The sequence below is a fragment of the Haloparvum alkalitolerans genome, assembly GCF_050122995.1.
GTDB lineage: Archaea > Halobacteriota > Halobacteria > Halobacteriales > Haloferacaceae > Haloparvum > Haloparvum alkalitolerans.
Genome location: NZ_JBNLIA010000015.1, coordinates 56,294 through 109,306, shown reverse-complemented (window position 1 = coordinate 109,306; position 53,013 = coordinate 56,294). Strand labels below are relative to the sequence as shown.

60 protein-coding genes (2 of these 60 only partly in view) are annotated in these 53,013 nt (G+C 69.5%); 29 read left to right on the top strand and 31 right to left on the bottom strand.

Annotated elements, in window-relative coordinates; genetic code table 11:
• Positions 1–359, bottom strand: the 5' end (the start) of a protein-coding gene (locus ACQE3L_RS14155; protein WP_426964537.1) for a deoxyribonuclease IV. 475 nt of this gene lie to the left of the window's left edge; only the first 359 of its 834 coding nucleotides appear in the window; its start codon is at positions 357–359; the stop codon falls past the left edge of the window.
• A 71-nt stretch (positions 360–430) separates the two neighbouring features.
• Complete coding sequence (locus ACQE3L_RS14150; RefSeq protein WP_426964513.1) at positions 431–1,243, bottom strand: lipoate--protein ligase family protein; 813 nt, start codon at positions 1,241–1,243, stop codon at positions 431–433.
• A 152-nt stretch (positions 1,244–1,395) separates the two neighbouring features.
• Here ACQE3L_RS14150 and ACQE3L_RS14145 point away from each other — a divergent pair, with 152 nt between their 5' ends.
• Positions 1,396–2,310, top strand: coding sequence for a serine/threonine-protein kinase RIO2 (locus ACQE3L_RS14145; protein WP_426964512.1), 915 nt, complete (start codon positions 1,396–1,398; stop codon positions 2,308–2,310).
• A gap of 99 nt (positions 2,311–2,409) precedes the next feature.
• Here ACQE3L_RS14145 and ACQE3L_RS14140 read toward each other — a convergent pair whose 3' ends face one another.
• Positions 2,410–3,447 carry a TrmB family transcriptional regulator gene (locus tag ACQE3L_RS14140; RefSeq protein ID WP_426964511.1) on the bottom strand — a complete coding sequence of 346 codons (1,038 nt, stop codon included), beginning with the start codon at positions 3,445–3,447 and terminating at the stop codon, positions 2,410–2,412.
• Positions 3,448–3,622: 175 nt separating this feature from the next.
• Between ACQE3L_RS14140 and ACQE3L_RS14135 the strand changes: the two genes are divergently transcribed.
• A complete protein-coding gene (locus tag ACQE3L_RS14135; RefSeq protein ID WP_426964510.1) occupies positions 3,623–5,656 on the top strand; it encodes a DUF7997 domain-containing protein in 2,034 nt (677 codons plus the stop codon).
• Positions 5,657–5,924: 268 nt separating this feature from the next.
• On the opposite strand, the gene ACQE3L_RS14130 is transcribed toward ACQE3L_RS14135, so the two are convergent.
• On the bottom strand, positions 5,925–7,046 hold the full coding sequence (locus ACQE3L_RS14130) for an ABC transporter ATP-binding protein (protein WP_426964509.1): 1,122 nt from the start codon (positions 7,044–7,046) through the stop codon (positions 5,925–5,927).
• A gap of 347 nt (positions 7,047–7,393) precedes the next feature.
• On the bottom strand, positions 7,394–9,265 hold the full coding sequence (locus ACQE3L_RS14125; RefSeq protein ID WP_426964508.1) for a glycoside hydrolase family 13 protein: 1,872 nt from the start codon (positions 9,263–9,265) through the stop codon (positions 7,394–7,396).
• Positions 9,266–9,473: 208 nt separating this feature from the next.
• Between ACQE3L_RS14125 and ACQE3L_RS14120 the strand changes: the two genes are divergently transcribed.
• From ACQE3L_RS14120 to ACQE3L_RS14110, 3 genes are read left to right on the top strand one after another with little or no spacing between them, the layout of a single operon-like run.
• Complete coding sequence (locus tag ACQE3L_RS14120; RefSeq protein ID WP_426964507.1) at positions 9,474–10,754, top strand: extracellular solute-binding protein; 1,281 nt, start codon at positions 9,474–9,476, stop codon at positions 10,752–10,754.
• Positions 10,755–10,757: 3 nt separating this feature from the next.
• A complete protein-coding gene (locus ACQE3L_RS14115; protein WP_426964506.1) occupies positions 10,758–11,720 on the top strand; it encodes a carbohydrate ABC transporter permease in 963 nt (320 codons plus the stop codon).
• The gene (locus tag ACQE3L_RS14110; protein WP_426964505.1) at positions 11,720–12,835 is read left to right on the top strand and encodes a sugar ABC transporter permease; all 1,116 of its coding nucleotides are present in this window, start codon (positions 11,720–11,722) and stop codon (positions 12,833–12,835) included. The genes ACQE3L_RS14115 and ACQE3L_RS14110 overlap by 1 nt, the downstream gene beginning before the upstream one ends.
• 40 nt (positions 12,836–12,875) lie before the next feature.
• Here the strand turns inward: ACQE3L_RS14110 and ubaA are convergent, their stop codons facing one another.
• Both ubaA and ACQE3L_RS14100 read right to left on the bottom strand, forming a co-directional pair.
• The gene (ubaA, locus tag ACQE3L_RS14105; RefSeq protein WP_426964504.1) at positions 12,876–13,688 is read right to left on the bottom strand and encodes an SAMP-activating enzyme E1; all 813 of its coding nucleotides are present in this window, start codon (positions 13,686–13,688) and stop codon (positions 12,876–12,878) included.
• Positions 13,689–13,850: 162 nt separating this feature from the next.
• Entirely contained in the window at positions 13,851–14,441 is a 591-nt protein-coding gene (locus ACQE3L_RS14100) for a 50S ribosomal protein L15e (RefSeq protein ID WP_426964503.1), read from the bottom strand.
• Between the two features lie 286 nt (positions 14,442–14,727).
• On the opposite strand from ACQE3L_RS14100, the gene ACQE3L_RS14095 reads away from it, so the two are divergent.
• Positions 14,728–14,955 carry a ribbon-helix-helix domain-containing protein gene (locus ACQE3L_RS14095; protein WP_426964502.1) on the top strand — a complete coding sequence of 76 codons (228 nt, stop codon included), beginning with the start codon at positions 14,728–14,730 and terminating at the stop codon, positions 14,953–14,955.
• The gene (locus tag ACQE3L_RS14090) at positions 14,952–15,674 is read left to right on the top strand and encodes a queuosine precursor transporter (RefSeq protein ID WP_426964501.1); all 723 of its coding nucleotides are present in this window, start codon (positions 14,952–14,954) and stop codon (positions 15,672–15,674) included. Before ACQE3L_RS14095 ends, ACQE3L_RS14090 begins: the two co-directional genes overlap by 4 nt.
• Before the next feature lie 111 nt (positions 15,675–15,785).
• Here ACQE3L_RS14090 and ACQE3L_RS14085 read toward each other — a convergent pair whose 3' ends face one another.
• On the bottom strand, positions 15,786–16,409 hold the full coding sequence (locus ACQE3L_RS14085) for a methyltransferase domain-containing protein (protein ID WP_426964500.1): 624 nt from the start codon (positions 16,407–16,409) through the stop codon (positions 15,786–15,788).
• Positions 16,410–16,565: 156 nt separating this feature from the next.
• Between ACQE3L_RS14085 and ACQE3L_RS14080 the strand changes: the two genes are divergently transcribed.
• The 5 genes from ACQE3L_RS14080 (at position 16,566) to ACQE3L_RS14060 (ending at position 20,761) form a co-directional block, all read left to right on the top strand.
• Entirely contained in the window at positions 16,566–17,270 is a 705-nt protein-coding gene (locus ACQE3L_RS14080) for a DUF6663 family protein (RefSeq protein WP_426964499.1), read from the top strand.
• A gap of 102 nt (positions 17,271–17,372) precedes the next feature.
• On the top strand, positions 17,373–17,960 hold the full coding sequence (locus ACQE3L_RS14075) for a DUF420 domain-containing protein (RefSeq protein ID WP_426964498.1): 588 nt from the start codon (positions 17,373–17,375) through the stop codon (positions 17,958–17,960).
• Between the two features lie 210 nt (positions 17,961–18,170).
• Positions 18,171–19,490 carry a M28 family peptidase gene (locus ACQE3L_RS14070; RefSeq protein ID WP_426964497.1) on the top strand — a complete coding sequence of 440 codons (1,320 nt, stop codon included), beginning with the start codon at positions 18,171–18,173 and terminating at the stop codon, positions 19,488–19,490.
• A 52-nt stretch (positions 19,491–19,542) separates the two neighbouring features.
• Entirely contained in the window at positions 19,543–20,265 is a 723-nt protein-coding gene (locus ACQE3L_RS14065) for an NAD(+)/NADH kinase (protein ID WP_426964496.1), read from the top strand.
• Positions 20,266–20,320: 55 nt separating this feature from the next.
• Positions 20,321–20,761, top strand: a complete 441-nt coding sequence (locus ACQE3L_RS14060; RefSeq protein ID WP_426964495.1) for a DUF7313 family protein — start codon at positions 20,321–20,323, stop codon at positions 20,759–20,761.
• Between the two features lie 294 nt (positions 20,762–21,055).
• Here the strand turns inward: ACQE3L_RS14060 and ACQE3L_RS14055 are convergent, their stop codons facing one another.
• The 7 genes from ACQE3L_RS14055 to ACQE3L_RS14025 all read right to left on the bottom strand — a co-directional run bounded on the left by ACQE3L_RS14055 (position 21,056) and on the right by ACQE3L_RS14025 (position 25,388).
• Positions 21,056–21,325 carry a DUF7314 family protein gene (locus ACQE3L_RS14055; protein ID WP_426964494.1) on the bottom strand — a complete coding sequence of 90 codons (270 nt, stop codon included), beginning with the start codon at positions 21,323–21,325 and terminating at the stop codon, positions 21,056–21,058.
• Positions 21,318–21,764 carry a DUF7315 family membrane protein gene (locus ACQE3L_RS14050; protein WP_426964493.1) on the bottom strand — a complete coding sequence of 149 codons (447 nt, stop codon included), beginning with the start codon at positions 21,762–21,764 and terminating at the stop codon, positions 21,318–21,320. The genes ACQE3L_RS14055 and ACQE3L_RS14050 overlap by 8 nt, the downstream gene beginning before the upstream one ends.
• Positions 21,765–21,875: 111 nt before the next feature.
• Positions 21,876–22,640 carry a cytochrome b family protein gene (locus ACQE3L_RS14045; RefSeq protein ID WP_426964492.1) on the bottom strand — a complete coding sequence of 255 codons (765 nt, stop codon included), beginning with the start codon at positions 22,638–22,640 and terminating at the stop codon, positions 21,876–21,878.
• A gap of 4 nt (positions 22,641–22,644) precedes the next feature.
• Entirely contained in the window at positions 22,645–23,454 is an 810-nt protein-coding gene (locus ACQE3L_RS14040) for a cytochrome b (RefSeq protein WP_426964491.1), read from the bottom strand.
• Between the two features lie 6 nt (positions 23,455–23,460).
• Positions 23,461–23,853, bottom strand: a complete 393-nt coding sequence (locus tag ACQE3L_RS14035; protein WP_426964490.1) for a DUF7318 family protein — start codon at positions 23,851–23,853, stop codon at positions 23,461–23,463.
• The gene (locus tag ACQE3L_RS14030) at positions 23,853–24,482 is read right to left on the bottom strand and encodes a plastocyanin/azurin family copper-binding protein (protein WP_426964489.1); all 630 of its coding nucleotides are present in this window, start codon (positions 24,480–24,482) and stop codon (positions 23,853–23,855) included. The genes ACQE3L_RS14035 and ACQE3L_RS14030 overlap by 1 nt, the downstream gene beginning before the upstream one ends.
• A gap of 126 nt (positions 24,483–24,608) precedes the next feature.
• Positions 24,609–25,388 (bottom strand): DUF7319 domain-containing protein, encoded by a 780-nt coding sequence (locus ACQE3L_RS14025; RefSeq protein ID WP_426964488.1) that lies wholly within the window; start codon positions 25,386–25,388, stop codon positions 24,609–24,611.
• 106 nt (positions 25,389–25,494) lie between these two features.
• On the opposite strand from ACQE3L_RS14025, the gene ACQE3L_RS14020 reads away from it, so the two are divergent.
• Positions 25,495–25,980 (top strand): DUF7321 family protein, encoded by a 486-nt coding sequence (locus ACQE3L_RS14020; RefSeq protein WP_426964487.1) that lies wholly within the window; start codon positions 25,495–25,497, stop codon positions 25,978–25,980.
• 1,016 nt (positions 25,981–26,996) lie between these two features.
• On the opposite strand, the gene ACQE3L_RS14015 is transcribed toward ACQE3L_RS14020, so the two are convergent.
• Together ACQE3L_RS14015 and ACQE3L_RS14010 are read right to left on the bottom strand one after the other, a co-directional pair.
• Positions 26,997–27,611: a translation initiation factor IF-2 subunit beta gene (locus ACQE3L_RS14015; protein ID WP_426964486.1), complete on the bottom strand. Its 615-nt coding sequence runs from the start codon at positions 27,609–27,611 to the stop codon at positions 26,997–26,999.
• A gap of 108 nt (positions 27,612–27,719) precedes the next feature.
• Complete coding sequence (locus ACQE3L_RS14010; protein WP_426964485.1) at positions 27,720–28,508, bottom strand: PAS domain S-box protein; 789 nt, start codon at positions 28,506–28,508, stop codon at positions 27,720–27,722.
• A gap of 184 nt (positions 28,509–28,692) precedes the next feature.
• Between ACQE3L_RS14010 and ACQE3L_RS14005 the strand changes: the two genes are divergently transcribed.
• The 3 genes from ACQE3L_RS14005 to ftsZ all read left to right on the top strand — a co-directional run bounded on the left by ACQE3L_RS14005 (position 28,693) and on the right by ftsZ (position 30,978).
• Positions 28,693–29,367, top strand: a complete 675-nt coding sequence (locus ACQE3L_RS14005; RefSeq protein WP_426964484.1) for a ribbon-helix-helix protein, CopG family — start codon at positions 28,693–28,695, stop codon at positions 29,365–29,367.
• A 217-nt stretch (positions 29,368–29,584) separates the two neighbouring features.
• The gene (locus tag ACQE3L_RS14000; RefSeq protein ID WP_058366451.1) at positions 29,585–29,767 is read left to right on the top strand and encodes a ribbon-helix-helix domain-containing protein; all 183 of its coding nucleotides are present in this window, start codon (positions 29,585–29,587) and stop codon (positions 29,765–29,767) included.
• Between the two features lie 2 nt (positions 29,768–29,769).
• A complete protein-coding gene (gene ftsZ / locus ACQE3L_RS13995) occupies positions 29,770–30,978 on the top strand; it encodes a cell division protein FtsZ (RefSeq protein WP_426964483.1) in 1,209 nt (402 codons plus the stop codon).
• A 93-nt stretch (positions 30,979–31,071) separates the two neighbouring features.
• Here ftsZ and ncsA read toward each other — a convergent pair whose 3' ends face one another.
• Together ncsA and ACQE3L_RS13985 are read right to left on the bottom strand one after the other, a co-directional pair.
• Positions 31,072–32,073, bottom strand: a complete 1,002-nt coding sequence (ncsA, locus tag ACQE3L_RS13990; RefSeq protein WP_426964482.1) for a tRNA 2-thiolation protein NcsA — start codon at positions 32,071–32,073, stop codon at positions 31,072–31,074.
• Positions 32,074–32,151: 78 nt separating this feature from the next.
• Positions 32,152–32,865, bottom strand: a complete 714-nt coding sequence (locus ACQE3L_RS13985; protein ID WP_426964481.1) for an alpha/beta fold hydrolase — start codon at positions 32,863–32,865, stop codon at positions 32,152–32,154.
• Between the two features lie 104 nt (positions 32,866–32,969).
• Between ACQE3L_RS13985 and ACQE3L_RS13980 the strand changes: the two genes are divergently transcribed.
• Positions 32,970–33,473 carry a DUF4442 domain-containing protein gene (locus ACQE3L_RS13980; RefSeq protein ID WP_426964480.1) on the top strand — a complete coding sequence of 168 codons (504 nt, stop codon included), beginning with the start codon at positions 32,970–32,972 and terminating at the stop codon, positions 33,471–33,473.
• Positions 33,474–33,497: 24 nt separating this feature from the next.
• Here the strand turns inward: ACQE3L_RS13980 and ACQE3L_RS13975 are convergent, their stop codons facing one another.
• Positions 33,498–34,238, bottom strand: coding sequence for a DUF2103 domain-containing protein (locus ACQE3L_RS13975; RefSeq protein ID WP_426964479.1), 741 nt, complete (start codon positions 34,236–34,238; stop codon positions 33,498–33,500).
• A gap of 137 nt (positions 34,239–34,375) precedes the next feature.
• Between ACQE3L_RS13975 and ACQE3L_RS13970 the strand changes: the two genes are divergently transcribed.
• The 3 genes from ACQE3L_RS13970 to ACQE3L_RS13960 are packed head-to-tail and all read left to right on the top strand — an operon-like array spanning position 34,376 to position 35,039.
• Entirely contained in the window at positions 34,376–34,642 is a 267-nt protein-coding gene (locus ACQE3L_RS13970) for an eL43 family ribosomal protein (RefSeq protein ID WP_058366445.1), read from the top strand.
• Complete coding sequence (locus ACQE3L_RS13965) at positions 34,642–34,776, top strand: DNA-directed RNA polymerase subunit P (RefSeq protein WP_058366444.1); 135 nt, start codon at positions 34,642–34,644, stop codon at positions 34,774–34,776. Before ACQE3L_RS13970 ends, ACQE3L_RS13965 begins: the two co-directional genes overlap by 1 nt.
• 11 nt (positions 34,777–34,787) lie before the next feature.
• Positions 34,788–35,039, top strand: coding sequence for a KEOPS complex subunit Pcc1 (locus ACQE3L_RS13960; RefSeq protein ID WP_426964478.1), 252 nt, complete (start codon positions 34,788–34,790; stop codon positions 35,037–35,039).
• A gap of 73 nt (positions 35,040–35,112) precedes the next feature.
• On the opposite strand, the gene dph5 is transcribed toward ACQE3L_RS13960, so the two are convergent.
• Both dph5 and ACQE3L_RS13950 read right to left on the bottom strand, forming a co-directional pair.
• Entirely contained in the window at positions 35,113–35,904 is a 792-nt protein-coding gene (dph5, locus tag ACQE3L_RS13955; RefSeq protein WP_426964477.1) for a diphthine synthase, read from the bottom strand.
• Between the two features lie 76 nt (positions 35,905–35,980).
• Entirely contained in the window at positions 35,981–36,673 is a 693-nt protein-coding gene (locus ACQE3L_RS13950) for an HD domain-containing protein (RefSeq protein WP_426964476.1), read from the bottom strand.
• A gap of 203 nt (positions 36,674–36,876) precedes the next feature.
• Here ACQE3L_RS13950 and ACQE3L_RS13945 point away from each other — a divergent pair, with 203 nt between their 5' ends.
• Positions 36,877–37,728, top strand: a complete 852-nt coding sequence (locus tag ACQE3L_RS13945) for an alanyl-tRNA editing protein (protein WP_426964475.1) — start codon at positions 36,877–36,879, stop codon at positions 37,726–37,728.
• Positions 37,725–38,786, top strand: coding sequence for a DUF3179 domain-containing protein (locus tag ACQE3L_RS13940; protein ID WP_426964474.1), 1,062 nt, complete (start codon positions 37,725–37,727; stop codon positions 38,784–38,786). Before ACQE3L_RS13945 ends, ACQE3L_RS13940 begins: the two co-directional genes overlap by 4 nt.
• Positions 38,787–38,822: 36 nt before the next feature.
• Here ACQE3L_RS13940 and ACQE3L_RS13935 read toward each other — a convergent pair whose 3' ends face one another.
• The 7 genes from ACQE3L_RS13935 to coxB all read right to left on the bottom strand — a co-directional run bounded on the left by ACQE3L_RS13935 (position 38,823) and on the right by coxB (position 44,459).
• Positions 38,823–39,578, bottom strand: coding sequence for a GNAT family N-acetyltransferase (locus ACQE3L_RS13935; protein ID WP_426964473.1), 756 nt, complete (start codon positions 39,576–39,578; stop codon positions 38,823–38,825).
• A gap of 58 nt (positions 39,579–39,636) precedes the next feature.
• Complete coding sequence (locus ACQE3L_RS13930; protein ID WP_426964472.1) at positions 39,637–40,047, bottom strand: universal stress protein; 411 nt, start codon at positions 40,045–40,047, stop codon at positions 39,637–39,639.
• Between the two features lie 127 nt (positions 40,048–40,174).
• The gene (locus ACQE3L_RS13925) at positions 40,175–40,447 is read right to left on the bottom strand and encodes a cytochrome C oxidase subunit IV family protein (RefSeq protein WP_426964471.1); all 273 of its coding nucleotides are present in this window, start codon (positions 40,445–40,447) and stop codon (positions 40,175–40,177) included.
• Positions 40,448–40,486: 39 nt separating this feature from the next.
• Complete coding sequence (locus tag ACQE3L_RS13920) at positions 40,487–40,630, bottom strand: hypothetical protein (RefSeq protein WP_426964470.1); 144 nt, start codon at positions 40,628–40,630, stop codon at positions 40,487–40,489.
• Between the two features lie 8 nt (positions 40,631–40,638).
• Positions 40,639–41,130, bottom strand: coding sequence for a hypothetical protein (locus ACQE3L_RS13915; protein WP_426964469.1), 492 nt, complete (start codon positions 41,128–41,130; stop codon positions 40,639–40,641).
• A gap of 117 nt (positions 41,131–41,247) precedes the next feature.
• On the bottom strand, positions 41,248–43,707 hold the full coding sequence (locus ACQE3L_RS13910; protein ID WP_426964468.1) for a cbb3-type cytochrome c oxidase subunit I: 2,460 nt from the start codon (positions 43,705–43,707) through the stop codon (positions 41,248–41,250).
• Complete coding sequence (coxB, locus tag ACQE3L_RS13905) at positions 43,707–44,459, bottom strand: cytochrome c oxidase subunit II (RefSeq protein ID WP_426964467.1); 753 nt, start codon at positions 44,457–44,459, stop codon at positions 43,707–43,709. The genes ACQE3L_RS13910 and coxB overlap by 1 nt, the downstream gene beginning before the upstream one ends.
• A 170-nt stretch (positions 44,460–44,629) precedes the next feature.
• On the opposite strand from coxB, the gene ACQE3L_RS13900 reads away from it, so the two are divergent.
• The gene (locus ACQE3L_RS13900) at positions 44,630–45,085 is read left to right on the top strand and encodes a hypothetical protein (RefSeq protein ID WP_426964466.1); all 456 of its coding nucleotides are present in this window, start codon (positions 44,630–44,632) and stop codon (positions 45,083–45,085) included.
• A 117-nt stretch (positions 45,086–45,202) separates the two neighbouring features.
• Here the strand turns inward: ACQE3L_RS13900 and ACQE3L_RS13895 are convergent, their stop codons facing one another.
• Entirely contained in the window at positions 45,203–45,403 is a 201-nt protein-coding gene (locus tag ACQE3L_RS13895; protein ID WP_426964465.1) for a VNG_1110C family protein, read from the bottom strand.
• 169 nt (positions 45,404–45,572) lie between these two features.
• Between ACQE3L_RS13895 and ACQE3L_RS13890 the strand changes: the two genes are divergently transcribed.
• Together ACQE3L_RS13890 and ACQE3L_RS13885 are read left to right on the top strand one after the other, a co-directional pair.
• On the top strand, positions 45,573–46,682 hold the full coding sequence (locus ACQE3L_RS13890; protein ID WP_426964464.1) for an OBG GTPase family GTP-binding protein: 1,110 nt from the start codon (positions 45,573–45,575) through the stop codon (positions 46,680–46,682).
• The gene (locus ACQE3L_RS13885) at positions 46,683–47,180 is read left to right on the top strand and encodes a TIGR04206 family protein (RefSeq protein ID WP_426964463.1); all 498 of its coding nucleotides are present in this window, start codon (positions 46,683–46,685) and stop codon (positions 47,178–47,180) included.
• A 129-nt stretch (positions 47,181–47,309) separates the two neighbouring features.
• Here ACQE3L_RS13885 and pan1 read toward each other — a convergent pair whose 3' ends face one another.
• Positions 47,310–48,527 carry a proteasome-activating nucleotidase Pan1 gene (pan1, locus tag ACQE3L_RS13880; protein ID WP_426964462.1) on the bottom strand — a complete coding sequence of 406 codons (1,218 nt, stop codon included), beginning with the start codon at positions 48,525–48,527 and terminating at the stop codon, positions 47,310–47,312.
• A gap of 204 nt (positions 48,528–48,731) precedes the next feature.
• Between pan1 and ACQE3L_RS13875 the strand changes: the two genes are divergently transcribed.
• From ACQE3L_RS13875 to rad50, 4 genes are all read left to right on the top strand, one after another.
• Positions 48,732–49,019: a MarR family transcriptional regulator gene (locus tag ACQE3L_RS13875; protein ID WP_426964461.1), complete on the top strand. Its 288-nt coding sequence runs from the start codon at positions 48,732–48,734 to the stop codon at positions 49,017–49,019.
• 114 nt (positions 49,020–49,133) lie between these two features.
• A complete protein-coding gene (locus ACQE3L_RS13870; protein ID WP_426964460.1) occupies positions 49,134–49,511 on the top strand; it encodes a DUF7966 family protein in 378 nt (125 codons plus the stop codon).
• A complete protein-coding gene (gene mre11, locus ACQE3L_RS13865; protein WP_426964459.1) occupies positions 49,508–50,917 on the top strand; it encodes a DNA double-strand break repair protein Mre11 in 1,410 nt (469 codons plus the stop codon). The genes ACQE3L_RS13870 and mre11 overlap by 4 nt, the downstream gene beginning before the upstream one ends.
• Positions 50,914–53,013: the 5' portion of a DNA double-strand break repair ATPase Rad50 gene (gene rad50, locus ACQE3L_RS13860; protein ID WP_426964458.1), read on the top strand. The gene runs 585 nt beyond the window's last position; the window shows 2,100 of its 2,685 coding nt (coding positions 1–2,100); its start codon is at positions 50,914–50,916; its stop codon lies off the right edge, out of view. Before mre11 ends, rad50 begins: the two co-directional genes overlap by 4 nt.

Below are 53,013 nucleotides of genomic sequence, written 5' to 3'. Positions count from 1 at the left end.
TCCAGCCCGCCCTCCACGCCCGCGCCGGTGTGGGCACCGAGGTGGACGTTCACGTACGGGATGTCGAGCTGCGCGGCCGCGTCGACCTCCTTCTGCATGGAGTCGAGCGACTTCTCGCGGAGGTCCTCCTTCGGCGTACAGAGGTTGACGAGGTAGGAGGTGTGGATCACCCACGGCCCCTCGAGGTTCTTCTCGGTGCCCGTGCGGAACTTCTCGGCCTCCTCGTCGCCGATGTTCGGGTCCTGCCACACCTGCGGCGAGTGGGTGAATATCTGTCCGCAGTTGCCGCCGACCTCGATCTGGTTCTCGACGGCGTTGTCCACGCCGCCCGCTATCGACACGTGCGCGCCGACCTTCAGGCTCATGCCCGGGACTCCGCGTGCGGCCGGCAAAGCCGCTTCGGAAGCGGCCGAACGCGGGCGATGCCCCGTCAGCGGCCGTTCGGACGCCGCCGCACCCACTCGTCGCTCCCGTAGCGCTCGTCGACGAGCTCGCGGGCCCGCTCCAGTTCCGCGTCGGTCCACCCGCCCGCGGTCGCGTCGGCCCAGTCCGCGAGCGCGCCCTCGAGCGCCGCAACCACGTCCGCCCGCGAGGCCTCGACGAGCTCGTCGATCCCCACGACCCGGTCGCGGAACGCGTCCGGCGAGACCGGGGGGTCCGCGAACGTCCCGAGGTGGCGCTCGGCGTCGACCGAGAACGTGATCGAGCCGTGCTGGATCACGGCCTCGTCGCGGCGGTACTGCGCGTTCCCGGCGATCTTCCTGCCCTCGGGGCCCGCGACCACGTCGTGAGCCGGGTGAAGCTCCCGGAGGTAACAGGCGGGGTGGTACAGCTCCGAGACCTCCGCCTCGACGTATCGGGCGTCCACGCCCAACCGGTCGAAAGCCTCGAAGACCGGCTCACAGAGCAGGTGGTAGCAGTCGATGAGCTTGCCCGGGACCGCGTCCGCGGGCACCGCGATCGAGTAGGCAACGTCTCCGTAACCGTCGTGGTAGATGCCGCCGCCGCCGGTGCGTCGGCGCGTCACGTCGATCCCCTCGCGGTCGCAGAACGCCCAGTCGACGGTGTCCGGGTCCTGTCCGTACCCCAGCGTCAGACAGCTCGGGTCCCAGCGGTAGGTCCGAACCGTCGCCGGCCCGCCGTCCGCGGCCGTCTCGGCGGCCGCCTCGTCGAGCGCCATCTGCAGCGGACCGGAGTGCCGATCCTCGGTGATGAGTCGCCAGTCGTCGCCGGGCGCGTCCATGCTCCGGCTTGCGTACCGGATCAAAAAGCGGTTGCGCTCGCCGTCCGTAGGCCGGCAGCGGCGCGAGGGTGTTTCTGTATCGCGATATCCGATTTATCCGACGCCGCCCGCCGACTCGCGGCCCTTTTAGGAATCGCCGGAGTAGGGCGGGTATGGTTCGGAACATCGCGGCGCTGATGCCCGAGCTGGAGGCGGCGGACTTCTACCTCCTGTCGGGCGTCGAGCAGGGGATGCGTTTCTCCGAGTGGGTGCGCCGCGGGAAGCTCCCGGAGTACGCGGACCTCACTCACGAGGAGGTCGACTACCGGCTCGACCGGTGTCTCGACCGGGAGCTGATCGAGCGCAAGACGATCCAGTACGAGGGGTACCAGCTCACCTTCGAAGGGTACGACGCGCTCGCGCTGCGGGCGTTCTCCGAGCGGGACACGATCCGCGGCGTCGGCGCCCCGCTCGGCGTCGGCAAGGAGGGCGACGTCTACGAGGTGGAGTCGTTCACGCCGCTCGCGTTGAAGTACCACCGGGAGGGGTACACGAACTTCCGCGAGGTGATGAAGGAGCGCGACTACACCGCGGACCGCCAGCACGTCTCCTGGCTCTACACCGCGCGCAAGGCGGCCGAGCGCGAGTATCAGGCCCTGGAAGATCTGTACCCCGACGTCTCGGTCCCTCGCCCAGTCGACCAGAACCGCCACGCCATCGTGATGGACAAGTTCGAGGGCGTCGAGCTCGCGCGGGCGAAACTCGACAGCGAGCAGGTCGTCGGCGTCCTCGATCTGGTGATCGGCGAGATCGAGGCTTCCTACGAGGGGGGCTGGGTCCACGGCGACATGTCCGAGCACAACGTTGCGATCGCCGAGAGCGGCCTCACCGTCTTCGACTGGCCGCAGGCGGTGCCGACCGACCACGAGAACGCGCGCGAGTACCTCGAGCGGGACCTCCGGAACGTGACGCGCTACTTCACCCGGAAGTATCCCCGCGAAACCCCCGATTCGGTCGACATCTCCCGTCTCGCGGACGACGTGGAGGCGTCCGCGGTCGAGAGCGTCCGCGCGTACGCCGACTCGTAAATCGTTATTCGCGATACAGAATTTCTCCAGTCGCCCGTGGGTCGGTAGCGACGTCGCTCGGCGTCGCGAGGCGCGACTCGAAAGGGAGGTCGGCCCGGTTCAGGCCCGCGAGAGCGTGACGCGGTCGGCCTCGACGTCCTCGACGAACGCCCCGGGGCCGCCGACGGTCAGCTCGCCGTCCTCGGTCTCGACGACGAGGGAGTGCTGAACGGGGAACTCGTTGTTCGCGGGCGCCACCATTCCCTGTCGCGTGTCGACGACGCGGCCCTCGATCGCCGCGGCGCCGTCCTCGGTGAACCGCCCCTCCACGGCGGCGTGGAGCGGCGTGTCCGCGCGGAGGTGAAGCGTCGCCTGGAAGACGGCGTGCCGGAAGTTCTCGTAGGAAGTGGGTAGCGTCGCTGGGGCGGCCGTCGCCACCTCCTCGGCGGCGGGCCAGTAGTTGCCGAAGAAGGACCCGACGAGCACGGGCCCGAGCTGTTCCTGCGCGAAGACGATCGCCTGGCGGTCGGAGTTCGACCGGAGCAGCATCTCCGCGGGCGCGACCGCGCCGATCGACTGGTCGACCGTCACCATCGTCGGCATCGGCTCGCGCCAGACGCGGACGGCGCTGGCGACGCCCCCGAGGTCCGGGAGGTCCTCCTCGCCGGTGACGATGAGCAGCACGAGCACCCCCCGGTCGACCGCCTCTCGGAGCTCCGTCTCGACCTCCTCGAGGTGCTCCAGGGGGATCGACAGCGTCACCTCGGAGTCCGCCGCGGCGATCAGCTCGCGGATCCGCTTGAAGACGGTCACGCGGGACTTCACGACCTCGAACTGCTCGGCGGTCGGCTCCGCCTCCGCGTACCGCTCTTCGAGCCCCGGTTGCATCGACTCCACGTCCGAACGGAGCCGGCGGATCACGTCCTCCGGAGGCACCGCGCGGATGGTCGTGGGGACCACGTGGTCGTTCACCTCCACGAAGCCGCGCTCCTCGAGCGCCTCGCTGACGCTGTAGACGTAGCGCTTCGAAACGCCGGCCGCGTCCGCGATCGTGCTCGCTTTCGCCTCGCCGTGTTCGAGCAGAGTGAGGTAGGTGTCGACCTCCTTGTCGGAGAGCCCGAATCGGTGGAGGAGGTCCGCGAGCGTCCGTTCGTCCATGGATCCGTAGCGGATGGGGGGATACTTATGTCGGTCGGTGGCGGGGACGGATCGGTCGCCGTGGGTGGAAAGGGAACGGTGTCGAACGCAGGTGATCAGGATCGACGCCCCGGGACAATCAATGAACAACAATTACACCAAAGATTATTAGCCCGGTACCCCCTCCAGACGGATAATGCAACTGCGCGACGCGCTCGACGACTTCAAACGACACGCGGGCCATCCCACCCGTTTCCCGGGCGAACGTCGGACCACTTCGGGGCGGTTCTCGGGGGACGAGGGACGGCTCGTGCACGTCGCTCCGCACGGAAGCATCCGCGACTTCGGCTACCCGCTCTCGGGACGAACCGGCATCGAACGCTCCCGGCTCGGGGTCGCGACCGACGACGGTGACGTGGTCTGGTTCGACGAGACAACGGGCGATCAGCAGTACGTCGGTGGGACGACGCTGGTCGAGACGACACACGAGACGCCGTTGGGCACCGTCGACCAGTACGACTGCACCCTCGGGGGCGCGCACCTGACGCACGTCACGGTCGACGACCGAGCGCCGGAGGACCTCCAGTTCGTCGTGTACGCGTCGTTCGCGCCGGACGGACGCGACGACCGCGTTGGACAGCTCCGGTTCGCGAACGCCGTCGAGCTCTATCACGGCGACGAGCACGACTACCTCGCCAGCGCGTCGGGCTTTTCCGACCTGCGCGGGCAGCTCCCGACCACGTTCCCGGAGGTGCTCGACGAGGACCCCGTCGACCTCCCGCGCGAGCGTGACGAGGACCGCTACGAGGAGGCCCGCCTCTCGGGCGAAGTGATCGCGCGCGTCCCGTTCGAGGACGGGGCGGCGACGGTCGCGACCCTGCTCACGGACCGCACCGAGACCTCCCGGGAAGTGGCTCGAACGCGGCTGGACGCCCTGCTCGACCGCGACCGTTCCCCGGACGAGCTGGCCGCGGCCGCGGACGACCGCCTCCCGGAGGCGTCCCCGAACGCGGCCGACCCCGACGCGGTCCGCGCGGACCTGCGCGCGCTCACGCTGCTGTCGGCGCCGAACGGGCTCCGGATGGCGGGCCCCGACTTCGATCCCCATTACCGTCACTCGGGCGGGTACGGCTACACCTGGTTCCGCGACGACGCCGAAGTCGCGCGGTTCCTGATCGCGGCCGACGGCCGGCTCGACGTGGGGCTCGAGAAATGGCACCGCCGCTCCGCGGCGCGCTACGTCGAGACGCAGCGCGCGGACGGCTCGTGGCCCCACCGCGTGTGGCCGCGTGACGGAAGCCTCGCGCCGGGGTGGGCCAACGCTCGGATAGAGGACGGGTCCGATCTCGACTACCAGGCCGACCAGACCGGCAGCGTCATCGCCTACCTCGCGACCGCCTACGGCCGCGGCGTCGCGGCCGACGTGGAGGGTATCGAGGAGACGCTGGCGCTGGCGCTCGACGGGCTCGACGAGACGCTGGCCGACGACGGGCGTCCGGTCGCCTGCCAGAACGCCTGGGAGGACATGGCCGGCCGGTTCGCACACACGACGGCGACGTTCCTCGAGGCGTACGGGTCGCTGGCCGGGACGGAGCACCCCGACAGCGAGCGGGCGGCGGCGCGCGCTCGGGAGGTGTACGCGGCCGTCGACGACCTCTGGGTCCCGGAGCGCGGCTGCTACGCCCTCCGGGAGACCGTCGACGGGGACATCGACGACCGGCTCGACTCCGCGTCGCTCGCGCTCGTGAGCGCCCACCGCGCGTTCGAGCACGTCGACTCGGTCGGCGACGAGCGGCTCGATCGGCTGGTCTCGCACGTCGAGACGGTGGTCGAGGGGCTCCACCGCGACCCGGCGGAGAGCGCGGTCGCCGGGCTCGCCCGCTACGAGGGCGACGGCTGGCGCCGGCGCGAGCAGGCGGAGTCGAAGGTGTGGACCGTCTCCACTGCGTGGGGCGCGAACGCCTGCGCGGAGCTGGCGGCGCTGCTGGCGGACCGCGGCGACGACCGCGCCGCGCCGCTCGCCGACCGGGCGCGCGACCTCCTGGCGCTCGTGGAGCCGGACGGCCCGCTCTGTCCCGGGACGGGCTACCTCCCCGAGCAGTTCTTCGACGACGGCACGCCCGACAGCGCGACGCCGCTCGGGTGGCCCCACGCGCTCCGGCTCTCGACGCGCGCGCTGATGGCCGACCGGGGCATGCTGACCGTCGACGCCGCGACCGCGGACGACTGACGGGCGGCGCGAGCGTTCCTTTCGTGTCCTTACGTCGACGGGCTCTTCGAGCCACGAGCCAGCGGCTCTCCTTCCCCGTTCGGTTCTACACCGTCGGCACTCCCGACCGGCGGACGGCGGAGCGCCACTCCGACGTCCGCGCCGGCCGACCCGAGGTGGACCCCCCATCCGACAAAAGGGTTCGGCTGGGGCCGGCGAGAAGAGGAGAGAGTGGGGAGGAGAGAGTAGAAAGAAAGAGGAGACGCAGGAGAAAAGCGATCTGCCGCGCTTACGCCTCGACCGGCACGGGGTCGTCCCGTTCCGGGACGCCGACGACCTCGCCGTCGCGGTCGAAGACGTGGACAGCCGACTCGTCGAAGTCGACCTCGATCCGCTCGCCGGTCGCGGGCTCGACCGCCGCGGGGACGCGGGCGATGAACGAGGCGGACACGTCGAGATAGAGGTAGTTGTCCGCGCCGACCGGCTCCACGACCTCCACGGTCGTCGCGATGCCGTCGTCGACGACCGACACGTCCTCCGGGCGGACGCCGACCGTGTAGGGCTCGTTCGGTTCCAGGCCCTCCGCGGCCGGGCCCGTGAGCGTCGTCCGGAAGGCGCTCTCCTCGTCCGCCGCGACGAGCGCGACGCCGCCCGCGGTCGACTCGCTGCGCACGTCGACGAAGTTCATGCTCGGGGAGCCCACGAAGCCCCCGACGAACTCGTTGGCGGGCGCGCGATACACCTCCTTGGGCGCACCGACCTGCTGAAGCACGCCGTCCTTGAGGATCGCCATCCGGTCGCCCATCGTCATCGCCTCCTCTTGGTCGTGGGTGACGTAGACGGCGGTGATGTCGAGTTCCTCCTGGAGCCGCTGGATCTCGGTGCGCATCTCCACGCGGAGCTTCGCGTCGAGGTTCGAGAGCGGCTCGTCGAACAGGAACACGTCGGGCTCGCGGACGATGGCGCGGCCGAGCGCGACGCGCTGTTTCTGCCCGCCGGAGAGCTCGTCCGGCTTCTGGTCGAGCAGCTCCGGGATCCCCATCATCTCCGCGGCCCACTCGACCTTCTCCGCGCGCTCGGCCTCGTCGAGGTCCGTGGACATGCGGAGCCCGAACGCCATGTTCTCGAAGACGGTCTTGTGCGGGTACAGCGCGTAGTTCTGGAACACCATCGCCACGTCCCGCTTGCGCGCGCTCAGGTCGGTCACGTCGTCGTCGCCGATGTGAACCCGACCGCCCGTGGCGCGCTCGAGCCCCGCGATCATCCGCAGCGTCGTCGACTTCCCGCAGCCGGAGGGGCCAACGACCGTGAGGAACTCCCCGTCATCGATCGTGAGTGATACGTCGTCGACCGCGACGATATCCCCCGCGTCGAACTCCTTCCGGAGGTTCTCGAGCCGTACGGTTGCCATATACCGTGTGTGGGGTGGTGTCACGGGATAACTCTTTCCCTTCTTTTGGGATTTATGAAGCGATATTTCGTATTACTTTCAGAGATCGTGCCGCGGGAGCGGTTCGGTACGTCGGGGTCGTGACGAACGAGAGGTACGATTCTCGCGGAGATCGGGTCGTGGCTGTCGGAGATCTGCTGTGCTGGACAGCGATACCCAGAAAACCCAGCCCGCTCGATCGGCTGCTCCGTTCAGTCCCACCCCGAACCGCCACCGACCCGCGACCGCTCCGCACCGCGACCGCACCGGCACCGCATCCGGCCGCCCCGGGGCCGCGACCGCGGGAGCGCGGCCCCGGTCGAGCCCCCTCAGCGCCAGACTGCCCCCGCAGTCGGGCCGAGGCTGATCGTCCCGGCGTCGGCGTCGACCGCGCCGGTCGAGACGAGCACGTCGGCCTCCCCGTCGACCGGCACCGTGACGGCCTCGTCGCCGCGGTTGACCGCGACCGTCAGCGCACCGCTCTCGTCGGGGCCGGGGGCGGCCGCGACGGTCTCGGCCGCGGGGAGGTCGGCCTCCTCCGCGACGACCGCGCCGGCGTCCGCCGCCGGGTCCGGCGCGGCCGGGTCGTCGAGGACGCGGCGGAAGACGACGAGGTCCCCGCCGGAGCGCTCGCGGTCGACGCGCAGGTCGCCGCGTCGAAGCGCGCGCTCCCCGGTCCGAAGGCTCGTCAGGTCCCGCACGTACGACAGCAGGTCGCGGTTCTGCTCGGCGGGGTCCCACGTCATCGGTCGGCGACAGTCGGGGTCGTCGCCGCCGGTCATCCCCACCTCGTCGCCGTAGTAGACGCAGGGCGCGCCGGGATACGTGAACAGCAGCAGCAGCGAGAGGCGCGCGAGCGACTCGTCGCCGTCACAGCGGTGGAGCAGTCGCGGGGTGTCGTGGCTCCCCAGCAGGTTGAACTGCACGTCGGTCACCTGCCGCGGATAGCGCGCGAGCAGGCCGTCGATGGCGTCCGCGAACGCGGTCGCGTCGGTCTCGCCCTCGGCGACGAAGTCGTGGACGGCGTCGGTGAAGAGGTAGTTCATCACCGCGTCGAACTGGTCGCCGTGGAGCCACGCGCGCGAGTCGTGCCACACCTCGCCGAGGATGTAGGCGTCCGGCTTGGCGCTCGTGACCGCCTCACGGAAGTCGCGCCAGAAGGCGTGGTCGACCTCGTTGGCCACGTCGAGCCGCCAGCCGTCCACGTCCACCTCCTCGACCCAGTAGGTCGCCACGTCGAGCAGGTACTCCCGGACCTCGGGGTGCTCAGTGTTGAGCTTCGGCATGTACGGCTCGAACGCGAACGCGTCGTAGGTGGGCCGCGGCTCGAACTCGACCGGGAACTCGTGGACGTGGAACCAGTCGGCGTACTCCGAGTCCGCGCCGTGTTCGACCACGTCCTGAAACGGCTCGAAACCGCGGCCGCAGTGGTTGAAGACGGCGTCGAGCATCACGCGCATGTCGCGGTCGTGCGCCTCCTCGACCAGCTCTCGGAGGTCCCCCTCGTCGCCGAACTGAGGGTCGATGGTCTCGTAGTCGGTGGTGTTGTACTTGTGGTTCGACGGGGAGGCGAACAGCGGGGTGAAGTAGAGCGCGGTGACCCCGAGCTCCTCGAGGTAGTCGAGGTTGTCGATGACCCCCCGCAGGTCGCCGCCGTAGAAGCTGTCGCGGTCGGGTCTGCCGCCCCACTCCTCGACGCCCTCGGGGTCGAGTTCGGGGTCGCCGTTGGCGAACCGCTCGGGGAATATCTGATAGAAGACGGCGTCGGAGACCCACGCCGGCGGGTCGTGGACGTCCGCCGGGTTGACGAACGGGTACTCGAAGCAGTCGGCCGCGCCCGCGGGGTCGTCGACGGGGAGGTCCGAGAGCGCGGCCGCCTCGAAGCCGCGCTCGTGGTACAGCAGTTCCTCGCCGTCCGGACCGCGCCCTCCCCGAGTCCCGGCGAGGTGGAACGCGTACGCGAGTCGACGGTGCGGCGGTTCGACCGCGGCCTCCCAGTAGTCGAAGCGCTCGTCGTGACCGACGCGACGCATCGGCGTCAGCGAGGACGTGCCGGGCCAGTCGTACTTATCGCCCCACAGCACCGTCGCCGAGTCCACGTCGCCCCGCTCCGTGCGGAGCCTGAGGTGGACCGTCTCCGCGTCGTACGCGTACGCCTGCTCGCTCTTCGGCCGGTGGTGGACCGCGGCTCGGTGGATCACGATGGTGTCCGTGAGACCGCCCCGTGAGTAAAGCGTTACGCGTCGCTCGAGATTTGTGATGCAGTATTTCGTAGTACGTTTTTAGATCGCGTTTTTCCGAGGTAGGACCCTATAAGCTCCGCGAGAACCGGTTCGCTACTGGCGTGAGAGTGAGAACCAATCCCTAATCTTTACAACAGTGAACTCATTATTCATCACAGATTCACCCATGACTTGGAAACGGCGAAAACTGCTCGGTGCACTGGCTGGAACGGGCGCGGTCGGCATGGCCGGCTGTGTCAGCGTGGACGACGGCGGCGACGGCGGGTCGGGCGGTTCCGGAGGATCCGGTGGAGGGGCAACCGACGAAAGCGGCTCCGGAAGTTCGGACGGTGAGAGCGGTCCCGCGGGCGAGGCCGAGTTCTGGTACGAGCTACAGGAGGGCGAACTTCAGCTGATGGAGGACGCCATCGCGGACTACAACGGCTCGGCGGACTACGCCGTCGAGGGCGTCGACATCGCAGAGATGCAGGACCGGCTCACCAGCTCCATCCCCACCGGCGAAGGGCCGGAGCTGTTCATGTGGGCACACGACTGGGCGGGCGACTTCGCGGACAGCGGGTTCCTCTCGGCACAGACCGACGAACTCGACGTCGACCTCGGAACGTACACCGAGGCCGCGCGGGGTGCGGCTCAGTTCCAGGGAGAGACCTACGGGCTCCCCGTCAGCGCCGAGACGGTCGCGCTCCTATACAACAAGGAGATGGTCGACGAACCGCCCGAGACCATCGAGGAGATGAAGTCGATCATGGAGGAGCACCACGACCCGGCCAACAACCAGTACGGGCTGTCGTACAACATCGACGCCTACTTCATCAGCGGCTACGTCCACGCCTTCGACGGGTTCTACTACCGAACCGACGGCCACGAACTCGGACTCACCAACGAGGAGACCCTCCGCGGGCTCCGCGTGATCACCGAGGACCTGTGGCCCTACGCACCCAACGACACGGAGTACGAACCGCAGGTCGCGGTGTTCAACGAGGGGAACGCTCCCTTCGCGGTCAACGGTCCGTGGGAGTTGGGCAACGTCGACTTCGACGTCGGCGTCGCGGAACTCCCCGCCCCCGAGGGAGGGACGCCGGCGCCCTACTCCGGCATCCAGATGGTCTACTTCGCCGACGGCATCGAAGAGGATCCGGATCGCGCCGCTGCCGGCCGCGACTTCGCGCAGTGGTACACCACCAACGCCGACGTGCTCCAGGAGCTCGCGGAAGAGCAGGGGTTCATCCCCGTACTCGACGAACTCGCCGGGAGCGAAGACCTCCCCGAGGCGGTGCAGGGCTTTTCCGCCTCCGCCGCGGCTGGGACGCCGATGCCGGCGCATCCTCGGATGAACGACGTGTGGAGCCCCACGGAGGACGCCATCCTCAACGTGCTCACCGGCGACGTGGACCCCGAGGAGGCGATGGCGGAGGCCGAGAGCCGGATCCGCGAGAACTGGGAATAATCGATGGCGACGACCGACGTCGCACAGCACGTCCGCGAGTACGAGCTTCCCCGGTGGCTCAGTGACAACCTCGCGCTGTTTCTGGTGCTTCCCGGTCTGTTCTTTTTCCTGTCGTTCGTTGCGATCCCGCTCGTCTACCTGATCGGGCTCTCGTTTACTGACGCTGCGCTCTCGACGATGTTCCAAGACGCGCCGGGCCTGTGGGGAACCGTGTTCGGGGAGGCCGATTTCGTCGGCTTCGCGAACTACGCGGAACTGCTGTCCGACAGCCAATTCTACCGATCGTTCGGCATCACCTGGCTCTTCGTCGCGACGAGCGTGGTCGGGAAAGTGTTGCTGGGCGTCGGGATCGCGATGGTCCTGACACACCACTGGGTCCGCGGAAAGCGGCTCATGCGTGCACTCGTCATTCTCCCGATGGGACTACCGAACATCTTCACGATCACCATCTGGCGCGGCGCCTTCTCCTCGGCGCAGTTTGGTCTCGCGAACCAGCTTCTGGCCTTCTTCGGGATCGACCCGATAGCGTGGTTCAGCGACAGGTGGCTCGCCTTCTTCACGTACAACGTGACGGAGATGTGGCTCGCGTACCCGTTCCTCGTGATCATCACCGTGAGTGCTCTCCAGAACGTACCGACTGAGCTTCACGAAGCGGCGAAGGTCGACGGGGCCGGATTCCTGAGTCGGTTCCAGCACGTGACCATGCCCGCGATCAAGCGACCGGTAATGTTCGCCTCGATCCTCACTGCAGCCGCATCGTTCCAGCAGTTCCTGATCCCGTTCATCTTCAACCGGGGCGGACCGGCGCGGGCGAACGAACTCGTGTTGCTGTACGGCTACCGCGAAGCGTTCGAGTTCCGTGAATTCGGTGAAGGCTCGGCGATCATGCTTACCGCCGTGGCCATCATCGGCCTGTTCATGATCGTGGCCGCAACAAAAGGCGATCTCGCGGAGGGGGCCCACTGATGTCACTCCTGTCCGCAATCGCCGGCCAGATCCGTGACGACCTCGAAGCGATCCCCGAGGCGGTCGCCGACTGGTACCACAAGAGCCAGTACAAGATCGACCTCTATCGGCGTGGAAAGATCGGCTTCTCGCAACTGGTCGCGCCGGTGGTCTCGTCGCTCGGCGCGCTGGTGCTGGTGGCGGGACTCATGTTCCCCGTGTACTGGATCGCGCTGGCGGCGCTGTCCGGAGAGGGGGCGTCCCTGTACTCCTCCAGCGGTTTCAGAGTGATCCCCGACGGGTTCAACCCGGTGCTTCTGGTGACCGAGGGCGACCTCTGGATGGGGATGGATCTCTCCGCGTTCGTCTGGGTCATCGGCGACGTGGTGATACCGAGCCTCCGCGTCTCGATCCCGTTCACCGACCTCAGCGTCGTGACGAGCGAGACGACGCTGTTCCGAGCGGCCGACTACGGTGTCGAGAACCCCTCCGACTTCACGACGTACGCGTGGAACTCCCTGACGGTCGCGATCCCGACGGTTATCATGGCGATGATCGTCATCGTTCCCGCCTCCTACGCACTCTCCCGCAGAGAGTTCCTCATGCGGAGGAAGGTGCTGTACGGATACATCCTGTTCACGCAGGTCGGCGGCGGACTCGGGCTGGCGATGCTCATCGCCGTCTTCGCCATCTTCGCCGGGCTCGACCTGACCAACAGCAAGTTCGCGCTGGCGGTGTACTACGCCGCGATGGCGGTGCCGTTCAACACGTGGCTGCTGAAGACGTTCATGGACTCGATCCCGCCCTCCTACGAGGAGGCGGCGGTAATGGACGGCGCACCGCCGTGGCGCGTCGTCTGGGAGATCATCCTCCCGCTGTCGAAGGCCGGCCTCGCGGCCGTCTTCATCTTCGTCTTCCTCGCAGGATGGATGGAGTTCATCGTCGCACAGACCGTGCTTCGGCCGGAGAACTACACCCTCCCGGTCGGCCTGTTCGCACTGATCGACGAGTACTCGGTGCCGTGGGCGCGCTTCTCGGCGTTCGCGCTGACGTTCGCGGCGCCGGTGATGTTCGTCTACCTGTTCGCGCAGCGGTACATCGAGTCCGGGCTCTCGTTCGGCGGCATGGAAGGCTGAGCCGCCGACCGCGCCCCGTTGTGGTCCGCTTTTTCTCCGCTCAGTCCGCGTCGATCCGACAGCCCGCAGAGTAGTCGATCCCGTCCAGCGTCGTGATACCCCCCTCGCCGCAGGTCGGACAGTCGGGATTCCGCTGGTACGGCACCGTCTCGAAGCTCATCTCCATCGCGTCGTAGAACAGCAGGCGACCCTCGAGCGGCTCGCCGGCGTCGAGCAGGAGCTTCACCGCCTCCGTGGCCTGGATGCAGCCGACGGTCCCCGGGAGCACGCCGAGCACGCCGGTCGCGGCGCAGTCCGGTACCGTCCCCGGCTCCGGCGCCTCCGGAAACAGGCACCGGTAGCAGGGCCCCTCGGGCGTCAGCGTCGTGACCTGCCCCTCGAACTTGTAGATGGCGCCGTGCGCGACGGGGACGCCCTCGATGCGCGCGGCGTCGTTGACGACGTACCGCGTCGAGAAGTTGTCCGCGCAGTCGACGACCACGTCCCGGTCGGCGATCAGTTCGCGGGCGTTGCCCGCGTCGAGGCGGGTCTCGTGGGTCACCACGTCCACGTCCGGGTTGAGCGCCTCCACGTAGCGGCGGGCCGACGCCACCTTCGGCTCGCCCACGTCCGCGTCCGCGTGGACGACCTGTCGCTGGAGGTTCGACCGTTCGACGACGTCGTCGTCGACGAGGTGGATCTCCCCGACGCCGGCGGCCGCGAGGTACTGGATGACGGGCGCGCCGAGCCCGCCCGCGCCGAGCACCAGCGCCGAGGCCTCGAGCAGGCGCTTCTGTCCCTCCGGGCCGACCTCGTCCATGATGATGTGTCTGGAGTAGCGGTCGAGCTGCGTCGCGTCGAGCGAGAGGGTCATACCGACACGTTCGGAACTGGCGGAGTTAAGGCTGCGGGAGGCGCGCACGCGTGGCGCGGGAGCGCGGCCGGGCCGCCACGGACGCACCGCGGGGGACGGTACGGTCGCTCACGGGGTGAGAAATGGAAGACGGTTCCGCGGCGGTGAGCCGCGCGGAGCGGCTTACTTGCCGCGGCGGCGGTCGCCCGAGATGGACGGCCGCGTGTGCTCGGTGCCCTTGCCGCGCTGGTTCTGGCCGCGACCCTTACTGCCGGCCGAGGTGAGTCCGCGGAAGGCGCGACCCCGGTGGTCGTCGTCGCAGATCCAGTTGAGGTCGTCGTCGTTCTCGATCGCGGGGTGAGCGGGGTCCACGAGGATCACTTCGTGCCACTTCTGGGAGCCGTCCTCACCGACCCAGTAGGAGTTGAGCACGCGCAGGTTGCGGTACTTCCGCGAGGCGCGCTCCTCCGAGATGCGCTGGATCGACTTGCGTCGCGAGAGGCGGTTCACGCCCTGTCGCTTCGACCGGCGGCCGGCGGTGAACCGCTCCTTGCGCGAGCCACCCTTGCGGACGGCCACGCGGGCGACGATGACGCCCTGCTTCGCCTTGTAGCCCAGCTCGCGGGCCTTGTCGAGGCGGGTGGGGCGCTCGATGCGCTCGATGGCGCCCTGTTCGCGCCACTCCTGTTTGCGCTGCCACTGCAGTTCGGCGAGCTTCCCCTCCTTGGGGGAGCGCCACGCTTCCTTGATGTGCGAGTAGAAACTTCGTGCCATAGTGTTGTCCACGGACGCTTCCGATTCAGTCCTGGCGGCGCGCGCCGCGTTCCGGACCACATTTCGTCCCGTCCTCCGGCCGCGAGGCGGCCGGGAGCGGCGGGTGCCCGCTGGACGCCCGTACCAGCGAGTTGTCGGGTCTACCCGGCGAACCGTTTTAACCACTTCGCATCCGCGCGAGCGTGCGGGACGACCCCACGCCCCGCGAGCCGAAGTTCCGCGGGGGCTCCGAACCACCCGACACGGCGACCGTACCGCTTAACTATTCTTCAGAGAATACCCGGCCATGAGCAAGATAAGCGTCGAGATCCCCGACGAGCTGCTCGCGGACCTCGACGAGCACGTCGGCGAGGACGGGAAGTTCGTGAACCGGAGCGACGCCGTGCGGGCGTCGATCAGGAAGACGCTGGACCTGCTGGACGAGATCGACGAGCGCCACGGGCGGCTGGAGGACGAGGCGGCGGACGGGAGCGCCGGCGACGCGACGGACGCCGGCCCGGAGGACGCCGAATGAGTCGGGCGGACGGGTCGGGCGGTCCGGGCGTCGCGCCCGGCACGACGCCGGTCGACCGCGCCGCGGTCGCGCAGGTCGGCCTCGTGGCGCTGTTCGTCACGGCGCTGGCGACCGCACAGCTGACCGCGGCCAAGATCCTCGCGTTCCCCCTGCCGTTCGGACTGCCCGCGGTCGGCGCCGAGATCATGCTCCCGGGCGCGGCGCTGGCGTACGCGCTCACCTTCTTCGCGTCGGACTGCTACGCGGAGCTGTACGGCCGCCGCGCCGCGCAGGTGATGGTGAACGTCGCGTTCGCGATGAACTTCGTCGTGCTCGCGCTGGTGTGGTCGACGCTCGCGGCCCCGGCCGCGAACCCCGAGTTCGCGGACACCTTCGCGGCCGCGCTCGCGCCCGCGACGAACATCGTCGCCGGGAGCCTGCTGGCGTACGTCGTCAGCCAGAACTGGGACGTGGTCGTCTTCCACGCGATCCGCGAGCGCACCGACGGCGACTACCTCTGGCTGCGCAACGTCGCCTCCACCGCGAGCAGCCAGGCCATCGACACGGTCATCTTCGTCGGCGTCGCGTTCGTCGCCGCCCCCGCCCTGTTCGGCATCGGCGACGCGCCCCCGACCGCGGTCGTGGTCGGCCTCGTCGTCGGGCAGTACCTGCTGAAGCTCCTGATCGCGCTCGTCGACACGCCGTTCGTCTACCTCGTCGTGGGCGCGGTGCGGGAGTAGTCGAGACGCCGCGAGCCGGCGCAACCGGGAGACGGAAAAGCGCCCCCGCAGGGACAGAAAAGCGCCCCCGCAGGGACAGAAAAGCGCCCCGGCGAAAGCGGGCGTCTCGCGCTACTCCTCGGAGACGGTCGCGACGGTCGTGATCGCCTTCGGGCTGCCGGGTTTGGCCTGCTGGATGTGGTGTTCGAACTCCTCGTAGCCGGCGGCCTCGAACATGCGGTCGGCCTCCTCGGCGTCGTAGAACAGCATGATCGCGTCGGCGACCTTCCGCATCAGCTTGGAGTTCGGGTAGTCCGGACCGACGACGAGGACCGTCGCACCGGGCTTGGCGACGCGGCGGATCTCCCGGAGCCCCTCGACCGGTTCGGGCCAGTACTCGATGGAGCCGGACGACCAGACGGCGTCGAAGGAGTCGTCCGCGAACGGGAGCCGTTCGGCGTCGCCGCGGTAGAAGTGCACGCGGTCGCGCCTGCCGAACTTCTCGAACGCCTTCTCCATCTGGTGGACGCTCTGGTCGAGCCCGTGCACGTCGTCGGTGTACCGCAGCAGGCCCTCGGTGCCGAAGCCGGTGCCACAGCCCACGTCGAGCACGCGGTCGCCCTCCTGCACGTCGAGCCACTCCAGCGCCTCGTCGCGCATCGCCTCGTTCCAGACGAAGGGGTTGATCCGGTCGTACACCTTCGAGAGGTACTTGTAGAACAGGCGGGCCCGGGCCTTGTCCTCGAGGAGTCCCATCGCGCGTTCGTTGGGGCGGCCGGCCCATAACGGTGCGGATCCGGGGCGGCCGCCGGTCCGTCCGCGCGGACGAGCCGCTCAGTCGGGCGAGGCGGCTCCCGGTCCGACCGGTCCGACTCCGACCCCCTTATCCGCCCTGACGGTCTACGCGTCCCCATGCAACCGACCACGGAGGGCCGGTTCCGGGTGCTCGACGAGCGCGAGGCCGAGGGGACGTTCGTGCTCGTGGAGCTGCCCGACGAGCCGGGGCCGGTCGACCCCACCGAACCGGACGCGGAGGCGGCCTACGACCGCGTCCACGTCGACGCCGAGGGGTACGCGGGCGACCTCGGGGCGACCGTCGGGGCGCTTCGCCCGGGTTACGTCGTCGCGGCGACGCTGGCGTGGGACGACGGCGACGCGCGCTTCGAGGCGGTCGAAGTGGAACGCGAGACGCGGATCGAGGTCGCCGACGGCGTGACGGGGATGTTCGACGCCGCGACCGAGGCGTGGCAGGCCGCGCGCGCGAACGGCGAGGCGATGACCTCGCTGACGACACGGGGACAGGACGGCGACCCCAACGGCGCGCTCTACTGCTTCGCGGACCCGCCGGGCCGCGACCTGCTCGCGGACCTCCGGGACGGAACGGTCCCCCTCGAACCGCTGATCGCCCGTGTGAACGCGCGGCTCGACGACGGCCGGCCGCGTGCGGTGTTCCTGATGCGCCCCGACGCGTACGACTACGTCGCGGTGTACGTCGTCTTCGCGCGCGAGGGCGTGCTCGCGAGCACGATCCGCGACACCTACGACATCCGGTCGGGGCTGGTCGACCAGCTCGGCGCCGCCGGCGAGGACGCCGGCGTCTACGGCGACGACCCCTGACGGGAGGGAGCGTCCCCGAGATCGCCGTCGGCCGGACGCCCGCCGGCAACTCGTCCCGCGTCGAACCCGAAGACGGATTATGCGTCCGGCCCAATCCCGACCATGGCTTCCTCCGGCACGACGACGTGGGCGAAGCGGCACCCCGGAATCCTCACCGCGCTGCTGACCGTCGTGGGGTACGGCGTCGTCCTCGGCGTCTTTCTCGTCCCCTCGTTCGCGGCGCTTTTTCCCGACCTCTCGCGTGAGACGGTGAACCTGCTGACCCACGCCATCGCCGTCGTCAACACGATGACCGTGGCCACGCTCGTGCTCGGGTGGTACTGGATCCGGCAGGGGGAGGTGCGAAAGCACGCGGCCGCGATGTCGACCTCGTTCGCGCTCATCCTGCTGTTCCTCGGCATCTACGTGCCGCGCGTCGCGGGCGGCGGGACGAAGCGATTCGCCGGCCCGGAACTGGTCTCGTACGCCTACTTCCTCATGCTCGCGGTCCACATCCTGCTGTCCATCCTCGCGGTGCCCGTGGTGCTGTACGCCATCATCCTCGGGATCATTCACAGCGAGCGCGAACTCCGGACGGAGACGCCCCACGCCCGCGTCGGCCGGATCGCGGCCGGCTCGTGGGTGCTCTCGCTCGTGCTCGGCGTGATCACGTACCTGCTTCTCAACCACGTCTACGCGTACACCTACTGAGTCGTCGTCCGCGGTCCGAGGCCCGATAGCCCGCCGCAACCGACGCCTCCCCCGACCCTTTTCACGGAGAGCAAGGCAGACGCCCCGTGCGCCAGCGTCGCCCCCGGCGCGGAGCGCGGACTCCGGCACGGCCGCGCCGCGGGGTCGGGGATCCCGTGTCGGCTGTCCGCCACCGAAACCCTTAGCGGCGCGCCCCCGAGACCGGGAGCCATGACCGACTGGATCGGCGAGACGTTCACGAGCACCGTCGGCTGGGACCACCTGGAGACGCTCGTCGGCATCGGCGACCGCATGGCCGGTTCCGCGGGCGAGCGGGCGGCGCTGGAGGCGACCCGAGACGCCTTCGCGGACGCGGGCGCCCGGAACGCGCGCATCGAGGAGTTCGACCTGCAGGGCTGGGAGCGCGGCGACTCCGCGATCGCGGTGAACGGAACGCCCGTCGCCGACCGCGCCCACGAGTGTATCGCGCTGCCGCGCAGTCCCTCCGGCGAGGCGACCGGCGAGTTCGTCGACCTCGGCTACGGCCTCCCGTCGGACTTCGAGGAGACCGACGTGGCCGGCAAGGTCGTAACCGTCTCGACCACCGTCCCCGACGACTTCGACCGGTTCATCCACCGCCGCGAGAAGTACTACTACGCGGTCGAGGGTGGCGCCGCGGCGTTCGTCTTCACGAACCACGTCGACGGACAGCTCCCGCCCACCGGGAGCGTCGGCTCCGAAGCGGCGCCGATCGGCGAGATCCCCGCGGTCGGCGTGAGCAAGGAGACCGGGGCTCGCCTCGTCCGCGAACACGAGGGCGAGACGGCGACCGTAAGCGTCGACTGCGCGGTGCCGGAGGCGACCAGCGGCAACGCCGTCGCCGAACTCGGCCCCGACACGGAGGAGTACCTCGTCGTCTCCTCGCACGCCGACGCCCACGACATCGCCGAGGGCGCGATGGACAACGGCGCCGGCACGGCGACGATCGTCGAGGTCGCCCGCGCGCTCGCCGCCCGCGAGGACGAACTCGACACGCGCGTGAAGCTGACCGCCTTCGGCGCCGAGGAGGTTGGACTGGTCGGGTCCGGAATCGCGGCCGAGGCGGCCGACCCAGCGGCCGTCCGCGCGGTCGTCAACGTCGACAGCAACGTCTTCGGACGCACGCTGAAGCTCGATCACCACGACTTCGACGAGCTCGAGGCGGCGGCCGACCGCGTGAGCGACCGCTTCGACCACCCGGTCTCGACGAGCGGCGAGCTGGTTCCCCACAGCGACCACTGGCCGTTCGTGAAACGCGGGATCCCGGGCTACATGGTCTCGGGCGAGACCGAGGACCGCGGCCGCGGGTGGGGCCACACACACGCCGACACGCTCGACAAGCTCGAGTCGCGCAACCTCCGTGAGCAGGCGATCCTGCTGACCGAGCTGGTCGTCGACCTCGCCGGCGCGGACGTGCGCGTCGAGCCGCGCGACACCGCCGCGATCGCGGCCGCGCTGGAGGAGGAGAACAAGGCCGAGGGGATGAAGGTCACCGGCGACTGGCCGTTCTAGCGTACCCGCTGCGTCCCGCGGTCTTTTTGCCGCCCCCGCCAGAGGGACGATTATGAATCAGCCGGGTACGCAGTTCGTCGAGATAGCCGTCCTCGGCGGCGACGACGCTCTTCGGACCGCGGTCCGCGAGGCGGGCGGATCGGTCGTCCGAACGGCCGACGCGGACGCCGTCGTCGCCGCGGGCGAGCCGGCGCTCCGCGAGGCGACCGAGACGGTGGCTGGAACGCCCATCCTCCCGGTCGATGTCGGCGACTCTCCCCATTCGGTACCTCCGCAGCGCGCGCCGACGGCCCTGGATCGCCTGATCCGCGGCGAGGGGCGCGTCGTGTCCCACCCGCGCCTCACGGCCACGGTCGCCGGGGAGACGGTTGGCGACGCGCTCCTCGACGTGACGCTCGTCACCGGCGACCCGGGGCGGATCTCCGAGTACGGCGTGACGCTCGAGGGCGACCGCCTCGACAGCTTCCGGGCCGACGCGGTCGTCGCAGCCACGCCGCTGGGGAGCGGCGGCTACGCGGCGGCCGCCGGCGGCGCCAAGCTCGCGGCCGACACCGGGCTGATCGTCGTCCCGATCGCGCCGTTCGAAACCCGGTCGGACACGTGGGTGGTTCCGGACCGCGTGACCCTGACCGTCGAACGCGACGAGGGACCCGTCGAGCTCGTGGTCGACGATGAGGTCCGGCGGACCGTCCCCGCACACGAGCCGGTCGAGGTGACGGCCGGCGGGGACGTGCCCCTCGTGCGCGTGCCGTCGGGCGCGCCGTCCGCCGAGTAGCTCGCCGGGGGAACGATTGGAAAAGCTCTAAAGAGTCGTGGTCCGACTATCCGGTATGGACCCACTGCAGTTCCTCGTCCCGCTCGGCTGGATCGAGGTGGTCGGGCCGGTGCTGCCGTTCGCCATTCTCGTCCTGGCACTCGCCAACGTGGCGACGCGCCACCTCGCCCACGCACAGCACGTGGAACAGGCCGAGTCGTCCGACAGCGTCGACCGGTTCCTGCCCCACGTCTTCACGAACGTCGGCCTCGTCCTTCTGAGCAGCCTGTTCACGCTGTATCAGGCCACCGGCGGCGTCCTGCTGACGACGTTCGCCGTCACCGTGCTCATCGCCGACGTGTTCGAGTTCGAGGCGCGGAACCTCGAGGCGCGCAACGACATGACCATCGAGCGCCCCAAAAGCGCCATCGCCGCGTCGTCGCTCGTGCTGCTGTACGCCGCCTACTACGTCCTCACGGCGCTGAACGCGACTTTCTGGTCGTCGCTGTTCGCCTGAACCTCGCGCCCCTTCTTCCGCCCGTTCGACCGTCGTGGTCCCGCGTGACCGACCCGTCGTTCTCGGAGTTACCGTTCCTCGTCACTGTCCGGCACCTCGACAGGGTCAGCCGCTTCGTTCGTCCTGGTCGTCACGACCTGCTCGCGCCGACTGCCGAACGAACCGGCCGATGAGCTCGCGGCGTTGCGGCCGACAGCGGAGCGGCCGGCGGCGGAGCAGCGGAGCGGCCGGCACGGGCAGCGCCACGGCTCCGGACCTCGGCTGGACCACAAAAGGGGACCGCAGGCCGCTGCGTCAGTTCGACGCGTCGGCGCGGCTGCGGCGAAGCTCGCGGAGCGCCGGGATGATCACCCAGAACGTGAGCGGGCCGAGGACCATCAGCCAGAAGAACAGGTCGCTCGCGAAGATTGCGACCGCGTCGTAGATCCCGTTCGGCTCCGGCGGTTCGACGGTGAGCTGCTGGATCCGCTCGAACGAGGGCGTCCGGTACCAGCCGGCGAAGAAGAACCAGCCGAGGGCCCCCACCATCGAGATGGCGAACCCCTTCATGAATTCGTCAGCCATTGTCTGAGTCTTCGGCGGAGTCCTCTTGAGACTTTCCCATTCCCTGAGCGCGGAACCGGGTTCCCAGGACGTACACGGCCGAGCCGAAGGTGATCGAGGCGAGACCCGCGACCGCGAGCACGGCGGTCAGCGTGTCCGCGGGCGGTGTGACCCCGACCGCGGTCAAAAGCCCCGTCAACAGCCGCCGAAGCGTGCTCGTCTGGAGCGTCGCGGCGTCTAAGAGTAGGAAGCCGAAGATGAACGTCACGACCGCGATGAGCGTCGAGAAGACGGTCACGACCTTGTACAGCGACAGCGGGACGACCACCTCGCGGCCGCCCGGTCCCTCGCGGGCCCCCACCGGCTCCGGTTCGGGGCGCTCCTCCTTGGGGAGGGGGTCGCCAGTTTCGTCGTCGCGTCGCTCGTCGGCGCCGGTCGGATCGGATGACGGTGGGGCCATGAGGAACGTGGTGCGGGAACGGCGGGTAGTGGATAGGGGACGGCGGGTCGTGACGGAGTCACGCCGGCCGCGCCGGGCGGTCGTCGCTCGTCACGGTGCGTCGTGCGGGCGCTACTTCGGCGGGCGCAGCCGGTAGTAGCGCTTGTTGAGGTCGTACATGTACCCCTCGCGCATCGTCTTGAGGACGGCGTAGGTCAGGATCGCCGCGACGATGGGCAGGGTGAACGTGAGCGTGAGCAGCAGCTCGAGCTCGAACGGGAAGAAGTTCTGGATGGCCAGCGCCGCCAGCGTGAACGACAGCACGACGCCGGAGATGCCGACCGCGGACCAGAACGGCTGCTCGACCGGCCGCCGCGCGCTCCCCTTGTTGAGGAACGGCACCAGCGCGAGGATCCCAAAGATGACCCCGTGGGCGGCGACCCCGTAGAACTGGTCGGAGAGGACCTTCTCACCGCCGAGCACCGCCAGCTCGGGGTTGATGGGGTTGAGCTTCAACAGCCCGAACGACCAGTAGAGGTACCAGTCCGGCAGGATGACCGCGGGCGTGGAGTTCGGGTTCGCCGGGTTCATGAACTCGGGCGGCAGCGCCGCGGCCACGAGGATGATGATCCCGACGAAGAAGCTCGTGATCGCGAGGTTGCGGATCGTCTCGTGGGGCCACGTCGGGAAGCCGAGCACGTCGCGCTCGACGTAGTCGGACTCCTGCCGGAGGTCCTGGTCCTCGCGGCGGGAGCGCTCGAAGTACTCGTAGGTGAGCCGCGAGAGGCCGCGGCTCCGCTCCTTGCGTTCCGTCCAATCGGGCGTCTCGTCGTCGGGCGGAACGATGCCCGTCCCGCCGTCGGTTCTGATCTCGGTGGTGTCGTCTGATTCGGTCATTGGCTTAGTGGGGTTCCGCGATGCCCTGCACCCAGACGATGCCGACGTGGAGCGCGATGAGCGCCGTCACCACGAACGGCAGCAGGAACACGTGCAGGATGTACATTCTCACGAGCGTCGCCTGTCCGAGCGTGAAGCCGCCGAACACGAGCTGTGCGGCCCACTCGCCGACGAGCGGCGTCGCCAGCGCCATCTCGACGCCGATCTGTCCGGCCCAGAACGAGAGCTGGTACCACGGGAGCAGGTAGCCGGTGTACCCGAACAGCAGGGTGAGGCCGATGAGGACGATACCGAGCACCCAGTTGACCTCGCGGGGCTCCTTGTACGCGCCCGTGAAGTAGACGCGCAACATGTGGAGGAACACCGCGGCGACCATGAACTGGGCCGCCCAGCGGTGGATCCCGCGGAGCATGAGGCCGAACTGCACGTCCTTCATGATGCTCTCGACGGAGATCCACGCGGCGGTCGGGTCCCCCGCCGCCGCGGCGCCCGCGGTCGAGGGGGAGTAGTAGAACCCGAGCAGCGCGCCCGAGACCGCCGCGACGAGGTACGCGATGATCGAGAGGGACCCGAGCGAGTAGAGCGGGTACCAGTACCAGAACTTGTTGTCGAGGTCGTACTGTTCCGTGTGGCTCTTCGGCATCTGCAGGTTGACGCGGTAGTACATCGTCTCCAGCAGTTCGAGGTAGTCGACGATGCGCAGCCGCTTGTCGAGCCAGATGAGCGTGGTGAGGAAGGCCGTCTCGACGGGCGTCAGGTCCTTCCGCTTGAGCCACGCGTCGTGGTCGAAGTCGTCTTTCTTTTCGAGGCTCATTGGTCGTTACCGTTTGTAGTAGGGGTAGATCGCTCGTTTCACCGTGTCCCAGGCCGCCTCGCCGTCAGCGAGACTGGTGCCGTCGGCGTCCTCCTCGCGGACGTAGAGGTCCTCCCACTTGCGGCGGCGCTTCTTGACCACCATCACGTCGGGGAGGAACTCCTTGCGGTACAGAAGCAGGATGAACGCCAGGTCGATGAAGATCAGCGCCAGCAGGCCGCCGACGAACTGGTTGCCGAACAGGGTCGACGCCCACGCGGACATCAGCCCGTAGACGAACAGGAAGACCAACGCGATCTCGATGATCGTCAGCAGGACGATCCCGATCGCGGCGGCGGTGCTCTCGCGGGCGGGCTCGTAGCGGTGGATGTCGCCGTAGGAGGAGGTGTCCCCCGCCATCAGCGCCTCCCGTGCCCGGCGTGGGCGGTTTCACCGTACTTCAGCGCGTAGAACGTGAACACGATCGTCAGCGAGATGCCGACCCCGGAGACGAGGCCGACCCAGTGCGGATGGAGCGGGACGCCGATGTCGTGGATGTCCTCGGGCCAGCCGTTGCTCGGGCCGCCGACCTCCACGGTGGGGACGTCCTCGCCGACCGCGATCCCGCCGTGCATGCCGGTCGAGGAGTGCGGGTCACACTGGTAGTGGGTGATTCCCGCGTCCTCCTCGCTGGTCTCGTACTCGAAGGTGTGCCCCTCCTCGCCGACGATCTCGCTCTCGAAGGACGCGGGGCCGTCGACCGCGTGCACGTTGTGGTCGCCGCCCGCACCGACCCACTCCCAGATGATCGTCGTTCCGGGGTCGACCCAGATCTTGGTCGGGTCGAACGCCAGCCCGTCGCCGGCACCGACCGAGACCGTCACTTCGTCCTGTCCGCGGGCGTCGAGATAGGTGTTGACGTTGCCCTCCACGGCGCTTGGCCAGTCGGGCTGTACCTCCTGGGCTGCCGCCGTCCCGGCCGCAGCGGAGGTAGCCGCGGCCGCGGCCGTCGCCCCGCCGGCCGTACGCATAAAGTCCCGCCGTTTCATACGGTCAGAAGTCAGGACGGCCTGCGCTTAAACCCACCGACTATCGCCGGTCGTCGGGACGACGCGCTCGCGGCTCAGTACGGCGTTCTCGGCGGTCTGGGTGCCGCCGCGGGCCGGCCGGATCGGTCAGCGATCCGCCCCCGAGTCGCCCCCCTCCTCGACACCCTCGGGGAGGTACCCCTCGCGCTCCTCGGCAGCCTGCAGCGCGCGGAGTCGCTCGCGGTACTCCTCGGAGCGAAACCGGTCCGAGAGCCGGGCGTTCGCGACCGTCGAGAACAGGAACAGTCCCGCGAGCGCGAACAGCCCACCGACCAAGGGCGCGAAGAGGGTCTCCACGCCGAGGAAGAGCCACGCCCCGACGAGCGCCACGCCCGCCAGCAGCTGCGTCCCGGCGATGGCCTGCATCATCAGGTTCCCGAGCTCGCCGGAACCGCTCTCGACCTCCTCGGGGTCCGGTAGCTCCCAGTTCTCGGGCGGCGTCGGCGGATCGTAGCTCTCCATCGAACAGAGCACGACCGTGGGCTCGATTTCCTGTAACACGGTGCCGCGGCCGCGCACCTCGCCGGTCGGTCGGACGACCGCGTACCCCTCGTCCGAGTAGAGCACCAGTCGCTCCTCGTCCTCCTCGACGATCCGGTCGAGCACGCCGAACACCTCGCGGCTCGCGATCCGGGACTGGAGCGTCCGCTCCACCCGGTCGAGGAGCTCGGGTCCGGTGATCCACGTGTCGGCGTCGAAGACGGCCTCCCATTCGTCGCCCGTCATCGACGCCATGTCCGCGGGGCCGAACTCCTCGAAGTCGTACGTCTCCTCCACCTCGCGCCGGAGGGCTTCGAGGTCGGCGTCCTCGTCCGCGGCCGGGCCGGCGTTCCCCGCGCCCTCACCGGACGGGTCGGTGTCGGTCATTGGCGGGCGTACGGGACGCGCAGGGTAACCGTTTTCGTCCTCCCGCCGGACCGCATCGGGCGGAACCGGGAGGCTTTACGCGCCCGCCCACCAACCGCCACGGTAGATGGCCGAGATGCCCCTCGCCGCGGCCGTTACCGCCCTCGCCGTCACCGCGAGCCTCCCCTTCTTCCTCTACGGCGCGTGGGTGATGATCGACGCCGAACTGGTCACGTGGGACCTGCTGATCTACCACCTCAAGTTCGTGGTCACGGGGCTGGTGCTCACGACGGTCCCGCTCGTCGGGTGGATGCTCCCGCGGCTGTTCGAGCAGCTCTCCGGGCTCGCCGCGGTCCACGCGTTCCTCGGCCTGCAGGCGTACGCCCTCCTGACGTTCGCACTCACCGGCATCGTCCGCATCTTTCAGGCGAAGCGGGACGCGGACCTCTACGACGACCCCGCGGCCGAGGCGACCGCGGACATCGACGAACTCCACGAGAACATGAGCCACTGGCGAACCCGCCTCCGCGTCGGCGTCTTCGGCTTCACGCTGCTGTGGATCCTCGCGTGGATCTCGGGGCTCTACCGGTTCTACCTGCTGTACGTGGCGTGAGACTATGGCGTTGTGAGTGGGGTTGGTGTTGCTCGTCACTGCGTTTGTGACTGTTCCGTGACTGGTGGCAGCCTCACTACTGGTGACAGCAACACCTCGAAAGCCCCAGCCGGCTCGACCGGCCGCGCCTCGCTGTCGTCCGAAAATCGGAGATTTTCGGGATGACGAAAGAGCTTTGCTCTTTCGAACCACGCTCCTCGAACAGTCGCGGCGACACAGGGTCGCCGCGGGACTGCGGTGCTTACGTCGTCGGGGCCGGACCGAGCCGGCTGCCCCTTTCAGTCCCACCCACCGCCCCGCGACCGCACAGCACCGCAGCCTCACGCCTCCCCAGCCTCGGCCGCGGGCCGGCCGCGAAACCGCAGCGCAGGCGGCCGGCCCGCGCCCTCCCTCGCACGGTCGCGGCGACACGCGTTGCGGTCGCCGCGGCGCGCGCCGACCGCGCCACCGCGGGACGAACGTTTTTCGCGTATTAGGCAGAACTCCCGCCGTGAGTGCAGCCTGATCGCTCGTTCTTCGACACGTCGGCTCGCCGGCTGTCCCGCGCTTGGCGCGCGCGAGCAACGCGCGCGAGGGAAGCCCGCCCGCGGCCGGAGCAACGCGAAGGCCGCGGGCGGCTGAGGCTGGGGAGGTGTGAGGCCACGCGTGCCTCGACAGCCGGTATCGAGAACCACCGATCGACCGGGCGCGACGACCGACCCTACAAATGACGCCCTGGCGGACTGAAAGGGCGAGGCCGGTCGCGGGCGCTCAGACGACCCCTATCGGCGCCGGGCGGTGTGGAGAGGCGCCGATATGTCGCTGAGCGCCCGCGAGCGGTCGAGGGCTTTCTGAGTGTTGGCGGTGAGCACAGCAGAACGCTTGACTGATCCAGAAAAAGCGTAGACCGAGCGGTCGAGGGCTTTCTGGGTGTCGACAATGAGCGCATCAGCACGCCTTATGAGACAGAAAACAGACACTTCTAGATCAGCCCGCTATACCCAGTATCGCTATCGGTCAAAACGGAATATCGGCAGTTAGACCTGGCGAGAGAAGGCGAGCGTACCGGAGACGTTCTCGATGTACGCCTTCACGGTGTCGCCCTCGGAGGCGCCGGGGACGAAGATCGTGTACTGGCCGCGCTCGGCGACGCCGTCGCCCTTGCGGCCGGTGCCGACGATCTCCAGTTCGTAGGTGTTGCCCTCCTCGATGGCCTCCTCCTGGGTGGTCGTCTTCGTCGTGTTCGACGAGCGCTTCGCGACCGGGCGGAACGCCCCGCAGGCCTCACAGCGAAGCATCTGCGTGCGGTCCTCGGTGACGAGTCGCGTGTCGGGGAGGCCGCACTCGGAACAGGTGACGTAGCTGGCGACGTAGGCGTCGATGGCCGCTTCGAAGTCGCTCGGGCGGAACGTGCCGTTGTAGCGCGCGACGCCGTTCTCGTACTGGCCGGCCGTCCCCAGCTCGCGCTGGAGGTTCGAGTGGAGGTGCTCGGGGTCGCGCCCGAGCGCGTCCGCGATGGCCGAGAGGTTGGTGAGTCGGGTGAACGCGCCGTCCTTCTGTGCCTGCGGGTCCGGCACCTGCAGTCGCTCGTCGGACCCGCCGAGGTCCGGGAGCGAGTCGATGGCGCGGTCGAGGCTCGCTTCGTACTCCATGACCGGACGAGGCGAGCGCGACGGAAAGCGCTTCCGGGTCACCCCCGAGCGCCCGGAAGCCGGCCGGCGGGCGACCCGGAGGCGCGGCGACCTCCCGGACCGGCGCGCTCAGAAGGAGACGGTGACGGCGGTCGGTTCGACGTCCAACGCGACGCCGAGGTCGGCCGCGAGCGCCGGCGCGGCGCCCAGGTCCGTGGCGACCGCGGCTCCCTCGACGCGCACCGCGTCCGCGTCGCCGACCACGCGGACGGTGTTCTCCTCGGGCGCGGTCGCGGCGAACAGCGCCGTCAGCAGCGCCTTCAGTCGGGTCGCGTCCGTCTCCACGACGGCGCCCACGTCGATGTCGAGCGACTCCGATCCGGTCTCGACGGTCGCCCACGCGGACGCCGCCACGTCCGGAACCGAGACCTCGTGCACGTCCCGCTCGCTCGCCATCGCGGTCAGCGCGGCGGCGAGGCGGTCGCGCTCCCGGGTCAGCTCCTCGCGCGTCTCGATGGCGTCGCTGATCTCGCGGGCGACTGCGGTCACGACCGGCTCCCCCGCGTGGCCGTGCTCGACGAGCGTCACGGAGACGGGCACCTCGTGGCCCTCCGCGTGTCGGGCGAGCAGTTCGAGGTTCGCCGTGCCGACGGGTGACTCGCCTGTCTCGACGTACTCGGCTGCAAGCTCGCGGGCGGCCGCGGAGAAGCGGTTCGGTATCAGCATCTCGACCGACTCGCCGACGACCGCGGTCGGGGCGTACCCGAGGATGCGTTCGAGCGCGGGGTTGGCCGCGTGGACTGTGCCGTCGAGCCCGACCGTCACTGCCGGGTCGGGACTCGCCCGGAGGAATTCCCCTGCAGGGAGTGCGTCGAGGCCACTCTCCAGAGCCTCGTCGCGTTCGGGATCGATGCTCATTGCGGATAGCTTCGCAATTCTGACGGCAAAGAGCTTACGGCCGGTTTCTCGCCGCGACGGCGGCCCGCGTGGGATCGGTCGGTGGTCGGCGGCGACGGTCCGACGGTCCGGGAAGGCGGCGTGTCACACGCGCGTCGGACGCGCAGGAAGATTGATGTAGTGGGGGCGAGGATGCTGTGTCGAGATGAGTAAGATCACGTTCCGCGCGGACGACGACCTCGTGGAGCGGCTGGAGGCGCTAGACGCCTCCAAAAGCGAGGTGATGCGCGAGGCGCTGCGCAGTCACCTCGACGAGGCGGCGTCGTCGGACGCGTCGGACGCGGCCGAGGCGGCGGACGCCGACCGCGAGGTCGCCGCGGACGGCCTCGAGGGCGCCATCGCGGAGCGCGTCGACGCCATCATCGCCGACCGGCTCGACGCCGCGCTCGACGAACGCCTCGGCGACGCGGCGGCCCGCGGGTACGGCCCCGCGCCTCGCGACCGCGACATCAACGTCAACGTCACCGTCGACGGCGCGACGGCGGCGGACGAGACGACCGAGCGGTCGGCGAGCGGACGGCGGGCGTCCGGTCGTGGGCCGGCCGCGGAGCGGGAGGAGCCGGCGGACGAGGAGCCCTCCGCGTCGGACGCCGCCGACCGGTCCGCCGACTCCGCGACCGCGCCGGGCGAGAACGGGGAGCGGACCTGCGGCGGCTGCGGCGAAACGCTGGAGGCGGGCGACGTGTACTGCGCCAACTGCGGCGAGAAGACCGCCCACCGCATGTTCTGCGAGTGCGGCGACGAGGTGCGGACGGACTGGGGCTTCTGTCCCGGCTGCGGCCGCCGGACCCCCGCTGCGGACGTACTCGACACGAGGTAAACGCGGATAGCGGGGTCGTGGCCGACGTATACGCCGTTTTCGCTAGCGTGTCTTACAATCGCCGTTACCTTTAAGTTCTATGCCTCGGTGCGTCTATGTGCGTAAGACGGTCGTCTTACAGACGGCCGCCGCGGAACGGGAGTCCGTTCCGTCCGGCGGTTCCGTTTCGTAAGACGCGGGCGCTCGTCGCCCGCCGTCTTACCGGGGGAATGTAAGCATGGAGCGTGTGACACTACGCATACCGAAACAGCAGATCGAGGAGGTCGAACAGATGGTCGAGACGGGGGAGTTCCCGAATCGGAGCGAGGCGATTCGCTCCGCCGTCCGTGAGATGCTCAACGAGCAGGACGGGGACCACGAGAGCCAGCGCCGCGGCAAGCGCGGCTGGGCCAAGGTGTAACGATGCAGGACATCGTTCAGGACGCACTCGACAACGCCGAGGCCGAGCAGCGCGAGATGGACGCCGACATGGACGACGACGACTTCGGGGACCCCCGAATCGTCATCGTCGGCGCCGGCGGCGCGGGCAACAACACGATCAACCGCCTGTACAACATCGGTGTCGACGGGGCCGACACGGTCGCGATCAACACCGACAAGCAGCACCTCAAGATGATCGAGGCCGACACGAAGATCCTCGTCGGCAAGTCGCTCACCTCCGGCCTCGGGGCCGGCGGCGACCCGAAGATGGGCGAGCGCGCCACCGAGATGGCCCAGGGGACCATCAAGGAAGTGCTCGGCGACGCCGACCTCGTGTTCGTCACGGCCGGCATGGGCGGCGGGACCGGCACCGGCGCCGCGCCCGTCGTCTCGAAGATCGCCAAGGAGCAGGGCGCCATCGTCGTCGGGATGGTCTCGACGCCGTTCAACGTCGAGCGCGCCCGCACGGTCAAGGCCGAGGAGGGGCTCGAGGAGCTCCGCAACGAGGCCGACTCGATCATCGTGCTCGACAACAACCGCCTCCTCGATTACGTCCCGAACCTTCCCATCGGTAAGGCGTTCTCCGTGATGGACCAGATCATCGCGGAGACGGTGAAGGGGATCTCGGAGACGATTACCCAGCCGTCCCTGATCAACCTGGACTACGCGGACATGTCCACGATCATGAACCAGGGCGGCGTCGCGGTGATGTTGGTCGGCGAGACCCAGGACAAGAACAAGACCCAGGAAGTGGTCAACGACGCGATGAACCACCCGCTTCTGGACGTGGACTACCGCGGCGCGTCCGGCGGGCTCGTCCACATCACGGGCGGCCCCGACCTGACGCTGAAGGAGGCGGAGGGTATCGCCGACAGCATCACGGAGCGCCTCGAGGCGAGCGCCAACGTGATCTGGGGCGCCCGGATCCAGGAGGAGTACAAGGGGAAAGTGCGCGTCATGGCGATCATGACGGGCGTCCAGAGCGCGCAGGTGCTCGGCCCGTCCACGCAGAAACAGGCCGACAAGTCCCGCGCCAGCATCGAGGGCGACGGCGAGGTCCACGACGGCGCGGCGGACGTCTCCCGTACCCCGTCCGCGGACGTCTCCGGCGGCAGCGACGCCGCGGCCTGGGAGTCCGACGGCGGCGAGGACCCGGTCGAGAAGAACAACGGCCTCGACGTCATCCGCTGACGCCGGCCGTTCGCCGCGAACCGCGTCACGTTTTTTCGACCCCGCACCGACGAGCGACCGCGCCGCCGCGACTCCGACGCCCCGCTCCGACTCTCAGACCGCTTCGATGGCCGCGACGAGTCGGCACTTCCGGCAGACCTCGCGGCTGGTCACGGAGCCGCACTCCGCGCACTCGCGGAGCTCCGGCCCTTCTCCGTCGTCGCGGTAGCGGTCGGCCGCCAGCGCTGCCAGCTCCTCGTAGCCGGCCATGATCGAGTGGCGGGTACCGGGGTGGTTCTCCTCCAAGTCGTAGAGGAGTCGCTGGATCTCGCCGCGGTACGCCTCGTCCGCGTGCGGGCACTCGGCCATGTGCGCGGGGATGTCCCGGAGGTGGCAGTAGAGCGCGACCTCCTTCTCGGGCACGTCGCGGAGCGGCTTCGCGCGCGGGATGAAGGGCGCGTCGTCGTCCGCGTCGTCGTCCGCGGCATCGGTCGCTCCGCCGCGCTCGTCGAAGGGGCCGAGCGAGGCGTCGAAGTGCTTGGCGATCTGGCGAACGTCGCCCTCGAGGAAGTTCATCAGCGCGGTCTGGGCCTCGTCGTCGAGGTTGTGTCCGGTGAGGAGCTTGTCGGCGCCGAACTCGTCGGCGTAGGTCTCCAGCAGGTCGCGCCGGAAGACGCCGCAGTAGGCGCAGGCGGCCATGTTCTCGGGGTCCTTCTCGACCACGTCGTCCATCTCGACGCCGATCTCGTCGGCGTACGACACCACCTCGTGGCGCATGTCGAGGTCGTCGGCCAGCTCGACGCAGGCGTCGACGCTCTCGTCGCGGTACCCCTCGATCCCCTCGTGGATGGTGAGCGCGAGCATCTCCACGCGGGGGTCCTTGCCGAACGTGTCGTCGAGGATCGACGCGAGCACGACGCTGTCCTTCCCGCCCGAGAGACCGATCACCCAGCGGTCGGGGTCGTCGGGCGTCGCCTCGGGGTCGAGGAGGCCGTCCTCCCGGACCCGCCGGCGCACGCGCTTCTCGACCGAGCGACAGAAGTGGTCCTCACAGAGGTGGGCGCCGGAGTAGGCCGCGAAGGTGACCGCGTCCGCGCCGCACTTGTCGCAGTCCATTACCGACCCGTAGCGGACCGGTCGGGATACGGGTTTCGGGGTCGGAGCGAGATTCACCCGCGGGGCCGTCCCGGGGCGCTACGGCAGTCCCGCCGGCCCCTCGCGGACGACCGCCCGGAGCGTCGACGCGTGCTCGTCGCGCGACGGGGAGGAGAACAGCTCGTGGCCGCCGTCGTACAGCACCGTGCGCTCGGCCTCGACGCGGTCCCCCACGCGACGCGGGTCGACGATCCGGTCCGTCAGGGTACAGAAGGCGACCGCGTCGGGGTCGGGGTCGACGGCCGCGAGGCCGGCCTGCGCCCGCGCCGCCTCCCGGAGGAACGTCGGCGCCGCTCGGTCGGGCCCCTCCCTGATCTGGCGGTCGGTCGCGAGCGCGCCGAGCGCGTCGCGGTCGGCGGTGCCGACGGGGACGACCCGTCGAGAAATCGGGAGCCGCGTGACGAGGTCGAAGATGGGGCCGGCCGTCTCCGGAACCATTCCCCACCACGGGCTGAGGTACGTCCGCGTCGCGGGCGCCGCCTCCCCGCGGAGGTACGCGCCGATCAGCCCGCCGGTCGAGTGGCCGACGAAGCGGTAGTCGTCGTCGAGGCCGTCGACGACCTCGCGGACCGGGTCGAGGTACCCCGCCTCGAAGTCGGTGACCGTGATCGGGATCTGTACCGCGGTGACGCGGCTGTCGGCCGCGAGCGTCTCCAGCAGCCAGCGGACGTTCTCGTGGTCGAGGCGGTTCCCCCAGCCGAGCACGCACGCGAGGTCCGGGTCGGCGGGGTCGCCGAGCGTCTCCGTCTCCATACGGGTCGTCCGGCGCGCGCCGACGTAAAAGGAGGGCGCCGCGACCGCACCAACGCCGTCGCCGGTTCCGACAGGGGTATGCGCCTTCGGTCGCGTGTGCGGGTATGAGCGACGACGGGCCGGAGCGCGCCCCATTGCGTGACGACCCGCCCGCGGAGACGCTCCGGACGCGGCTCTGGCGGCACGGCTACAACCTGTTCCCGGCCTACCGCGGGACGGGCGCGCGGATCGACCACATCGGCGGCGACTGGCGCTACGTCCGCGTCCGGATCCCGTTCAACTGGCGGACGCGGAACGTCGTCGGCGCGATCTTCGGCGGCAGTCTCTACGGCGCGGTCGACCCCGTCTACATGAGCCTGCTGCGGCGGAACCTCGACACCGACCGCTACACGGTGTGGGACAAGGCGGCCGACATCAGGTTCAGAAAGCCCGGCCGCGAGACGCTGTACGCGGAGTTCGAGATCGAGGGGGCCGAGCTCGACCGCATCCGCGAGGCGCTGTCCCCCGGCGAGTCGTTCGACCGCGTCTACGAGGTGGCGATCGTCGACGCCGAGGGCGTCGTCCACGCGGAGTGCGAGAAGACGCTGTACGTGCGGCAGGACGAGTAGAGAAGTCGGGGGCGGCCGGTCGGATCAGCCGTCCTGCAGTTCCGCCTCGCGTAGCGCCTCGTTGAGGTCCTCGCGCACGCGCTCGCCGGTGTCGCGGTCCATCGCGGTCGTGACGATCCGGTTCTCCTGCACGCTGGAGCCGTCCCGCAACAGGAGCCGCACGTTGCCGTTCCGGTCCGCGCGGGTGGCCTTCGCGCGCAGCCCCGTCCGCGACCCGGTCCCGCCCGCGTCGATCGGCCCCGGGACGATCTTCTTGACGTGCGGGTGTCCCGCGACCGTGGAGATGGCGCGCCGTCCCGGTCGGCCGCCGATCAGCGTCGAGTGCGTGCCGCCGATCTTCTCCTTCGGCGGCGTCTCGACGACTTCGAGCGCGCGGTCGCCGCGGCGGTCGCGCACCCACGCGACGGGGTCGGCCTCGTCGGGGATGCGGTAGAACTCGTGGTGGAGCTGGGCGCGCGCCTCGCGGAGCGGTCCGCGCTCGCCGGCGGCATACACCGCCTCGGGGCGCTTGCGCCGGATCTCGTCGGCGACCCGGCCCGCGAAGTTCCGCCGTTGAACCGTCTCGCGCTCGTCCCCGTCCCGGCGGTCGCGCTCGGGGATCGTGGTGACGGTCGTCCGGCCGACGACCTCGTCGTCGTCGAGCATCGCGATCTCCGCGCGGTCGGGGTCGAAGCGGACCACCACGGCGTCGCTGTTGGCGGTGTTGCAGGTGAGACAGTAGTCCCCGGGCTTGTCGAGGGGGGTGCCACACCGCCGACAGTTCATTGTTCGAGGTGTGGTCGCTCGAAGCTAAAAGGCCGTTGTCCCGGTGGTCGTTCCTCCGCTCCGGGACTGTGAGGCCCTCCCGCGGGGCGCCCGGACTCGTAGCCTTTTTACCCACGCTGGCGGTACTCTTCTCCACTATGGCTGAGAACGAGGCTCGATCCACCGGCAGCGCGGGCCGATTCGGCGCACGCTACGGGCGCGTCGCCCGCAAGCGCGTGCAGGACATCGAAGCGGAGATGGAGTCCGCGACGGTCGACGGCGACGACGTCACCCGCGTGGGGACCGGCATCTGGGTCAACGAGGAGACGGGCGAGAAGTTCACCGGCGGCGCCTACCGCCCCGAGACGCCCGGCGGCCGCACCGTCCGGCGCTCCATCCGCGCCGCGCTGGCCGACGAGGAATAATGAGCTACAAGTGCTCCCGCTGTAAGCGCGACGTGACGCTCGACGAGTACGGCGGCGTCCGCTGTCCGTACTGTGGCCACCGCGTCCTCCTGAAGGAGCGCGGCGGCGACGTCAAAGAAGTCGACGTCAACTGACGGGTCCACCCGTGTCGCCGGCGTTCGAGCACGACGCTTTCTTGCGCTTTTCCTACCCCGACGAGCGTCGCGCTCGCCTCGTGGCCGACGCGCTCGGCCCGGAGGTCGGCGAGATCGACGACGCCCGCTCGACCGCGAGCGTCGACCGCGACGGGGACACGGTGGCGGTCCGCGTGCGGGCGCACGACCTCGTCGCCCTCCGCGCCGGGATCAACAGCTGGACCCGGCTCGTGGCGGTCGCCGAGGACGTGAGCGACCGATAACGACGCCGTCCGTCGCCCTCCCCTCGCTTCTCCGCTACGTCCCGTCGCGTGCCTCGATACGCGGCGCCGCAGGTCACAGCAGGTCGTCGGGAGCGCCGGCGAGCCCCGCCAGCGCGTCCGCCTCGACGTGGTGGAGGTCGCCGGGGATCACCAGCAGGTGCAGCGGGTCGCCGAAGTCGCGCGCCGCGAGCGCGGAGAGGCGGTCCGCGGCGACGACGGCGTCCGGGCTCCCGGCGCGCGCGACGACCACGGCGAGTTCGTCGCCCCACTCCTCGGCGAACAGCTCGGCCGCGTAGTCGGCGGTCATGTACTCCTCGTGGTCCGGGTCCGGGCCGCGCGGCCCCATGCCGACCTTTATGTCCAGATAGACGACCGTGTGGAGGCCGCGATCGCGGTTGGCCTCGATCGTCTCGATCACGCTCTCCGGGACGCGGTCGCCGCCGTGGGCGTACGGGAACGGGAGCGTCACCGCCTTTCCGAAGCGGTAGTTCTGGAGCCCGGTCAGGCTGGAGGCGGCCGACTGGGCGGTGACGCCGTGGATAACGCGGGTCTCGATGCCCCGCTCCTCGGCGCGGAGCCGGAGGTCCGCGTGAGTCGTCGAGATCATCGTGTCGCCCGCGGTCAGAAACGCCACGTCCGAGGCGGCCGCCCTCGCCAGCATGTCGTCGGGGTCCTGTTCGACGCCGGGCCGGTCACGCACCTCGATGTCGACGCCGTGATACGCCTCCAGGTCCGCGACGTCGGCGCCGACCAGCCGGCTGGTGTAGAACTCGGCGTAGGCGTGGTCGGCCGCGCGCAGCGCCTCCTGCCCCTCGACGGTGATCGACCGCTCGTCGTAGAGGCCGAGGCCGATGAAGGTGAGCATACCGCCGCTCGGCCGGGGACGGCCTTATAGGACCCGGAACGGCGGCTCGGCGGCGCCGGGCCGATCGGCGGCCGTCCTACTCGTCGGTGACGCCGGACCGGTCCATCGCGGCGACCTCGTCGACCAGCCACTCGCGGAACCACCTGGCGCGCTTGAGCCGCTGGTGGGCGATGCTCTCGGCCGTGTCGGACTCGATGCGGTCGACGTGGTCGCGGCCGCGTTCGAGCACGCGGTCGACCATCTTCGCGGCGTCCATGTGCGAGCGGGACTCGTAGCCCATCCGGAGCAGCATCAGCGCGCTGCCGTTGGCGCCGATCTTGTCGAGGATGTCCGCCTCGATCAGACACCGCGCCTCCAGCGCGACCGCGTCGAGGTCGCCCTGGTAGGAGTGGTCCTCGACCGCCTGGCACACCTCCTCGACGAACGACTCGGGGTAGTCCCCGCGCGTCCGGAGGTACTCCCGGGCGACGCGCGCCCCGGCCTCGGCGTGAACGTCCTGTTCGGCCTCCAACTTGGCCACGTCGTGGAACAGTGCGGCGACGCGCACCACGTCCACGTCGGCGCCCTCCGCCTCCGCGATCTCGGTGGCGATCTCCATCACGTTGAGGATGTGGTTGAACCGGTACTCCGCGGAGTGCCAGGGGTACCACCGCATCCGACCCCCGTCGTCCTCGCCCTCGACGCTGGCGGCGAGGTAGTCGTGGACGAACTCCTTCATGTCCTCGAACGCGTCCTCGCTCACCGAGGACTCCTTAATCTCGACGCCCACGCCGGCACCTCCCCCCGTGACGATCCGTGTAGTTCATTGTACGAACGGAGGTACGTAACGCTTTTAGACGTTACGACAGTGTACCCACTTTTCGGCGGACGCGTTCCGGGCGCCTCGCGGTCGAAGCGGCACGTGCTTCACCGCCGGATCCGCCCGTTTCCGACTCAACAACCCGTAAGTAGCTCGGTCGACTCCGTCCGCGTATGACCGACCAGGCCTACCTCGCGGACAGCTACGTCCGGGAGTTCTCCGCGACCGTCGAGCGGAGCCTCGACGACCGGCTCGTGCTCGACCGCACGTACTTTTACCCCGAGGGCGGCGGCCAGCCGCACGACACCGGCGTCGTCGAGGCGAACGGTGACCGCTGGCGCGTCGTCGACGTGCAGAAGTCGGACGACGTCTACCACACGCTCCGTCCGGAGAACGGCGCGGTCGCCAACGACGCGCCCGTCGGCGGCGAGGCGAGGGCGGACCTGCCCGAACCCGGAACGACGGTCGATTGCGAGGTGACGTGGAACCGGCGGTACGCCCACATGCGCTACCACACCGCACAGCACCTGCTGTCGGCGCTGCTGCTCGAGGCGTTCGACGCGCCCACGACGGGCAATCAGCTGTACGGCGACCACGCGCACCTCGACGCCGGGCACGACCGCTTCACCGACGAGGACCTCGCGCTGATCGAGGAGCGCCTGAACGAGCTGATCGCGGACGCCCGCCCCGTCACCCACTACACGATGGACCGCGAGGAGGCGGAGGCGACGCTCGACACCGAGCGCACGCGGATCGACCTGCTGCCGGACTCCATCACCGAACTCCGGATCGTGGAGGTCGCGGGGCTCGGCGCGGACGGCGAGCCCGACCCCGACGCCGACCCCTACGACCGCACCGCGTGTGCGGGCACGCACGTCGACAACACCGAGAAGATCGGCGAGGTGGTCGTCACGGGCCGCGAGACGAAGGGCAGCGACGAGGAGCGCGTCCGGTTCGCGCTCGCGGAGCACGTCGACGCCGGGGACGACACGGATCCCGCGAACGCGGGGGACGGAGCGTCGTGAGCGACGCCCGGTTCGACGTGCGACGGGTCGTCCCGCGCGACGCGATCCCCAGCGTCGACGACCCGGAGGGCGTGCCGGCCGCGGCCTACGAGGGGGACCCGGACGACGACGTGGTCGCGGTCACGGTCGAGGGGCGGGCCCGGGCGTACCCCGTCCGCTACCTCCACTACCACGAGATCGTCAACGACGAACTGGGCGGCATCCCGGTCGCGGTGACGTGGTGTCCGCTCTGCGGCTCCGCGGTGGTCTACGACCGGCGGGCGGAGACGGTCGACGCGGAAGACGCCGACCTCGACGACGAGGACGGCCTCCCCGAGACGCTCACGTTCGGCGTCTCGGGCAAGCTCGCGGACGACGACCTCGTGATGTACGACCGCGAGACCGGGACGGAGTGGAAGCAGTCGCTCGGACGCGCGCTCTCGGGAGTGCTCGCGGGCGCGTCGCTGCGGGTGCTCCCCGCGGGCGTGACGACGATGGCCCGCTTCCGGGAGGCACATCCCGACGGGGACGTGCTCGCCCCGCCGGGCGGCGAGAGCGAAGCGGCCGGGGACGGGGACGACCCCGAGCCCGTCGACTACGACGAGGCGCCCTACGAGCGCTACTTCGAGGCTGAGGGGTTCGGACTCGGGGCACACCGGGGCACGGGCGGCCGCTCGTGGGACCGGACGGACCTCGACCCGAAGGCGGTCGTCCTCGGCGTCGAGCGGGGCGGCGACGCGCTCGGGTTCCCCCTCCCGCGCGTCGAGGCGGCCGGCGGCGTCGTGACCGCGACGGTCGGCGGCGCGTCGGTCGTCGTCTTCGCGGACGAGGGGATCCACGCCTTCGCGGACCCCGGCTACGAGTGGCGCGCGACCCCCGCGGGATTCCGCGCGGACCGCCCCGACGGCACCGGCGCGCTGTACGACGGCGCGACCGGCCGGCCCGTCGACGCGCCCGCGGCACACACCGGCGAGTCCGGCGGTGCGGCCGCGGAGCCGCTCGAACGGGTCCCCTCGCGGCGGCTGTTCGCGTTCGCGTGGCAGGACGACCACGGCGCGGACGCCTTCTACGAGCCCTGAGGATCGGCCGGGAGCCTCGTCCGCTTCACGGACCGACTACAGGTACGCCGCGTCCCACCGCGCCGGCTTGCGCCGGTTGCCGCACTCGTTGCAGACGACCCGTTCCATCGTGTCCACGGCCACGTCGAGGCTCCCGCAGGCCCCGCACCGGAAGCCGTACCGCTCCTCGTGGTCCGGGTCGGCGTAGACGACGTAGAAGGGGCCCTCGGAGCCGCGGGAGCTCTCCGTCAGTGCGACGTGGAGCTCCGTCCCGTCGTCGGTCGTCACGGTCTCGGCGTCCGCGACGGCGACCCCCTCCGAGAGCGTCTTCCGATAGCGGTGCTCGGGAAAGCTGTCGTGGCCGATGTCGACGAGCCGTTCGTCGACGCGCTCGTACCCTTCCCGCTCGTAGAAGGCGGTGCCTGCCTCGTTGGCCGACAGCACCGCGCCCTCGACGCGGTCGACGCCCCGCTCGCGGAGCGCCGCCTCGACGTGCTCTAACAGCATCGTCCCGATCCCCTCGCCGCGGTGATCGGGGTGGACGTGGAGCCAGTCGATCTCGCCGACGCGATCCCGACGGTCGACGACGTAGCTCTCGGCGAACCCGACGACCTCGCCGTCCGCGACCGCGACCGGGAACACGACCCGGTCGTCGGCGACGTCCGCGCCGAGCGCGTCCCGGCCGTACCAGCGGTCGACGGCCGCCTCCAGCACCGTCTCGGTGATCGCGTGCCCGTACGACGCGTCGAGGGAGGCGCGCGCTACCGCCCTGATCGCGTCCACGTCGTCCCCGGTCGCCGCACGAATCTCCATGTGGGGTGTCACCACGTCCAGCTACAAAAGTGTCTGCGGCCGGATGGACGGCTCGTCGCTACGCCTCGTCCGTCGGCGTGGGGCGGCCACCGACCAGCACCGGTCGGTCCGCGTTGAGGATCACCGTCTGCGCGACGCTCCCGAACAGCGCCTTGCCCGCCGGCGACCGACGCCGTCCGCCGATGACGATCATGTCCGCGTCGTGGTCCGCGGCGGCCTCCAGGAGCTCCTCCGCGGGATCGCCGCTCGCCTCGAGGACCGTCGTCTCGATCCCCGCCTCCTCGAGCCGCTCCTGCGCCCGACGGACCCCTGCGACCTGCGCCGCGGAGGCGCCCGCGGGATTGTCGGTGAACGCGTGAAACACCGAGACGGTCACCTCGTCGGCGCCCCCCGGCAGGTCGGCGACGGTCCCCGCCACTCGGTCGGCCATCTCTCCGTCGTCGTCAACTCCCAACAGCACGTGGTACATGGACCGGGGTTGTGCGGGGTCCGTAATGGTCTTTCCCCCGTGAGACGCCCCTCGTCGGAGGGGAACCGATCGCGCCGCTCGCGGCGTCGAGAACTGAACCGTCGAACGAAGGTGCTGCGACGGGGAACTACGTGATGGAGTAGGTGGCGGCCGACATCAACAGCAGCGTCAGCACGAGCGCCAGCACCATCAGGTACGTCAGCGAGCGATTCTCCCACTTGAGGTGCATGAAGAACGCGACGACCAGCGCCGTCTTGAGCACGGCGATGACCATCGTTCCGACGAAGGAGATGTCGTACGCGAGGTCGAGTCCGCCCTCGAAGAGCACGTAGTTCAGGACGGCGAGGCCCACCAGTCCCGCGTAGACGAGGCTGTAGAGTTTGATGGAGTCGGACGCCATTATTCGTACACCTCAACCTTCGGTGCCGTCCTTATAGATTTATTCATCCGTCTCCTCGCTGCCCCGCCAGCGGTTCCAGAGGTAGTGCGCGACGACGAACCCGCTGGACCAGAAGATCACCGCGCCGACGGCGATCCCCACGCCGATCAGGAGTCGCCCGTTCGTCAGTGCGTCCACGACCATGGACGGACTCAGGGGCTCCCGGAGTTAGGTCCGTCGCCTCGCGGTGCCTCCGCGCGAAAGAGGACGACGCAGACGACTATCAGCGCGGCCTCGGCCACCTTCGAGGTGAGGGTCAGCCAGTCGCTCACCAGGTGGTCGAGGAGGACGGCGACGACGCCGGTGTCCGGGTGTCCCCGCGGCTCCAGTCCCGGCCAGAACGCGCCGTGGTCCAGCAAGGTGTGCCACACCCCGAACCCGACGAGGAACGTCCCCGCGACGCCGGCCGCGAGCAGGTACGCGCCGCGCCGATAGACGTCCGCGACGATCAGCGACGCCGCGAACACCACGGCGAACCCCCCGGCGAGGAACGCGACCGGACGCGGGTCGCCGAGGTAGCCGGCGCTCGCGTACACCAGGAGCGCGGGACCGCCGTAGCTCGGATGCAGCAGGTGCGTGACCGCCACGACGCCCGCGAGCGCGACGGCCGCGACGCGGAGCCGCGCGACCATAGTCTCGTCCATACTCCGGGTATCGTGGGGGGAAAGGTATGTCGTGCGGTTCGCTCCTGTTGCGTGAGAACGGCGGCGCGTGTGAACGCGGGCGGGACGCGTCAAAAGGGACCGCCCGCGGTCGCTACCTCAGAAGAGGTAGAACAGCGGGAACAGGAAGATCCAGACGATGTCGACGAAGTGCCAGTAGAGCCCGAAGTACTCCAGCGGGCGCTGGTCCTCCTGGTAGTACCCGCGCGCGGCCCGGACGAACAGGTAGCCGGCGATGAGCACGCCGATGATCACGTGGAAGCCGTGCAGTCCGGTCGTCACGTAGTAGATCGACGCCTGAATCGGGTCGCCGTGCGGGTTCTGGGTGAGCGTGACGCCCTTGTCGTACACCTCGTGGTGCCACTCCCACGCCTTGATCCCGAGGAACGTGAACGACAGCAGGATCGTCGCACCGAGGCTCGCCAGCAGCCCCTTCGCGTTCTCCCGGCGGGCGAACACGAGCGCGAGGATGACCGTGAACGAGGAGGTCAACAGCACGAACGTGTTGATGAGCCCGGGAAGCGGGTCCGTCAGCGGGCCCCAGTTCATCCAGCCGGCGTTCACGCGGATGAACACGGCGGCCGAGATGAACGCGCCGAAGACGATGACGTCCGAGGCCAGGAAGAACCACATGCCCAGCTTCACCTTCTCGATGCCGTGGAACGGCCACCGCTCGGCGATCGCCGTCGGCGGCGCGTAGAAGTCCTCCGTGCCCCAGCGGACCGCGGTCCACACCATCAGGATCGGGCCGACGGCGGCGAACACCGGGTAGACGGGGTTCGACATGGACAGCGCAGTCGTCGCGAGCGTGTCGCCCAGCGACAGCGAGACGGAGTCGCGGACGCCCGAGAGCCCGATCATGAAGATCAGGGTCGCGACCGAGAACGCGAACGGCCAGATACTCGCGTGGCTCGGGTGCTTGTCCCAGTACGGGTACTCGTCGAGGTGGCTCTCGCCGTGACCGTCGGCGTGCCCGCCGTCAGCGACCGCGTCCTGCACGAACTCGAGCTTCCCGGAGGCGTACGAGGGGCGGCCGTCCCAGTTCTCGAGCGGCGGCGGCGAGGGGATCGCCCACTCGGCCGTCCGCGTGTAGTCCCACGGATTGGCCCCGGCCTCCTCGCCGTAGAGGTAGGAGTTGGCCAGGTTGTAGAACATGATGAAGAACGACCCGCCGAGGACGAACGCGCCGATCGTCCCGATCTGGTGGAACGTCTGGAACGCGGGGTCGTACTCGAAGACGCGGCGGGGGGTCTCCCAGCCGAGGAACATCGAGAAGTACACCGCGTTGAACCCGATGAAGAACACGACGAAGTGGACCTTCCCCAGGAACTCGTCGTACATCTTCCCGGTGACCTTCGGGAACCAGTAGTAGATGCCCCCGAACAGCGCGGTCGCGCCGCCGAACATCACGTAGTGGAAGTGCGCGACCACCCAGTAGGTGCCGCGGAACTCGTAGTCGAGGACGATGGCGCCGAGGAAGACGCCCGTGATGCCCCCGAGGATGAACAGCAGCAGCGCGCCGAGCGCGAACAGGAACGGCGTCGTGAACTGGATCCGTCCCTTGATCAGCGTGTAGATCAGCGCGAACACCAGCAGGTCGAACGGCAGGGATATCCCGATGGTCGTCGCCATCATCAGGGTCTTGATCTCCAGGTTGATCGTCGTCAGGAACATGTGGTGCATCCACACGAGGAACGACTGGACGGAGATCAGACAGATGGCGATGATGGCCCACTTCCGCCCGACGAGCCGCCGGCCGGAGAACGTCTGGAACAGCTCCAACATCACGCCGAGCGCGGGGAAGAAGACGATGTACACCTCCGGATGGCCGAAGAACCAGAAGAGGTGTCCCCAGAGTAGCGATCCGCCTTCAGTCGCCGAGAAGTAGAGGCTCCCGAAGACGCGGTCGGACAGGAGGATGACCGCGACCGCGAGCAGGGCCGCGAACGCGAACAGCATCATCCACACGGTCGCGAGCATGGACCACGTGAACATCGGCATGTCCATCAGGCCCATCCCCTCGGCGCGGGAGTGGTGGATCGACGTCAGGAAGTTCACCGTGGACGCGGTCGTGCTCGCCACGAACATCGCGAGCGCGAGGATCGCGCCCGTGGACCCGATGCTCGGCGTGTACATCGGGACGTTGAGCGGGGCGTACATCGTCCACCCGGCGGAGAGCGTTCCGCCCTGGAAGAACGAGATGGCGAACATGACGCCCGACAGCACGTACAGCCAGTAGGAGACGGCGTTGAGCCGCGGGAACGCCAGGTCGTCCGCCCCGATCTGCAGCGGGACGAAGTAGTTCGCGAGCCCGAACCCGAGCGGGGAGAGGAACCAGAACACCATCACCAGTCCGTGGGCCGTCACGGCCTCGTTGTACGCGAGGCCGGACAGGATCTGGGCGCCCGGTTCCCACAGCTGGAGCCGGATCAGCAGCGCCATCACGCCGCCGAAGATGAGGAAGAACAGCGCCGTGATGGTGTACATGATCCCGACGTCCTTGTGGTTCGTCGTGACGAGCCAACGGCGGAGCGAGGTCGTCGGCGGGAGCTCGGACATCAGCCGTCACCCTCCGTCTCCTCGCCCTCGGCGTCGGCGAGCTGTTCGTCGTACCAATCCTGGTAATCCTCTTCGTGCATGATGATCACGTCGGCCTTCATGTAGGAGTGGCCCGAGCCGCAGAGCTCGAAGCACTCCGCCGTGTAAGTCTCCGTCTCGCCGGGCTCGAGCGGCTCCTCGAGGTGGGCCTGTCCGCTGAACCACGTCTCGGAGTACTCGCCCGGAATCGCGTCGCTTTTGATGCGTAATTCGGAGACTCCGAAGTTATGCCACACGTCCCGCGAGGTCACACGTAACTGGACCACCTTATCCTGGGGGACGCGCAGCGTGTTCTGCGTGGTGACGCCCTCGTCGGGGTACTGGAACTCCCAGCCGAACTGGTAGCCCTCGACCGTGATCTCGATGTCCTCCTCCACGTCGGTGGCGGGTCCCTCCTCGACGTAGAGCAGCAGGCCGTAGGCGTAAACCACGAGGCTAATGACGACGATCGCGCTGAGACCGAACGAGAGGAAGAGCTTCTTCGCCTTCGGGCCGCCCTGTCCCGTCGGCAGCTCCCCGAGGACCGGGGGATCGAACTTCTCGCCGGGGTCGCTTCCGTCGTCGCGGTACTTGTACGCGTTGTAGAGCGTGTACGAGACGACGATCGTCCCGACGAGGGTACCGAGCGCGAGAAAGACGAAGAAGATCTCGTCGAACACCGCTGACTGCGCTCGCCACTCGTCGGCCACTTGTAATATGAGTGACTCTATCATGTTCTTCTGTCGGGCCTTACGTGTGGACTTAGCGATGGCACACTTAGCTCTTTTGTAGCGCGTTCGCCCGCGCGCTCGTCGGCCACATCCGAGGGGTCCACCGTCGCCGACATACGAAGGCTATTTGTACGCACGCACGGACGCTCTACCAACGAGGAACGGATACAGATATGGTCTCGCTTACGCTCGTGAGTACGGTACTGATGGGGTTGCTCGTCGTCGCCACGTTCGTCGCCGCCGCGCGGATCGGCACCCGACGGAAACACGAGGCGGCCGCGTCGGAGGGCGACCGGTACGACCAGCTCGCGCGCCGGTTCGACGAACTCGCCAAGTCGCCCGCGGTCTGGGCGGTCGTCTTCGTCGCCGGTGCGCTCACGTTCGGCCTCGGGGCGGTCGCCGCGTTCGGCGGCTTCGGTCTCTCGGAGGGGGCGGCCGCGACCGCGTTGACCGTCGTCTACGCCGTGCTCGGCATCTCGCTCTTCGCGTTCGTCTTCCTCGGCGGGTACGCCGGCGCACGCGGCCGCGGGCTCGGCAACGCGCAGGGGGTGGCCGTCGGGGCCATCGCCTTCGGCTTCGCGCTCCTGTTCGTCATCGCGGCGCAGCTCGTCATCGGCAGTCTCGGCTGAGTCGGCGCGTCGCGGTCCGTTCCTTTTCTCATCGGCACACGTCAGCCGCGGCTCCGCGGTCGGGGACACGCGTTCGAAGGAGAGACGGCGGGCGGCCGACGGGCGGTCCGCGACCGGCTACGCCAGCGCGACGCCCTGCCGAGCCAGGTAGTCGTTGACGGCCTTGATCTCGATCGGGCTGCCGATGATCCGACAGTGCGTCTCCGTCTCGAAGACGGTGACGGTGTACTCGGTCTCCAGTCGCTCGCGGACCCCGTCGAGCGCGTGGCGGGGCACCACGATCTGCGTGCTGTCGCGGAGCCGCGCGGGGTCCGGCATTCGTCGTCCGACCAGTTGTGTGGCCGACATATAGGCGTGTCGGAACGAGCGCGCGGGCCATCTCCGCGGTCCTCGGCGTGCAGTCCCGGCGTGGGTCCGACCGTGTTCGCGTCCCCACGTCGACCGCGGAGGGACAGGTTTAACGAGCCGACCGGCCGAGTATGCGGCGATGGGACTGGAGGACGAAATCGAGGACCTCCGCGAGGAGATCGCCAACACGCCCTACAACAAGTCCACCGAGGCGCACATCGGGCGGCTGAAGGCGAAGCTCGCGGAGAAGAAGGAGAAGCTGGAGAACCAGTCCTCCGCAGGCGGCGGTCACGGCTACGCCGTCGAGAAACACGGCGACGCGACCGTCGCGCTCGTCGGCTTCCCGAGCGTCGGCAAGTCGACCCTGATCAACGCGCTGACCAACGCCGACAGCGAGGTCGGCTCCTACGAGTTCACGACGCTCGACGTCAACCCGGGCATGCTGATGTACCGCGGCGCGAACATCCAGATCCTCGACGTGCCGGGCCTGATCGAGGGCGCGGCGGGCGGCCGCGGCGGCGGGAAGGAGGTCCTCTCGGTCGTCCGGACCGCGGACCTCGTGGTGTACGTCCTCTCCGTCTTCGAGATCGAGCAGTACGACCGGCTGAGCGAGGAGCTGTACAACACGAACATCCGGCTCGACACGGAGCCGCCGAACATCAACATCCGGAAGACACACAAGGACGGCATCGGAGTGACGATGAGCGACGAGGTGAGCCTCGAGGAGGACACCGTCAAGCAGGTGCTCCGCGAGTACGGCTACGTCAACGCCAAGGTGACGATCCCCCACGACCTCACCATCGACGAGCTCGTCGACGCCGTGATGGACAACCGCGAGTACCTCCCCTCGATGGTCGCGGTCAACAAGGCGGACCTGATCGACAAGGAGTACCTGCCGACGGTGAAGGAGGAACTCCGCGAGCGCGACCTCGACCCCGACGACGTGGTCTTCATCTCCGCGGAGAAGGAGCGCGGCCTCGACGGGCTGAAGGAGCGGCTCTGGGAGGAGCTCGGGCTGATCCGGATCTACATGGACAAGCCCGGCCGCGGCGTCGACTACGAGGAGCCGCTCGTCCTCTTCGAGGGCGCCACCGTCGGCGACGCCTGCGAGAAGATCGGCGGCGAGTTCGACGAGCGGTTCAAGTTCGCCCGCGTCTCCGGTCCGAGCGCGAAACACGACGACCAGCAGGTCGGCAAGGGGCACGTGCTGGCCGACGAGGACGTGCTCCGGATCGTCGCCCGGAAGTAGATGGGCGACGCCACCTCTGACCCGACCCCGCCCTCCGGTCGCCTCGCGGCCGCGGCGACGCTCGCGCTGCTTTTCGTCCCGGTGACCGCCCTCCGCGCGGGCGCCGGCGACTACACGCTCCTCATGCCGTGGGGCTTTCTGAACACCGCGCCGCTCGCGCCCGACCGATCCATCCACGTCTACACCGTCGCCAGCTACTTCCTCGACGGGCCGCCGGTCGCGGCGCTGCCCCGGTCGATCACCGTCTGGCCGGTCGCGCTCGCGTGTCACCTGTTGGCCGCGGGGAGCGCGGTCGCGGGCGCGCTCTTCGGCCGCGAGGACCGGCGCGTCACCGGCGGCCTGCTCGTGCTCGCCGCGGTCGGGAGCGCGTGGGTCGCGGTCGGCGTCGGCGCACGGGGCGGGAGCCCCCTCGCCGCGCCGCCGCTCGGCGCCGCGGTGACCCTCGGCGTCGCGGCCGCCTTCTACGGCCCCGCGCTTCGCCGGGCGGTCGCGCGCTGACTCGGACGCTCGCACGCCGACCCGTCCGCCGCGCGGAGGGCGCTTCAGACCTCGAGACGCCACGGGATGCGTCGCTCGGCGCGAAGCGCGGGAAGAAAAAACCAACAGGAAGGGGCCGGAGTCGGTCGATTAGGCGAACGCGATCGAGTCGCCCACGTCGCTCTCCTCGACCTGCGAGAGCTTCTCGTAGGCCTCGCGGAAGTCGCCCATCCGGACCTCGGTGCGGTCGTCGCGGATGGCGAACATCCCGGCCTCGGTACAGACGGCCTTCACGTCCGCGCCGGAGGCGTCCTCGGCCATCTCCGCGAGCGCGCCGAAGTCCACGTCGTCGGCGACGTTCATGTCGCGGGTGTGGATCTCGAAGATGATCTTGCGCCCCTCGGCGTCGGGCTTGGGGACCTCGATGAGGCGGTCGAACCGACCGGGCCGGAGGATCGCCTCGTCGAGCATGTCGAAGCGGTTGGTCGCGGCGATGATCCGGATCTCGCCGCGCTCGTCGAAGCCGTCCATCTCCGAGAGCAGCTGCATCATCGTCCGCTGGACCTCCGCGTCGCCGGAGGTCTTCGAGTCCGTCCGCTTCGAGGCGATGGCGTCGATCTCGTCGATGAAGATCACCGCGGGCTCGTTCTCGCGGGCGACCTCGAAGAGGTCGCGGACGAGCTTGGCGCCCTCGCCGATGAACTTGTGGACCAGCTCGGAGCCGGCCATCTTGATGAACGTCGCGTTGGTCTCGTTGGCGACGGCCTTCGCGAGCATCGTCTTGCCGGTGCCCGGCGGACCGTACAGCAGGACGCCGGAGGGCGGCGTGATGCCAACCTCTCCGAACATCTCGGGCTGTTCGAGCGGCATCTCGACGGTCTCGCGGACCTCGTTCATCTGCTCGTCGATGCCGCCGATGTCGGCGTAGGTCACGTCGGGCGAGTGCTCGACCTGCATGACGCGGGCGCGCACGTCCGTCTCCTTCTCGAGCTTCTTCACGACGGACAGCGAGTTGTTGACGGCCACGCGGTCGTCGGGCGCGAGGTCCTCGCGCATCTCGTCGGTGACCTCGGTGAGCGCCTCCTGGTTGTTGCCGTGCTGTTTGATCACGACGCCCTCGCCGTTGAGCTCCTGGACGGTGGCGACGAACAGCGGGGACTGCTTCAGCTTCTTGTTCTCGTGAGTCAGCCGCTCGAGCTTCTGCTGGTACTTGTTGTTCTCGGCGTTCGCGTCGAGGAGCTTGTCGCGCATCTCCTCGTTCTGCGACTCCAGAACCTCGAGCCGCTCCTGCAGCGTCTCGATCTTCTCCTGTTGCGACGCCGATTCGTCCTCGTACGGCATATCGACGTCGTCCACAGTGTCACTCATCTACCCCTGTTAGGCCGGTCACTAATAAGAGACTTCGGGTCGGGGCGGTCCGGCCGCCGCTGTGGGCCGTCTCTGCGGTCGTTCGCGTGGAACAGCCGCCATTCCTCTCCGTTCGCGTCGGCGCCTCCCGTGCCCGAGTAATGCTTGTTGGTAATTAAATTGGATAGCAAATATTATCTATTAGCATCACACACGTGGAGACACATGAGTGCACCAGAGGCCATCCACGCGGACGAGGACGACGCGGTAGACGAGGACGCGGTCGACGGCGACCGGTGGGAGCCGGTCCGGGACCTGCCCCCCAGCGCGAAGCTCGTGGCGAAGGTCCTCGACTACAACGAGACGCTGACGCAGAGCGAACTCGCGGAGGAGACCCTGCTGCCGCCCCGGACGGTCCGCTACGCGCTCTCCCGGCTGGAGGACGAGGAGGTCGTCGACTCCCGATTCTCCTTCGCTGACGCGCGCAAGCGGCTCTACACCCTGTCGCTCTGAGGCCCGGACCCGATCTCGAATCCCCCCGGAACGCCGCTCCGGTCCCTTCTCTCCGGTCCCTTCTCCCCCGACCCCTCCCGACCCCTTTTCACCGATACCGCGCCATCCGCGGCCGTGGCAACCACGCAAGCCGTCAAGCGCGCGCTGGCCGCGCTGGCGAGGAGGACCGACACGGCTCGAAGCCCCTACGCCGCCGTGATCGAGGAGGCGACGGATGCGCGCTCGGACCTCTCCCGAGCCGCCGGGTTCCTCGACGCGGTCGGGCTCGACCGGCTGGAGGCGGCGACGGCGGCGGCCGCGGACGCCGAGGAGGCGGCACTCGCGGACCGCGGCCGCGAGGCGCTCCGCGCGTATCGCGGGCTTCGGGCGGCCGCGGCGGGCACGGCGAGCGACCGGCCGCGGTCCGAGGGGGACCGCGAGGACGCTCCCGACCACTTCCGCCCCGGCGGCGGAACCCCTAAATGCGGAACCGGACAACCTCACGCCGAATGACGCGGGTGATCCACACCGGCGACACCCACATCGGGTACCAGCAGTACCACTCGCCGGTCAGACGGCAGGACTTCCTCGAGGCCTTCGAGCAGGTGGTCGAGGACGCGGTCGCGGACGACGTGGACGCGGTGGTCCACGCTGGCGACCTGTTCCACGACCGGCGGCCGGAGCTGCAGGACCTCCTCGGGACGCTGTCGGTCCTCCGGGAGCTGGACGACGCCGGCATCCCCTTCCTCGCCATCGTCGGCAACCACGAGTCGACGCGCGGCGGGCAGTGGCTCGACCTCTTCGAGCGCCTGGGACTTGCCACGCGGCTCGACGACGCGCCGACGGTCGTGGGCGACACCGCCTTCTACGGGCTCGACCACGTCCCCGTCTCGCGTCGCGACGATCTCGAGTACGAGTTCGAGCCACACGACGCCGACGCCGCCGCGCTGGTCGCGCACGGTCTCTTCGAGCCGTTCGCGCACGCGGACTGGGACACCGAGGAACTCCTCACGGCAAGCACCGTCGACTTCGACGCGCTGCTGCTCGGCGACAACCACAAGGCGGACACCGCGCAGGTGCGCAACGCGTGGGTCACCTACCCCGGCTCGACCGAGCGCGCGAGCGCGAGCGAGGAAGCGGGCCGTGGCTACAACCTCGTCCGCTTCGGGGAGGACGCGGCCGACGGGGACGCCGAAGACGGCGAGTCCGGGGACGACGCCGCCGCGGTCGACATCAGACGACGAGCGCTGGAGACGCGCCCGTTCGCGTTCGTCTCCGTGGACCTCCGCGAGGGCGAGGGGATCGAGCGCGTGCGCGAGCAGGTCCGCCAGCACGACCTCGCGGACGCGGTCGCCATCGTGGAGGTCACCGGCGAGGGGGAGCCGGTCACTCCCGCGGCGGTCGAGGAGTTCGCCACCGACGAGGGCGCGCTGATCGCCCGCGTGACCGACCGCCGCGAGGTGGAGACCGAGACGGAGGTGGACGTGAGCTTCGCGGACCCGGAGGACGCCGTCCGCGAGCGTATCGGCGAGATGGGCCTGTCGACGGCCGCGCTCGACGTGGACGAGACGGTCCGCGCGAGCAAGGTCGCGGACAGCAACGTCCGCGAGGAGGTCAAAACGCGGCTGGAGGACCGCCTCGAGGACGGGGACCTCGGCGCCTTCGAGACCGGAAGCGGCGTGGTCGAGGAACGGACCGGCGACGAGGACGACCCGGAGGACGTCCCCGGAGAGCCGGCGGAAGACGGCGAGGACGCCGCGGAGACCGAGACGGCCACCACCGACGCCGAGGGGACGGAAAACGCGACCACGGCGGACGCCGCCGAGACGGACGAGGGGGCCGCGGACGCCGAACCGGAAGCCGACCCGACCGACGCGCCCGCTGACGACGGACAAGTCTCCATGGAGGATTACCTATGAGGTTCGACCGCATCGTGCTGCGGAACTTCAAGCCCTACGGCGACGCGGACCTCGACCTGGGCGACGGCGTCACCGTGATCCACGGGCTCAACGGCAGCGGCAAGTCCTCGCTGCTCGAGGCGTGCTTCTTCGCGCTGTACGGGTCGAAGGCGCTCGACGGCACGCTGGAGGACGTGATCACCAACGGCGAGGAGGAGACGGAGGTGACGCTCGCGTTCACTCACGACGGCGGAAACTACCGCATCGAGCGCCGCCTGAAGGACTACGGCGACCGCGTCGGTCACGACTGCACGCTGGAGGGGCCCGACGGGCTGACGCGCGACGGCGCCACCGCGGTCCGCGGCTTCGTCACCGAACTGCTGCGGATGGACGCCGAGGCGTTCGTCAACTGCGCGTACGTCCGGCAGGGCGAGGTGAACAAGCTGATCAACGCCACGCCGAGCGAGCGCCAGGACACCATCGACGACCTGCTCCAGCTCGGGACGCTGGAGGAGTACCGCGAGCGCGCGGGCGACGCCCGCCTCGGCGTCGAGGACGTGTTGACCGCCAAGCGGACGCTCCTCGAAGACCTCGACGAACGGATCGACGAGAAGGAGGAGAAGGACCTCCACGGCCGGCTCAACGAGCTGGAGAGCGACCTCGCCGAGCTCGAGGAGCGAGTCGAGAACTACGAGCAGCAGCGCGAGACCGCGGTCGAGACGCGCGAGGAGGCCGCCGCGGTGCTCGACGCCCAAGCGGAGAATCGCGAGGAACTGCGCGAGGTCGAGACGGCCATCGACGACCTGGAGGCGGAGATCCGCGAGGCCGAGAGCGAACGCGAGGGACACAAATCCGAGATCCGCGAGGCTCGCGAGCGGATCGCGGACCTCGAGGCGGCTCTCGACGACCGGCTCGGCGACGCCGGCCTCGACGCGGCGACGGAGGACGCGGTCGCGGACCGCCGCGCGGCGCTCGATACTCGCGAGGAGGAGTTACAGGAGGAGCTGTCGGACGTTCGCGTCGACGCCGAGGCGTTCCGCAATCAGGCGGACAACCTCGCCGACAAGGCGGACGACCTCGCGGCTCGCGCCGAGGAGTTGGACGGGGAGGCCGACGGCCTGACCGAACGCGCCGCGGAGGCCGAATCGGAGGCCGAGGACCGCGCGGACCGACTCGACGACCTCGCCGAGGAGGCGGAGACGCTTCAGGACCGCTTCGCGGACGCCGAGGTCGACCGCGGCGAGGCGACGGCGAAACGCGAGGCGCTGCGCGAGGAGCGCGGCGAGGCCCGCGAGCGCGTCGCCGAGTTGGAGGCGGAGCTGAGCAACGCCCGCGAGCGCGTCGCGGAGGCCGAGGAGCTGCTGGACGCCGGCAAGTGCCCGGAGTGCGGCCAGCCAGTCGAGGACTCGCCGCACGCCCACCGCGTCGAGGAGGACCGCGAGCGCGTCGCCGAGTTGGAGGCGGACCTGAGCGACGCCCGCGAGCGGGTCGCCGCCCTCGACGACCGGATCGACGCGCTCGAGGACCTCGTGGACGCCGAGGAGCGACTCGGCGAGATCGGGAACGCACGGGAGATGCTCGAGGAGCGCGTCGCCGAGAAGCGCGAGGCGGCCGAGAAGCACCGCGAGGAGGCGGCCGAGAAGCGCGAGGAGGCGGCCGAGAAGCGCGAGGAGGCGGCGGACCTCCGCGAGGTCGCCGACGAGAAACGCGAGGCGGCCGCGGAGGCGGCCGAGACGGTCGAGACGCTGGAGGGGGACCTCGCGGACCTCGCGGACGCCCGCGAGGCGGTCGACGCGGTCGCGGAGCGGCTGGACGCGGTCGCGGACGCCGAGGACCGGATCGAGCGCCTGCGGGAGCGGCGGTCCGCGATCGCCGACCTCAACGACGAGCGCCGCGATCGGCTCGCCGAGAAGCGCGAGCGCCGCGACGAGCTCCGCGAGGAGGTCGACGAGGACGCCATCGAGGACGCGAAAGAGCGGAAGACGGAGGCCGAAGACTACATCGAGCGCGTCGACGCGGAGCTCGACCGGCTCGCCGACCGGCGCGACGAGATCCAGAGCGCCATCGGGAGCGTCAGGGGGGAGATCGGCGACCTCGAGGACCTCCGCGAGGACCGC

What these genes read in the sequence shown, in the direction of transcription:
- ACQE3L_RS13875 (WP_426964461.1), top strand. Translation starts at nt 48,732, where the DNA reads ATGAGTGCACCAGAGGCCATCCACGCGGACGAGGACGACGCGGTAGAC.
- ACQE3L_RS13885 (WP_426964463.1), top strand. Translation starts at nt 46,683, where the DNA reads ATGGGCGACGCCACCTCTGACCCGACCCCGCCCTCCGGTCGCCTCGCG.
- ACQE3L_RS13900 (WP_426964466.1), top strand. Translation starts at nt 44,630, where the DNA reads ATGGTCTCGCTTACGCTCGTGAGTACGGTACTGATGGGGTTGCTCGTC.
- ACQE3L_RS13890 (WP_426964464.1), top strand. Translation starts at nt 45,573, where the DNA reads ATGGGACTGGAGGACGAAATCGAGGACCTCCGCGAGGAGATCGCCAAC.
- ACQE3L_RS14005 (WP_426964484.1), top strand. Translation starts at nt 28,693, where the DNA reads ATGAGTAAGATCACGTTCCGCGCGGACGACGACCTCGTGGAGCGGCTG.
- ubaA (WP_426964504.1), bottom strand. Translation starts at nt 13,688, where the DNA reads ATGACCCTCTCGCTCGACGCGACGCAGCTCGACCGCTACTCCAGACAC.
- ACQE3L_RS14095 (WP_426964502.1), top strand. Translation starts at nt 14,728, where the DNA reads ATGAGCAAGATAAGCGTCGAGATCCCCGACGAGCTGCTCGCGGACCTC.
- ACQE3L_RS13965 (WP_058366444.1), top strand. Translation starts at nt 34,642, where the DNA reads ATGAGCTACAAGTGCTCCCGCTGTAAGCGCGACGTGACGCTCGACGAG.
- ACQE3L_RS14090 (WP_426964501.1), top strand. Translation starts at nt 14,952, where the DNA reads ATGAGTCGGGCGGACGGGTCGGGCGGTCCGGGCGTCGCGCCCGGCACG.
- ACQE3L_RS13935 (WP_426964473.1), bottom strand. Translation starts at nt 39,578, where the DNA reads ATGGAGATTCGTGCGGCGACCGGGGACGACGTGGACGCGATCAGGGCG.
- ACQE3L_RS13945 (WP_426964475.1), top strand. Translation starts at nt 36,877, where the DNA reads ATGACCGACCAGGCCTACCTCGCGGACAGCTACGTCCGGGAGTTCTCC.
- ACQE3L_RS14015 (WP_426964486.1), bottom strand. Translation starts at nt 27,611, where the DNA reads ATGGAGTACGAAGCGAGCCTCGACCGCGCCATCGACTCGCTCCCGGAC.
- ACQE3L_RS13980 (WP_426964480.1), top strand. Translation starts at nt 32,970, where the DNA reads ATGAGCGACGACGGGCCGGAGCGCGCCCCATTGCGTGACGACCCGCCC.
- ACQE3L_RS14150 (WP_426964513.1), bottom strand. Translation starts at nt 1,243, where the DNA reads ATGGACGCGCCCGGCGACGACTGGCGACTCATCACCGAGGATCGGCAC.
- ACQE3L_RS14140 (WP_426964511.1), bottom strand. Translation starts at nt 3,447, where the DNA reads ATGGACGAACGGACGCTCGCGGACCTCCTCCACCGATTCGGGCTCTCC.
- ACQE3L_RS14130 (WP_426964509.1), bottom strand. Translation starts at nt 7,046, where the DNA reads ATGGCAACCGTACGGCTCGAGAACCTCCGGAAGGAGTTCGACGCGGGG.
- ACQE3L_RS14030 (WP_426964489.1), bottom strand. Translation starts at nt 24,482, where the DNA reads ATGAAACGGCGGGACTTTATGCGTACGGCCGGCGGGGCGACGGCCGCG.
- ACQE3L_RS14100 (WP_426964503.1), bottom strand. Translation starts at nt 14,441, where the DNA reads ATGGCACGAAGTTTCTACTCGCACATCAAGGAAGCGTGGCGCTCCCCC.
- ACQE3L_RS14055 (WP_426964494.1), bottom strand. Translation starts at nt 21,325, where the DNA reads ATGGCTGACGAATTCATGAAGGGGTTCGCCATCTCGATGGTGGGGGCC.
- ACQE3L_RS14060 (WP_426964495.1), top strand. Translation starts at nt 20,321, where the DNA reads ATGGACCCACTGCAGTTCCTCGTCCCGCTCGGCTGGATCGAGGTGGTC.
- ACQE3L_RS14000 (WP_058366451.1), top strand. Translation starts at nt 29,585, where the DNA reads ATGGAGCGTGTGACACTACGCATACCGAAACAGCAGATCGAGGAGGTC.
- ncsA (WP_426964482.1), bottom strand. Translation starts at nt 32,073, where the DNA reads ATGGACTGCGACAAGTGCGGCGCGGACGCGGTCACCTTCGCGGCCTAC.
- ACQE3L_RS14135 (WP_426964510.1), top strand. Translation starts at nt 3,623, where the DNA reads ATGCAACTGCGCGACGCGCTCGACGACTTCAAACGACACGCGGGCCAT.
- ACQE3L_RS13985 (WP_426964481.1), bottom strand. Translation starts at nt 32,865, where the DNA reads ATGGAGACGGAGACGCTCGGCGACCCCGCCGACCCGGACCTCGCGTGC.
- ACQE3L_RS14020 (WP_426964487.1), top strand. Translation starts at nt 25,495, where the DNA reads ATGGCCGAGATGCCCCTCGCCGCGGCCGTTACCGCCCTCGCCGTCACC.
- ACQE3L_RS14085 (WP_426964500.1), bottom strand. Translation starts at nt 16,409, where the DNA reads ATGGGACTCCTCGAGGACAAGGCCCGGGCCCGCCTGTTCTACAAGTAC.
- ftsZ (WP_426964483.1), top strand. Translation starts at nt 29,770, where the DNA reads ATGCAGGACATCGTTCAGGACGCACTCGACAACGCCGAGGCCGAGCAG.
- ACQE3L_RS14145 (WP_426964512.1), top strand. Translation starts at nt 1,396, where the DNA reads ATGGTTCGGAACATCGCGGCGCTGATGCCCGAGCTGGAGGCGGCGGAC.
- ACQE3L_RS13970 (WP_058366445.1), top strand. Translation starts at nt 34,376, where the DNA reads ATGGCTGAGAACGAGGCTCGATCCACCGGCAGCGCGGGCCGATTCGGC.
- dph5 (WP_426964477.1), bottom strand. Translation starts at nt 35,904, where the DNA reads ATGCTCACCTTCATCGGCCTCGGCCTCTACGACGAGCGGTCGATCACC.
- coxB (WP_426964467.1), bottom strand. Translation starts at nt 44,459, where the DNA reads ATGATAGAGTCACTCATATTACAAGTGGCCGACGAGTGGCGAGCGCAG.
- ACQE3L_RS14075 (WP_426964498.1), top strand. Translation starts at nt 17,373, where the DNA reads ATGGCTTCCTCCGGCACGACGACGTGGGCGAAGCGGCACCCCGGAATC.
- ACQE3L_RS14050 (WP_426964493.1), bottom strand. Translation starts at nt 21,764, where the DNA reads ATGGCCCCACCGTCATCCGATCCGACCGGCGCCGACGAGCGACGCGAC.
- ACQE3L_RS13930 (WP_426964472.1), bottom strand. Translation starts at nt 40,047, where the DNA reads ATGTACCACGTGCTGTTGGGAGTTGACGACGACGGAGAGATGGCCGAC.
- ACQE3L_RS13895 (WP_426964465.1), bottom strand. Translation starts at nt 45,403, where the DNA reads ATGCCGGACCCCGCGCGGCTCCGCGACAGCACGCAGATCGTGGTGCCC.
- ACQE3L_RS14065 (WP_426964496.1), top strand. Translation starts at nt 19,543, where the DNA reads ATGAATCAGCCGGGTACGCAGTTCGTCGAGATAGCCGTCCTCGGCGGC.
- ACQE3L_RS14035 (WP_426964490.1), bottom strand. Translation starts at nt 23,853, where the DNA reads ATGGCGGGGGACACCTCCTCCTACGGCGACATCCACCGCTACGAGCCC.
- ACQE3L_RS14110 (WP_426964505.1), top strand. Translation starts at nt 11,720, where the DNA reads ATGTCACTCCTGTCCGCAATCGCCGGCCAGATCCGTGACGACCTCGAA.
- ACQE3L_RS14045 (WP_426964492.1), bottom strand. Translation starts at nt 22,640, where the DNA reads ATGACCGAATCAGACGACACCACCGAGATCAGAACCGACGGCGGGACG.
- ACQE3L_RS13910 (WP_426964468.1), bottom strand. Translation starts at nt 43,707, where the DNA reads ATGTCCGAGCTCCCGCCGACGACCTCGCTCCGCCGTTGGCTCGTCACG.
- ACQE3L_RS14080 (WP_426964499.1), top strand. Translation starts at nt 16,566, where the DNA reads ATGCAACCGACCACGGAGGGCCGGTTCCGGGTGCTCGACGAGCGCGAG.
- ACQE3L_RS13915 (WP_426964469.1), bottom strand. Translation starts at nt 41,130, where the DNA reads ATGGACGAGACTATGGTCGCGCGGCTCCGCGTCGCGGCCGTCGCGCTC.
- ACQE3L_RS14115 (WP_426964506.1), top strand. Translation starts at nt 10,758, where the DNA reads ATGGCGACGACCGACGTCGCACAGCACGTCCGCGAGTACGAGCTTCCC.
- mre11 (WP_426964459.1), top strand. Translation starts at nt 49,508, where the DNA reads ATGACGCGGGTGATCCACACCGGCGACACCCACATCGGGTACCAGCAG.
- ACQE3L_RS14040 (WP_426964491.1), bottom strand. Translation starts at nt 23,454, where the DNA reads ATGAGCCTCGAAAAGAAAGACGACTTCGACCACGACGCGTGGCTCAAG.
- pan1 (WP_426964462.1), bottom strand. Translation starts at nt 48,527, where the DNA reads ATGAGTGACACTGTGGACGACGTCGATATGCCGTACGAGGACGAATCG.
- ACQE3L_RS14010 (WP_426964485.1), bottom strand. Translation starts at nt 28,508, where the DNA reads ATGAGCATCGATCCCGAACGCGACGAGGCTCTGGAGAGTGGCCTCGAC.
- ACQE3L_RS13920 (WP_426964470.1), bottom strand. Translation starts at nt 40,630, where the DNA reads ATGGTCGTGGACGCACTGACGAACGGGCGACTCCTGATCGGCGTGGGG.
- ACQE3L_RS14120 (WP_426964507.1), top strand. Translation starts at nt 9,474, where the DNA reads ATGACTTGGAAACGGCGAAAACTGCTCGGTGCACTGGCTGGAACGGGC.
- ACQE3L_RS14025 (WP_426964488.1), bottom strand. Translation starts at nt 25,388, where the DNA reads ATGACCGACACCGACCCGTCCGGTGAGGGCGCGGGGAACGCCGGCCCG.
- ACQE3L_RS14070 (WP_426964497.1), top strand. Translation starts at nt 18,171, where the DNA reads ATGACCGACTGGATCGGCGAGACGTTCACGAGCACCGTCGGCTGGGAC.
- ACQE3L_RS13925 (WP_426964471.1), bottom strand. Translation starts at nt 40,447, where the DNA reads ATGGCGTCCGACTCCATCAAACTCTACAGCCTCGTCTACGCGGGACTG.
- ACQE3L_RS13975 (WP_426964479.1), bottom strand. Translation starts at nt 34,238, where the DNA reads ATGAACTGTCGGCGGTGTGGCACCCCCCTCGACAAGCCCGGGGACTAC.